General features: G+C 70.0%; 53 protein-coding genes (1 of these 53 running past the window's edge). 22 read left to right on the top strand and 31 right to left on the bottom strand.

What is annotated here, in order from left to right:
* The 6 genes from LXT13_RS04240 to LXT13_RS04215 all read right to left on the bottom strand — a co-directional run.
* Positions 1-435: the 5' portion of a DUF899 domain-containing protein gene (locus LXT13_RS04240; RefSeq protein WP_233370372.1), read on the bottom strand. It extends 321 nt beyond the left edge of the window; the window shows 435 of its 756 coding nt (coding positions 1-435); its start codon is at positions 433-435; the stop codon falls past the left edge of the window.
* A 147-nt stretch (positions 436-582) separates the two neighbouring features.
* Positions 583-1245, bottom strand: coding sequence for a Vgb family protein (locus LXT13_RS04235; RefSeq protein WP_233370371.1), 663 nt, complete (start codon positions 1243-1245; stop codon positions 583-585).
* 47 nt (positions 1246-1292) lie between these two features.
* On the bottom strand, positions 1293-2513 hold the full coding sequence (locus LXT13_RS04230) for a helix-turn-helix domain-containing protein (RefSeq protein WP_233370370.1): 1221 nt from the start codon (positions 2511-2513) through the stop codon (positions 1293-1295).
* 101 nt (positions 2514-2614) lie between these two features.
* Positions 2615-3037 carry a hypothetical protein gene (locus tag LXT13_RS04225; RefSeq protein WP_233370369.1) on the bottom strand — a complete coding sequence of 141 codons (423 nt, stop codon included), beginning with the start codon at positions 3035-3037 and terminating at the stop codon, positions 2615-2617.
* Positions 3030-3317, bottom strand: coding sequence for a hypothetical protein (locus LXT13_RS04220; protein ID WP_233370368.1), 288 nt, complete (start codon positions 3315-3317; stop codon positions 3030-3032). Before LXT13_RS04220 ends, LXT13_RS04225 begins: the two co-directional genes overlap by 8 nt.
* Positions 3318-3321: 4 nt before the next feature.
* Entirely contained in the window at positions 3322-3648 is a 327-nt protein-coding gene (locus LXT13_RS04215; RefSeq protein WP_233370367.1) for a YbjQ family protein, read from the bottom strand.
* 82 nt (positions 3649-3730) lie between these two features.
* Here LXT13_RS04215 and LXT13_RS04210 point away from each other — a divergent pair, with 82 nt between their 5' ends.
* The 5 genes from LXT13_RS04210 to LXT13_RS04190 all read left to right on the top strand — a co-directional run bounded on the left by LXT13_RS04210 (position 3731) and on the right by LXT13_RS04190 (position 6882).
* Positions 3731-3904 (top strand): oxidoreductase-like domain-containing protein, encoded by a 174-nt coding sequence (locus tag LXT13_RS04210; protein ID WP_233370366.1) that lies wholly within the window; start codon positions 3731-3733, stop codon positions 3902-3904.
* A gap of 13 nt (positions 3905-3917) precedes the next feature.
* A complete protein-coding gene (locus tag LXT13_RS04205) occupies positions 3918-4187 on the top strand; it encodes a DUF2277 domain-containing protein (protein WP_233370365.1) in 270 nt (89 codons plus the stop codon).
* Positions 4188-4331: 144 nt separating this feature from the next.
* On the top strand, positions 4332-4655 hold the full coding sequence (locus LXT13_RS04200; protein WP_233370364.1) for a hypothetical protein: 324 nt from the start codon (positions 4332-4334) through the stop codon (positions 4653-4655).
* Positions 4652-4927 (top strand): DUF2164 domain-containing protein, encoded by a 276-nt coding sequence (locus LXT13_RS04195; RefSeq protein WP_233370363.1) that lies wholly within the window; start codon positions 4652-4654, stop codon positions 4925-4927. Before LXT13_RS04200 ends, LXT13_RS04195 begins: the two co-directional genes overlap by 4 nt.
* Positions 4928-5025: 98 nt before the next feature.
* Entirely contained in the window at positions 5026-6882 is a 1857-nt protein-coding gene (locus LXT13_RS04190) for an ABC transporter ATP-binding protein (RefSeq protein WP_233370362.1), read from the top strand.
* A 39-nt stretch (positions 6883-6921) separates the two neighbouring features.
* Here the strand turns inward: LXT13_RS04190 and LXT13_RS04185 are convergent, their stop codons facing one another.
* From LXT13_RS04185 to LXT13_RS04165, 5 genes are all read right to left on the bottom strand, one after another.
* Positions 6922-7944 (bottom strand): alpha/beta hydrolase, encoded by a 1023-nt coding sequence (locus LXT13_RS04185; protein ID WP_233370361.1) that lies wholly within the window; start codon positions 7942-7944, stop codon positions 6922-6924.
* Positions 7945-7999: 55 nt separating this feature from the next.
* Positions 8000-11494: a beta strand repeat-containing protein gene (locus LXT13_RS28760; RefSeq protein WP_233370360.1), complete on the bottom strand. Its 3495-nt coding sequence runs from the start codon at positions 11492-11494 to the stop codon at positions 8000-8002.
* Positions 11495-11496: 2 nt separating this feature from the next.
* Positions 11497-12207 carry a PEP-CTERM sorting domain-containing protein gene (locus LXT13_RS04175; RefSeq protein WP_233370359.1) on the bottom strand — a complete coding sequence of 237 codons (711 nt, stop codon included), beginning with the start codon at positions 12205-12207 and terminating at the stop codon, positions 11497-11499.
* A 49-nt stretch (positions 12208-12256) separates the two neighbouring features.
* Positions 12257-13585 carry a Calx-beta domain-containing protein gene (locus tag LXT13_RS04170; protein ID WP_233370358.1) on the bottom strand — a complete coding sequence of 443 codons (1329 nt, stop codon included), beginning with the start codon at positions 13583-13585 and terminating at the stop codon, positions 12257-12259.
* 151 nt (positions 13586-13736) lie between these two features.
* Positions 13737-16751, bottom strand: coding sequence for an ATP-binding protein (locus LXT13_RS04165; RefSeq protein WP_233370357.1), 3015 nt, complete (start codon positions 16749-16751; stop codon positions 13737-13739).
* A 192-nt stretch (positions 16752-16943) separates the two neighbouring features.
* On the opposite strand from LXT13_RS04165, the gene LXT13_RS04160 reads away from it, so the two are divergent.
* Positions 16944-17396: a globin domain-containing protein gene (locus LXT13_RS04160; protein WP_233370356.1), complete on the top strand. Its 453-nt coding sequence runs from the start codon at positions 16944-16946 to the stop codon at positions 17394-17396.
* Between the two features lie 26 nt (positions 17397-17422).
* Here the strand turns inward: LXT13_RS04160 and LXT13_RS04155 are convergent, their stop codons facing one another.
* Together LXT13_RS04155 and LXT13_RS04150 are read right to left on the bottom strand one after the other, a co-directional pair.
* On the bottom strand, positions 17423-19609 hold the full coding sequence (locus LXT13_RS04155) for a phosphocholine-specific phospholipase C (RefSeq protein ID WP_233370355.1): 2187 nt from the start codon (positions 19607-19609) through the stop codon (positions 17423-17425).
* A gap of 53 nt (positions 19610-19662) precedes the next feature.
* Positions 19663-20334, bottom strand: coding sequence for a PEP-CTERM sorting domain-containing protein (locus LXT13_RS04150; RefSeq protein ID WP_233370354.1), 672 nt, complete (start codon positions 20332-20334; stop codon positions 19663-19665).
* Positions 20335-20480: 146 nt separating this feature from the next.
* Here LXT13_RS04150 and proC point away from each other — a divergent pair, with 146 nt between their 5' ends.
* The 5 genes from proC (at position 20481) to LXT13_RS04125 (ending at position 24927) form a co-directional block, all read left to right on the top strand.
* Positions 20481-21293: a pyrroline-5-carboxylate reductase gene (gene proC, locus LXT13_RS04145; RefSeq protein WP_233370353.1), complete on the top strand. Its 813-nt coding sequence runs from the start codon at positions 20481-20483 to the stop codon at positions 21291-21293.
* Entirely contained in the window at positions 21294-21836 is a 543-nt protein-coding gene (locus LXT13_RS04140) for a chorismate--pyruvate lyase family protein (protein ID WP_233370352.1), read from the top strand.
* 256 nt (positions 21837-22092) lie between these two features.
* On the top strand, positions 22093-22641 hold the full coding sequence (locus LXT13_RS04135; RefSeq protein WP_233370351.1) for a hypothetical protein: 549 nt from the start codon (positions 22093-22095) through the stop codon (positions 22639-22641).
* Positions 22642-22760: 119 nt separating this feature from the next.
* Entirely contained in the window at positions 22761-23906 is a 1146-nt protein-coding gene (locus tag LXT13_RS04130; protein WP_233370350.1) for an HPP family protein, read from the top strand.
* A complete protein-coding gene (locus LXT13_RS04125) occupies positions 23899-24927 on the top strand; it encodes a Gfo/Idh/MocA family protein (protein WP_233370349.1) in 1029 nt (342 codons plus the stop codon). The genes LXT13_RS04130 and LXT13_RS04125 overlap by 8 nt, the downstream gene beginning before the upstream one ends.
* Here the strand turns inward: LXT13_RS04125 and LXT13_RS04120 are convergent.
* Both LXT13_RS04120 and ubiA read right to left on the bottom strand, forming a co-directional pair.
* A complete protein-coding gene (locus LXT13_RS04120; RefSeq protein ID WP_233370348.1) occupies positions 24924-26576 on the bottom strand; it encodes a S41 family peptidase in 1653 nt (550 codons plus the stop codon). The genes LXT13_RS04125 and LXT13_RS04120 overlap by 4 nt on opposite strands.
* 89 nt (positions 26577-26665) lie before the next feature.
* A complete protein-coding gene (ubiA, locus tag LXT13_RS04115; RefSeq protein ID WP_233370347.1) occupies positions 26666-27583 on the bottom strand; it encodes a 4-hydroxybenzoate octaprenyltransferase in 918 nt (305 codons plus the stop codon).
* 77 nt (positions 27584-27660) lie between these two features.
* On the opposite strand from ubiA, the gene LXT13_RS04110 reads away from it, so the two are divergent.
* The gene (locus LXT13_RS04110; protein ID WP_233370346.1) at positions 27661-28071 is read left to right on the top strand and encodes an OsmC family protein; all 411 of its coding nucleotides are present in this window, start codon (positions 27661-27663) and stop codon (positions 28069-28071) included.
* Positions 28072-28154: 83 nt separating this feature from the next.
* On the top strand, positions 28155-28856 hold the full coding sequence (locus LXT13_RS04105; RefSeq protein ID WP_233370345.1) for a glutathione S-transferase N-terminal domain-containing protein: 702 nt from the start codon (positions 28155-28157) through the stop codon (positions 28854-28856).
* 15 nt (positions 28857-28871) lie between these two features.
* On the opposite strand, the gene LXT13_RS04100 is transcribed toward LXT13_RS04105, so the two are convergent.
* The 3 genes from LXT13_RS04100 to LXT13_RS04090 are packed head-to-tail and all read right to left on the bottom strand — an operon-like array spanning position 28872 to position 30652.
* Positions 28872-29330, bottom strand: a complete 459-nt coding sequence (locus LXT13_RS04100; protein ID WP_233370344.1) for a DUF1801 domain-containing protein — start codon at positions 29328-29330, stop codon at positions 28872-28874.
* Between the two features lie 9 nt (positions 29331-29339).
* Positions 29340-30221 carry a DUF2145 domain-containing protein gene (locus LXT13_RS04095; RefSeq protein WP_233370343.1) on the bottom strand — a complete coding sequence of 294 codons (882 nt, stop codon included), beginning with the start codon at positions 30219-30221 and terminating at the stop codon, positions 29340-29342.
* Positions 30218-30652 (bottom strand): hypothetical protein, encoded by a 435-nt coding sequence (locus LXT13_RS04090; RefSeq protein ID WP_233370342.1) that lies wholly within the window; start codon positions 30650-30652, stop codon positions 30218-30220. The genes LXT13_RS04095 and LXT13_RS04090 overlap by 4 nt, the downstream gene beginning before the upstream one ends.
* Before the next feature lie 296 nt (positions 30653-30948).
* Here LXT13_RS04090 and LXT13_RS04085 point away from each other — a divergent pair, with 296 nt between their 5' ends.
* Positions 30949-33633 (top strand): sensor domain-containing protein, encoded by a 2685-nt coding sequence (locus LXT13_RS04085; protein ID WP_233370341.1) that lies wholly within the window; start codon positions 30949-30951, stop codon positions 33631-33633.
* On the opposite strand, the gene LXT13_RS04080 is transcribed toward LXT13_RS04085, so the two are convergent.
* The 4 genes from LXT13_RS04080 to LXT13_RS04065 all read right to left on the bottom strand — a co-directional run bounded on the left by LXT13_RS04080 (position 33630) and on the right by LXT13_RS04065 (position 38373).
* Positions 33630-34868: a response regulator gene (locus LXT13_RS04080; protein WP_233370340.1), complete on the bottom strand. Its 1239-nt coding sequence runs from the start codon at positions 34866-34868 to the stop codon at positions 33630-33632. The two genes, LXT13_RS04085 and LXT13_RS04080, sit on opposite strands and share 4 nt — an antisense overlap.
* A 128-nt stretch (positions 34869-34996) precedes the next feature.
* Positions 34997-35563, bottom strand: a complete 567-nt coding sequence (locus LXT13_RS04075; protein WP_233370339.1) for a hypothetical protein — start codon at positions 35561-35563, stop codon at positions 34997-34999.
* Between the two features lie 43 nt (positions 35564-35606).
* Positions 35607-37982, bottom strand: coding sequence for a penicillin-binding protein 1C (gene pbpC / locus LXT13_RS04070; protein ID WP_233370338.1), 2376 nt, complete (start codon positions 37980-37982; stop codon positions 35607-35609).
* Positions 37983-37992: 10 nt separating this feature from the next.
* Positions 37993-38373, bottom strand: coding sequence for a YfeK family protein (locus tag LXT13_RS04065; protein ID WP_233370337.1), 381 nt, complete (start codon positions 38371-38373; stop codon positions 37993-37995).
* 132 nt (positions 38374-38505) lie between these two features.
* On the opposite strand from LXT13_RS04065, the gene LXT13_RS04060 reads away from it, so the two are divergent.
* Together LXT13_RS04060 and LXT13_RS04055 are read left to right on the top strand one after the other, a co-directional pair.
* Positions 38506-38994: a (2Fe-2S)-binding protein gene (locus LXT13_RS04060; protein WP_233370336.1), complete on the top strand. Its 489-nt coding sequence runs from the start codon at positions 38506-38508 to the stop codon at positions 38992-38994.
* Positions 38991-41225, top strand: coding sequence for a xanthine dehydrogenase family protein molybdopterin-binding subunit (locus LXT13_RS04055; RefSeq protein WP_233370335.1), 2235 nt, complete (start codon positions 38991-38993; stop codon positions 41223-41225). Before LXT13_RS04060 ends, LXT13_RS04055 begins: the two co-directional genes overlap by 4 nt.
* A 536-nt stretch (positions 41226-41761) precedes the next feature.
* Here LXT13_RS04055 and LXT13_RS04050 read toward each other — a convergent pair.
* Both LXT13_RS04050 and LXT13_RS04045 read right to left on the bottom strand, forming a co-directional pair.
* Positions 41762-42544, bottom strand: coding sequence for an SDR family oxidoreductase (locus LXT13_RS04050; RefSeq protein WP_233370334.1), 783 nt, complete (start codon positions 42542-42544; stop codon positions 41762-41764).
* On the bottom strand, positions 42541-42870 hold the full coding sequence (locus tag LXT13_RS04045) for a nuclear transport factor 2 family protein (protein ID WP_233370333.1): 330 nt from the start codon (positions 42868-42870) through the stop codon (positions 42541-42543). Before LXT13_RS04045 ends, LXT13_RS04050 begins: the two co-directional genes overlap by 4 nt.
* 98 nt (positions 42871-42968) lie before the next feature.
* Here LXT13_RS04045 and LXT13_RS04040 point away from each other — a divergent pair, with 98 nt between their 5' ends.
* Positions 42969-43862, top strand: coding sequence for a LysR family transcriptional regulator (locus tag LXT13_RS04040; protein ID WP_233370332.1), 894 nt, complete (start codon positions 42969-42971; stop codon positions 43860-43862).
* 394 nt (positions 43863-44256) lie between these two features.
* Here the strand turns inward: LXT13_RS04040 and LXT13_RS04035 are convergent, their stop codons facing one another.
* A complete protein-coding gene (locus tag LXT13_RS04035) occupies positions 44257-44661 on the bottom strand; it encodes a DUF5063 domain-containing protein (protein ID WP_233370331.1) in 405 nt (134 codons plus the stop codon).
* Between the two features lie 97 nt (positions 44662-44758).
* Positions 44759-45199 (bottom strand): hypothetical protein, encoded by a 441-nt coding sequence (locus tag LXT13_RS04030; protein ID WP_233370330.1) that lies wholly within the window; start codon positions 45197-45199, stop codon positions 44759-44761.
* 564 nt (positions 45200-45763) lie between these two features.
* On the opposite strand from LXT13_RS04030, the gene LXT13_RS04025 reads away from it, so the two are divergent.
* The 3 genes from LXT13_RS04025 to LXT13_RS04015 all read left to right on the top strand — a co-directional run bounded on the left by LXT13_RS04025 (position 45764) and on the right by LXT13_RS04015 (position 48807).
* Entirely contained in the window at positions 45764-46165 is a 402-nt protein-coding gene (locus LXT13_RS04025) for a BlaI/MecI/CopY family transcriptional regulator (protein WP_233370329.1), read from the top strand.
* Positions 46166-46180: 15 nt separating this feature from the next.
* Positions 46181-47548 (top strand): M56 family metallopeptidase, encoded by a 1368-nt coding sequence (locus LXT13_RS04020; RefSeq protein WP_233370328.1) that lies wholly within the window; start codon positions 46181-46183, stop codon positions 47546-47548.
* A 161-nt stretch (positions 47549-47709) separates the two neighbouring features.
* The gene (locus tag LXT13_RS04015; protein ID WP_233370327.1) at positions 47710-48807 is read left to right on the top strand and encodes a S41 family peptidase; all 1098 of its coding nucleotides are present in this window, start codon (positions 47710-47712) and stop codon (positions 48805-48807) included.
* 276 nt (positions 48808-49083) lie between these two features.
* On the opposite strand, the gene LXT13_RS04010 is transcribed toward LXT13_RS04015, so the two are convergent.
* Positions 49084-49998: a LysR family transcriptional regulator gene (locus LXT13_RS04010; protein ID WP_233371201.1), complete on the bottom strand. Its 915-nt coding sequence runs from the start codon at positions 49996-49998 to the stop codon at positions 49084-49086.
* Between the two features lie 176 nt (positions 49999-50174).
* On the opposite strand from LXT13_RS04010, the gene LXT13_RS04005 reads away from it, so the two are divergent.
* Together LXT13_RS04005 and LXT13_RS04000 are read left to right on the top strand one after the other, a co-directional pair.
* The gene (locus LXT13_RS04005; protein ID WP_233370326.1) at positions 50175-50924 is read left to right on the top strand and encodes an SDR family NAD(P)-dependent oxidoreductase; all 750 of its coding nucleotides are present in this window, start codon (positions 50175-50177) and stop codon (positions 50922-50924) included.
* Positions 50925-50959: 35 nt separating this feature from the next.
* Positions 50960-51352 carry a nuclear transport factor 2 family protein gene (locus LXT13_RS04000; protein WP_233370325.1) on the top strand — a complete coding sequence of 131 codons (393 nt, stop codon included), beginning with the start codon at positions 50960-50962 and terminating at the stop codon, positions 51350-51352.
* Here LXT13_RS04000 and LXT13_RS03995 read toward each other — a convergent pair.
* From LXT13_RS03995 to LXT13_RS03980, 4 genes are all read right to left on the bottom strand, one after another.
* Complete coding sequence (locus LXT13_RS03995; RefSeq protein WP_419964641.1) at positions 51349-51600, bottom strand: hypothetical protein; 252 nt, start codon at positions 51598-51600, stop codon at positions 51349-51351. The genes LXT13_RS04000 and LXT13_RS03995 overlap by 4 nt on opposite strands.
* A gap of 124 nt (positions 51601-51724) precedes the next feature.
* The gene (locus LXT13_RS03990) at positions 51725-52960 is read right to left on the bottom strand and encodes a cyanophycinase (RefSeq protein WP_233370324.1); all 1236 of its coding nucleotides are present in this window, start codon (positions 52958-52960) and stop codon (positions 51725-51727) included.
* Between the two features lie 47 nt (positions 52961-53007).
* The gene (locus tag LXT13_RS03985) at positions 53008-53619 is read right to left on the bottom strand and encodes a PEP-CTERM sorting domain-containing protein (RefSeq protein ID WP_233370323.1); all 612 of its coding nucleotides are present in this window, start codon (positions 53617-53619) and stop codon (positions 53008-53010) included.
* A gap of 397 nt (positions 53620-54016) precedes the next feature.
* Positions 54017-54460 carry a hypothetical protein gene (locus tag LXT13_RS03980; protein ID WP_233370322.1) on the bottom strand — a complete coding sequence of 148 codons (444 nt, stop codon included), beginning with the start codon at positions 54458-54460 and terminating at the stop codon, positions 54017-54019.
* Between the last annotated feature and the right edge of the window lie 172 nt (positions 54461-54632).

Genomic DNA, 54632 nt, shown 5'->3' with positions numbered 1-54632 from the left:
GCGGTTGAAGTCGCTGCCTTGGGACGACGCCCAGGGGAACTGCCAGCCCATGCGCTCGCGGAAGCGCAGCAGCTCGGACAGCGGCGCGCGCGACACCACCAGCAGCGCGATGTCACGGTGGGCCAGGTGCAGCGCCATGCCATCGAGATGGTCGGCCATGTAGGAGCAGCTCTTGCAGCCCTGCTCCCAGCCGGGGCCGAACATGAAGTGCTGCACCAGCAGCTGCCGCCGGCCCTGGAACAGCTCGCTCAAGGAACGGGGGCCGTCGGCGGTGTCGAACACGTAGTCCTTCTCCAGCCGCACCCAGGGCAGTGCCCGGCGTTCGGCGGCGATGCGGTCGCGCAGCTGGGTGAGTTCCTTCTCGCGCGCAAGCAGCGCCTTGCGGTCGGCGATCCAGCGGTCGCGGGTCACGGTGGGGTGGTCGGTCAGGGTCATCACAGGCTCCAGGGTTGAAGAAGGCATGCGGCGGCTGCACCCGGGGTCAGGTGCGCGTCGCGGTTGAAGAAATCAGGGTTGAGCTGCGGGCGGCTCAACGCCGTCGGCATCGCCGTCCCCGCGGGGACCGGCTAGCCTTGCCCGCGTTCAGCGAGACGGGGCGAGGGGCCTCTTGACAGCGCGCAGCCTGGCGCTGCTGCCGCCGCCGGCGTAAAGCAGGTCGCGTCCGTCGGACTCCAGGCCGCTCACGTTCGCGCCCTCGGGCATCTGCAGGCGCTGCAGCACCGCACCGCTGACCGGGTCGACGCGGCGGATGTCGCTCGTGTCGCCCTCCCACGTGCCATGCCACAGCTCGCCGTCCACCCAGGTCACGCCGGTGACGAAGCGGTCGGACTCAATGGTGCGGCGGACGGCCCCGGTGCCGGGGTCGATCTGGTGGATCTTGCGGGCGCGGTACTCGCCGACCCAGAGGCTGCCCTCGGCCCAGGCCAGGCCGGAGTCGCCGCCCGCGCCGGGTGCCGGAATGGACGCGACCACCTCACCGCTGGCCGGGTCGATCTTGTCGATGCGCGCCTCGGCAAGCTGGTAGAGGTAGCGGCCATCGAAGGCAGTACCGGCGTCCGCCGGGCGCTCGATGCGCCGCTGCACCCGGCCATTCGCCGGATCGATGGCCACCAGGGCCGCCCCGGCGGCCAGCCACACGCGCTCGCCATCGTGCGTGACGCCGCCGATCTGGCCGACGCCGTCGATCGAGTCGTATTCGCGCACGATCTCGGCGGCCTGGGTGTGAGGTGCAGATGCGTCGGTCATCGTCGTCTCCGGGTGAGGGGCGCCGGGGTCAGCGCATGGACGTGAATCTACGCAAGCGGCAGCGCGGCGGGGAGTAACAAGATCGTCGTGAATCCGGTCAGCGGCGGCGCCAGCCAGCGGCGCGCCCGCGCCTGGCCGATGGCCCGCACGCGGCCGCTGGCCTCCAGCTCGGCCAGCGCGCGCTGCACGGTGCGCTGGCTGTCACCCAGCGCCAGGGCCAGCGCCGACGTGGACCAGGCCGCCCCATCGGCCAGCAGCGCCATCAGCTCGCCCGCGTCGCCGTCAAAAGGGGGCACCAGCACCACCACCTCCCGCTCCTGCTGCGGGCGCAGCGCGAAGCCGGTGGGCGTCGCGTCGATGCGCGCGAAGGCCGCCACCAGCGCACGCAGCCGGCCGATCTCCACGCGCAGCCGGGCGCGGTGCGTGTCGTCCGTGTCACGCAGCCGGAAGGCACGGGCGATCAACGCGTCACGGCCCGCGTCGCCGGGCCAGGCCTCGGCCAGCACGCGCAGCAGCGTGAAGAGCACCGGCCGGCGAGCAAGCGCCAGCTGCAGGTCGCCCGCGCACAGTCGGTGGCGGCAAGCGTCCACCACCAGCGCGCCGGATGCCAGCAGCGCCGCCACGTCGTGCAGTCGCAGCGGCCTTGGCTCGCCGCGGCCCAGCCGACGAGCCGCGGGCTGGGTTAGCACGTCGCTCAGCTGGGCGGCCTCGGCCTGCAGTGCCGGGATGCCGCTGCGCTGCGCCGCCAGCGTCGCATCGGCCAGCGCAGCTTCTGCCTCGGCCACCTGCAGCTGGCGCAGCGCCAGCTCGGCCCGAGCCAGCGCCGCCACTGCGGCTGGCAGTGGCGGCCGCCCCGTCGTCTCAGCGCAGGCCAGCAGCGCCGACGCGTCGCCCAGCCTGCCCAGCAGCAGCGCACGCCGCGCAGCGATCAACGTCGCCTGCAGCGCATTCGCACGGTCGCCCTGCGCGGCCAGCGTGGCGCGCGCGGCCTCCAGCGTGCGGGGTGGCGCGGCCACGTCGCGCAGCGCCAGCGCCACCTCGGCCTCGGCCACCACGCAGCGCGCATGCGACAGCGCCTCGTGGGCACCGAACCCGCGCGCCGCCCGCCGCAGCAGCTCGCGAGCACGCGCCAGCTCGCCCAGCTGCGCCATCGCGATGCCCCGCAGCGCCAGCGCGGGCGGGTCGTCACGCAGAGCCACGTGCTTGAGCGCCTGCAGTGCGTCTCCAGCGGCCAGGGCCCGGGCGGCGGCGGAAATCAGCGAATCCATGCCCACAGCGTAGGGCCTGTCGGGCGCGGCCCGACAGCAGCCGCTGCCCGCGCCGCGCCACCGTCGCCCGCCCGGCGATCTGCACAGTGGCGCCTGAACGGCTAGAAGAATCCGTCCAGAAAGGCTGCGGCCTCGGTCGACAAGCCCACGATCTTGTCGGTCGCCTGGCGGTAGAACTTGAAGTTCAGCTCCGTCTCGGGCCGACCGTCGTTCCAGTCGTCGAACGGCTTCAAGTCCGCGCGACCGAGCCGCCGCAAGGCCGGCGCGTCGCGCCGTACGGAGACGCTCACGCGCGGCGTCTGCCGCTGGACGCCGGTCAGCCGCGGCGTAGCTTCAGTCGCGGTGACGACGCCGCGCGCCACCAACCCCACGCCGCCCTCGTTCTCGCTGGCGAAGAGGAAAAGCCTGTCCCCCACGGCGATGTACCTGCCGCCGTACATCGTCTTCTGTGCCGTGAACGTCCACGACCGCGCGCAAGGGTCGGCGATGCCGGTCTTGATCGCATAGGCCGTCCCGTCAGTCATGCCCAGCCATGGCCTCGTAGCGCCGCTCGCCGGTGCGCGGGTTGAACAGCACCCTCATCGGCTGCCCCGACTCGGGGTCGATGAAGCGTTCCTCCGTGGGCTCCCAGCCCTCGCCAGCGACGGTGCGCGCACGGTACCGCCAGCGCTCCACCGCCACGGCCAGCGCGAGGCCGCCGCTCCACAGCGCCACAGGCAAGGCGTCACGATGACCCAGCCACCACACGCCCAGCCCGACGGCAAACGCCGCGACCGACACGATCAACAGCAATGTGCGCAGCATGGCGTCAGCCCGGCAGCTTCTCGACGACGACCGCCGTGCCGTAAGCAACGATCTCGCTCATCGTCTGCCCCATCTCGGACGAGTCGAAGCGCATCATGACCACCGCACTGGCACCCATCAGCGTGGCGTTCTTGACCATGCGGTCGATGGCGTGGCGGCGGGCCTCCTCCAGCAGTTGGGTGTACTCCGTGATCTCGCCGCCGACGAGGGAGCGCAACCCGGCCATCACGTTGCCCGCGAGGCCCCGGCTGCGCACGACGACGCCGAAGACTTGGCCCTTGACCTCGGTGACGCGGTGGCCGGCGAGGTTCTCGGTAGTGACGATCAACATGCGGTGCTCCTGGCAAAGACGTGGCGGGATGCTAGGCCGGCCGGCATCAGGAATCCGTTAGGGCGCCTCCACAATAAGCCCAATGACGCCCGCGCCCGACGACGACCCCGAGCCCCTGCCGCCGCCCCAGCCCGACCTGGACAACTGCTGCGGCAACGGCTGTGACCCGTGCATCTTCGACCTCTACGACCTCGCGATGGACGACTACCGCCAGAAGCTGCGGGCGTGGCGGGAACGGCATCCCGACGGCCGCTGAAGGAGACCCCCTCATGTGCCGCAACATCCGCACCCTCTTCAACTTCGAGCCGCCCGCGACCGAGGTGGAAATCCGCGATGCGGCCCTGCAGTTCGTGCGCAAGCTCAGCGGCTTCAACGTGCCGTCGCAGGCCAACCAGGCGGCGTTCGACCGCGCGGTAGCCGCCATCACGGCGGAGGCCCGCACGTTGATCGCCTCGCTGACGACAACGGCCGAGCCGAAGAACCGCGAGGTGGAGGCCGCCAAGGCCCGCGCGCGGTCGGCCGAACGCTTCGCGCGCTGACGCACAATCGCCGCGCCCCGGCTCTCCCAGCACCTCATGCGCCTGAAGATCGCCCTGACCCTCGTCGCCCTGCTGCTGCTCTTCATCGCCTGGCTGTTCTTCGCCTAGCGCTGGAGCTACTCCGACGGCGAGCGGGCCGGCTGGGTGCAGAAGTTTTCGCACAAGGGCTGGGTCTGCAAGACCTGGGAGGGCGAGCAGGCGCTCGTCTCGCTGCCGGGCACGGCTACCGTCGAGAAGTTCTACTTCACGGTGCACGACGAGGCGACGGCCGCCGCCATCAACAAGCTGATGGGCCGGCGCGTGAACCTGCACTACGAGGAGAAGGTGGGCCTGCCGGGCTCCTGCTTCGGCGACACGCGCTACTTCGTCACCGGCGTCACGCCGGTGGACGAGATCTCGCTGACGCCGGGCGTCGTCGTGCCGGTGCCGGCCGCCGCCACGCCGGCAGCCAGCGGAGTGACGCCATGACCATCGAGCTGGACCGCGCTGAGCGCGAGCAGGCCATCGCGTCGCTGCAGCGCTACCTGGAGGCCGAGTTCGATGACCGCGTTGGCAACCTTGCGGCCGGCGCGCTGCTGGGCTTCTTCCTGGAGGAGATCGCGCCCCTCGTCTACAACCAGGCCGTGACCGAGGTGCAGGAGCGCCTGGCCCAGCGGGTTGCCGAGGTGGACGTGGAGGTACACGAGGACGCCTTCCAGTACTGGAGCCGCCGCGCTCCGAAGGGCGCCGGGCGGCGCTGAGCTGGATTGAATGCAGCGATGACCCGCTCCGCGGTTTAGCGAAACTAGCGGCTTTTCGTCCACACGCTTGGCGCCAGCGCGCCGCGCGCCGGCACCGCATGGCTTCCCTGTTCCGCCCCCTCACCTCGCGCTTCGAGCGCCTCGTCGATCCCTACCCCGAGACCGCCGTCGCCGCGCCGCCGAATGGCTTCTTCGCCTTCCTGTGGCGCTGCGCGGATGGAGTGCGGCCGCATCTGTTCGGCATCACGCTGCTGACGGCCAGCATCGCAGCGGCGGAGGCCTGGTTGTTCAGGCTTGTAGCCTCCCTCGTGGACCGGCTCGCGGCCGTGAAGCCGGCCGAGTTGTGGAGCCAGCCCCAGCCAATCGTGACGATGCTGCTGGCCGTGCTCGCCGCCAGCATCGCGCTGACCGGGGCGCAGGCGCTGACGAAGTACCAGGGCGTGTTCGGCAACTTCCCGATGCGGCTGCGCTGGATCTTCCACCGCCGCATGCTGGCGCAGAGCCTGGCCTTCTTCGGCGACGAATTCGCCGGCCGCATCGCCACCAAGGTCATGCAGACCGCACTGGCAGTGCGCGACACATGGCTCATCGTCGTGGACATCCTCGTCTACGTGGCCGTCTATTTCGGCACGATGGTGGCCATCGTCGCCGGCTTCGATGCGTGGCTGATGGCGCCGTTCGGCCTCTGGCTGGCGCTGTACGTCGTCGCACTGCGCTACTTCGTGCCGCGGCTGGGCAAGATCGCGCAGGCTCAGGCGGATGCACGCAGCCTGATGACGGGCCGCATCACCGACGCCTACACCAACATCGCCACCGTCAAGCTGTTCGCCCATGACCGGCGCGAGGCCGCCTATGCCAAGTCGGCGATGCAGGACTTCATGGTCACGGCCTACGGCCAGATGCGGCTGGTGACGGGCTTCGAGGTCGTCAACTCGGCGCTGTCGGCGCTGCTGGTGGGCTCCACCGCGCTGCTGTCGCTGTGGCTTTGGAGCACGAGCGCCGTGGGCGTGGGCGCGGTGGCCGCCGCCACGGCCATGGCGATGCGGCTCAACGGCATCTCGCACTGGATCATGTGGGAGATGGCGTCCCTCTTCGAGCACATCGGCACCGTGCAGGACGGCCTGACGACGCTGTCAAAGCCCAACACCGTGGTGGACGCTGACGGCGCGACCGCGCTGACCGTGCCGCGTGGCGAGGTGCGGTTCGAGCAACTGCGCTTCGCCTACCCGAACGGCAAGGTCGTCGTCGACGGGCTGGACCTGACGATCAGGCCCGGCGAGAAGATCGGCCTCGTGGGCCGCAGCGGCGCGGGCAAGAGCACGCTGGTGAACCTGCTGCTGCGCCTGCACGACCTACCGGAAGGCGGCGGCCGCATCCTCATCGACGGACAGGACATCCGCCACATCACACAGGACTCGCTGCGCCGCCACATCGGCATGGTCACGCAGGACACCTCGCTGCTGCACCGCTCGGTGGCCGACAACATCCTCTACGGTCGCCCCGACGCGACGCCCGCCGACCTGGCGCATGCCGCCCGGCAGGCCCATGCCGACGAGTTCATCGCGCAGCTGTCCGACCCCAAGGGCCGCACGGGTCTGGAGGCCTTCGTCGGCGAGCGCGGCGTGAAGTTGTCCGGCGGCCAACGCCAGCGGATCGCGATTGCCCGCGTCATGCTGAAGGACGCACCCATCCTGCTGCTGGACGAGGCCACCAGCGCACTCGACAGCGAGGTGGAGTCGGCCATCCAGCAAAGCCTCTACACGCTGATGGAAGGCAAGACGGTGGTGGCCATCGCGCACCGGCTCTCGACCATAGCCGCGCTGGACCGCCTCATCGTCATGGACGCCGGCCGCATCGTCGAGCAGGGCACGCATGCCGAGCTGCTCGCGATGAACGGCATCTACGCGCGGCTGTGGGCGCACCAGAGCGGCGGCTTCCTCGGGCTCGACGACTGACCCCGGCCCATGGGGCCGGCGCGGCACCGACGGCCCGGCTCAGCGTGGCAGAAGCTGAGTGCCGGCCGGCAGCGGCTGGCCGCCCAACTGCGCTGCCAGGAAGGTGGTGCTCAGGCTCAGGCCGCTGCCCAGGTCGGACTGCGCGGCCTCGGTGGCACTGCCGCTGCGCGGCCCGCGGGCGCCGCCACCGGCGGGGCCTCTCGCATGGCCCTCGCCGCGCCCGCCGCCCATGCCGCCCCCCAGCCCGCCGCCCATGCCCGCCGGGCCACGGTGCTGGTCCTGCCCATGCCAGCCCTCGGGCGCCAGCGTGCCGGCGAGCGCCGCGTGTGAAACGGCGCCCAGCATCAGCAGCCAGCCGCTGCCGGGCGCCAGCGTGTCGAAGGCCTGGCGACGCTCGCCGGGGCTGCGCAGCAGGCCCAGCGGGTCCTGGTCGACCTCGCTGGTAATGACCAGCGTCGGCGCGCCATGGGCGGGGGCTTGCATGGCCGGCGGGCTGATCGCGAGGACAGCCTGCCAGCCGGCGTCGCCGCGAGAATCCAGGGCCGTCTGCGCCCCGGTGTCATAGCCGGCCAGTGCGGCACGGCGCCAGTCCAGCGCGGGCTGGGCTGCCTGCATCGCCGGCAGCAGGCGGCGCAGCGCGGCCAGGCGGTCGGCGCGCAAGGCATCGCCGTAGTGCAGCAGGCCCAGCTCGCGGAACTCGCCGGTGCGCGACAGCTCCGACCTCCAGGCCGCCGCGTCGGCTTCAAGCGGCTGCACCGCCAGCACCGTGTAGCCGGCCTGCGCCCAGGCGGTGGCCCAGCGCTGGCCGGCGTCGCTGCCCTGGCCCAGCCCGGGCAGGTAGACGACGACCGGCGTGGCGGCCGGCGCGTGGGCGCTGCGCGTGACGTTCACGCGCCGCCCTTGCACCTCGAAGCTGGCCAGTGCCAGCCCCAGCTCGCGCGTGGCGGTCTCGACCCAGGGCTTGGGCTCGGGCGGGCCGCCGGCGCAGGCGGCAAGCGTCAGGCAGATGGCCGCCAGCAGCAGCGTGCGGCGGTCCGGACGGGCGGGTCGATGCGGGCTCATGAGCCCTGACGTTAACCGGGCCTTGTCGCTGGTTTGTGTCTGACCCGGCTGGCTCTCAGCCCCTGCGTCGCCGCCAGGCCAGCAGCCCGCCGCCGGCGGCCAGAAGCGCCCAGCTGGCCGGCTCTGGCACGGCCGCCGCCTGGAAGTCGCTCAGCGCGAGCCCCTGGCCGCTGCCGTAGTGCACGACGAAGCTACCGGCACCATCGGTCGTCAGCAGCCGGCCGCCGTCGGCCACGTTGGCGAACTGGCCGACCCAGTCGCCCGCGGTGCCGACCAGCTGGAAGCTCTGTCCCGCCGCCGCGGTAAAGCCGCCGATGAAGCTGAGCTGCAGCCGCGTGTCGGTCCCGAGGTCCACGTTGCCACCGACGTCCAGCGCGTCGTAACCGCTGCCGCGGGCGAGGCCGCCCAGCTCCATCGCCAGCACGGCGCCGCCGGCGAAGCTCAGGCCCTGCCGCACGCTGAACAGGCCGGCGCTCTCGCCCGGCGCCAGCGTGGCCGCCTGCACCGCCAGCCGCTCCAGCTCACCATGCCCGCCCAGAGTGCCGGCCTCGACGGTGGTGAGCCCCGTATACCCCTGCACGCCGTTCACGACGAGTGTGCCCTCGCCCGTCTTCAGCAGGCCGAGGCCCGGCTGCAGCTCGCCAATGCCGCGCGCCAGCACCAGCGTGTGGCCGTTCGTGTCGATGAAGCCCGCCGTGTCGCCGGCGCTGCCGTCCAGCAGCACGGTACGGCCGGCGGCCAGCGTGAACGAGTCCCAGGCGCGCAGGCCACCGATGGCGCTGCGCGTCGTTTCACCGTCGAACACGCTCTTGCCGAGGACGAGCCGGTTGCCCGCCGCGCCCAGCGAGCCATCGGCCGTGAGGCCCACCACCGCGGCGCCGAAGCCTTGCGGGTCGCCCAGCACGAGATCGCCGGTGAAACGGTTGTCGCGCGCCGCCAGCCGCACGTCGGTCGAGCCGCCATCGCCGCCCAGGCTCGACGGCAGGCTGCCGCCCTGCAATCGCAGCGCCAGCGGGCCGGTCAGCGTGCGTTCGATGACGACGGACTGGCCGCCGGCCAGGAAGCCCGCGCCGCCCGTGCCGATCTGCAGGTTCGCCGCGTTGCCGATCACCAGCGGCGCCGCCAGCCGGCCGCTGGCCTCCAGCGTGCCGTTGTCCAGCCGCAGCGCGTTGGTGGCCGCGCCCAGCGCGTCGACATGGCCCGCGGTGAGCCGGCTGCCGTTCGTGACCGCGATGCCGCCGCTGAAGCCGTTGGCGCCGTTGAGCGTGACGGCCCCGGGCGAGAAACCGTCGCGGCCGACGAGCAGCTGGCCCTGGCCCGTCAGCATGCCGTCCAGCGTGCCGAACAGCGGGTTCAGCCGGCCACCGGCGCCCAGGTCCACGGTGCTGCCATCGCCGGTGTTGAGCGATGTCACGGTCAGCGCATGGCCGCCGAGTGCCAGCTGGGCGCCGGCCGACACGTCAACCAGGCTGCGCGGGCCCAGCGCTTCGTCCACGCCCAGCGCCAGCGTGCCCTGCAGCACACGCACGACGTTGTCGGCACCGGTGCGCGTGTTGGCGGTGTTCAGCGTCCAGGTGCCGGCGCCGGCCTTGGTCAGCCCCAGGCCGTCGATGGGCTGGTTGAAGATGACGTCGAAACCGTGGGTGTCCACCGTCATGTCGCGGAAGCTGGTGCTGCGCGTGGCGGCGATGTCGAGCCGGCCCGCCGCGACGAGCGTGCCGGGCAGCGTGAAGAAGCCGCTGCTTCGGCCCAGGTTCAGCACGCCGGTGGCAGCACCCAGGCGCGCATCGCTGTCGATGACGAGCACGGCGGCCTGGCCGTCCGATTGACCGGCCACGGTGACGCCGCCGGCGTGCGTGGCGGTGCCGCTCAGCACGTAGCGCGCCGCGCCGCCGAGGTTGAGCCGGCCGTCGCCGGTGATGGGGCCGGCGAGCGTGTGATCGCCGCCGCCGCTGATGGCCGCGGCCGTGCCGATGACCGTGAGCGGGCGGGTTAGCGTGTAGCCGTCGGGCAGCGCCAGCGCGCCACCCAGCGTGACACCCTGGCCGGCCTGACCCAGGTTGCCGTCGTTCAGAAAGCGCAGCGTCGTCAGGTTGGGCAGGCCGGCCGCATTGACCGTGCCGTCGTTCAGGATGGCCAGCCCGCCGGCGAAGCTGTTGTCGCCGGTCAGCGCGATGTTGGGGCCGACGAAGCTGATGCCGCCGTCGCCGCTGATGGCGCCGCTGACGGTGTTGCTGCCGCCGCCGAACTGCACGAGCGCCTGGCCGCCGGTGGTGACGAGGGGGCGCGTCAGGCCCAGGCCGTCGCGCACCAGCAGCCGGCCGCCGCTCACGAACTGCAGCTTGGGGCTCGCCGTGCCCAGCACGCTTTCGCGGCCCAGGCTCAGCGTGCCGCTGCCGCGCAGGCTGACCTGCCCGTCAAATTCCAATGGCACGGTGCTGCCGAGGCTCAGCGTGCCACCGCGCACGTCGAGGTCGTGCTGGCCGGTGAGCGCGCCGGTGACGACCAGCTCGCTGAAGCTGTTGGGCGTGAAGTCCACCAGCACGCGGCCACGGCCGGCGAGGCTCGCGACGGTGGCGCTGCCGCCGTTGCCCGACGCCACGAGGTCGCCCGTGCCGGTCACGGCACCGGTGCTGATGGCGCCGCCGTTCGGGCGCAGTGTCAGCGTGCCGTTGCCGTTGATGGCGGCGGTGGTCAGCGTGTTGTTGGCGCCGCCGGTGCTCAGCGTCAGCGGCTGACCGGCGCGGTCAACCGGGCTGCCGACGACGAATTTCACCGGCCGCGCGGGCGTGCCCCCCACGGCGGTGATGGTGGCCGCATCGGTCAACGTGATGGCGCCCTGCACGATGCCTCCCGGCACCAGGCCGAACGGCGTCTGCACGAAGCCGGCGCTGCTGCTGAGCGTGCCGCCCAGTGCGATGGACGCGGTCAGCGTGGTCGAGACGTTGGAGTCCACGATCTGCAGCTCGCCGCCGTGGGCCACCTGGATGCCGCGGGTCGCCGCCAGGCCGCCGGCGGCCACGCCCAGCGCGGCGCCGCTGGCGACCGTCGTGCCGCCGTCGAAGCTGTTGCTGCCGCTGAGCACGGTGCGCCCGCCAATGGCGGTGAAGCCGCCGCTGCCGCCGATGTCGCCGCTCAGGAAGAGCTGGCTGCCACTGCTGGGGCCGCCGGTGACGTGCAGCGTGCTGTCGAGCACCAGCGCGTTGTCAACGGTGCCATGGCCACCATCGGACAGCAGGCGCAGCGCGGCGCCGTCGCCCTGGAAGCGCAGCGCCTGGCCGCTGACGGCGGGCGCCGGCGCGTTGGCGCCGAGCGTGAGACTCAACAGCGTGAGGCCGGCCATGTCGTTGAAGCTGGCGGTGCGCGTGGCGCTGTCCAGCAGCAGCTCGCCGCCGGCCGCGGGCAGGCCGCCAGTCCAGTTGGCGGCATCGCTCCAGTTGGCGCTGCCGGCGCCGGTCCAGACATGGACGGCGGCGCCGCCCGGCGCGGGCAGCATCCCCAGCAGGGCCAGGGCGGCGGGCAGCGCGCGCAGCGCGTATCGGCGAGCCACGGTCAACCCCTGCGGGCCGCACGGACGCGCCGCCAGGCCAGGCCGGCGAAGCCGGCGGCCATCAGCGCCCAGGTGCCCGGCTCGGGCACCGGCGCCATCTGGCCGTACTGGAGGTGGTCGATCTCGATGCCGCCGCCATCGTTGGTGATGGTGATTGAGCGCACGCCGCCGGCGAACTGCACGCCGAAGAAGCGGTCTTCGCCGGTGGTGCCATCGATGCTGGCATCGGCAAAGCCGCTGCGCGTGACGCTGCCGAGGCTCTGGCCGCCGGCGCCCATCGCACTGAAGGTGATGTGGCCGCCGCCATCGGTCCACACCAGGCCGAAGGCAGTGGGCAGCGGGCCGCTGCCGACGAAAGTGAACGTGACGCCCTGAGGGCCGTTGCCGTTGAACCAGCTCACGCACCGGCCGGCCGTCTGCGGCGCGCAGGTGCCGTCGATGACGCCGTCGTCGGCGTCCACCGAGTCCCGCGCGCCGGCAAAGCCGACGTCCAGCAGCACACCGTTGGTGCCCGTCAGCGACGCGTCCAACGCGCCGTCCTCCAGCGTGTCCAGCAGCGTGGGTGCGCCACCGACGTAAAAACCGGCCGGGATGTCGGCGCTGGAGAGGTAGGGCATGGCCGGCGTGAAGAACACCGGCGTAGCGGCATGGGCCGGTAGCGAAGCGGCCAGTGCGGCGGCGGTCAGCAGGCCGAGGGAAGGCAGGCGGGACATCGGGGAACTCCTGGGTGCGGGGATGTGCAGGTGGATGGGAACGGGGGTGTCAGGGCGTGAACTCGCCCGCGTGGACGAGGGCCGTCTCGTTGCCGAAGTCGTCGGCGGTGCCGATGTCGACGGCGTAGCCGGCAGGCTTCGCGGCGGCAGGCAGCGGCAGCGTGACAAGCAGGCGGCCATCGGCCTGGCGGACGCGGGCCGCGGCCAGCTCGGGCGCGGGCCGGCAGACGGCATCCAGCCGGGTCAGGCGGCGGGTGCTGTCTGCCCCCGGCGTGCCGTGGCTGTGGCGGCATGCCGCCCAGCGGTTGCCGTCGCGATGCCAGCGCAAGAATTCGCCGCCACCGCCCAGGCCCTGCAGGCGCAGGTCCAGCGTGCGCAACGACGAAGCGCTCAGGCCAGCGGGCGGCGCCCATTCCAGGTTCAGCGTGCGGGCCTGCGGCGACGGAGCCGGGGACGGGCCGTCGGCGCTCAACAGGAAGCTGCCCACCAGCGGCTCCAGCGTCAGGTCGCGTACGGTGGCCAGGGCGAGCGCGCGGCTCAGTGTCGCGTTGACGGGTGCCGACAGCCGCAGCCGGAAGCGCTCGTCCTCCTCGCGCACGCGGTCCGCCAGCACACGCACGGTGATGGTGGCCTCCGTGGCGCCCACAGGCAGCGTCAGCGTGCCGCTGCGCGCGTGATAGTCGCCGCTGCACAGGACCAGCGTGCCGGTGGTGCGGCAGGCGAACGCGACGGCCGAGCCGTCCTCCGTCTGGTAGCGCAGCGAGGCCTCGACCGGCGCGGGATGGCTCAGCCGTAGGGTGAACGTCGCTTCGCGCGTGCCACTGGACGGCTCGCTGAGCGAGATGTCGCCGACGCTGACGGCCGGCGGGCCGTCGTCGTTGCGCAGCGTCACGATGCCCACCGATCGTTCGGTACAGAGCGCGCCCGACAGGCACTCGAGCGCGACGAACAGATGCTCCGTGGCCTCCACCCGCGCGTCGCCGCAAACGGTGACCGGCACCTTCACCGCCCCCCAGGGCGTGCCTTGGGGGATGGTGATGTCGCGCCCGGCGAAGGCGATGTAGTCCACCCCCGCGGTGCAGCTGCTGCCGGCGGTGGCCGGCGCGAAGTCGGCGCCCTCGGCAACGATCGTGCGGGCGCGCAGCCGGATGGTCTGGCGGGCCCGGGCCGTGCGGTCGAAGTCCACCGCGCCGGCGGCGATGCCGTCGGTGTAGCCGATGGGCAGCTCGATGACTCGTTCGCCCGCCGGGCCTTCGAGTGTGGCCAGGTTCTCGATGACGATGTGCTGCTGTGCCCACGCGGCAGGCAACAGCAATGCGCCAGCCAACGCGGCCAGCAGACGACGCGCCCATAGGGCGCCGGGTAGGGAGATCGACATGTTCTGCTCCGCTGAGGGGTGATACCGCCTGGTACGACGGCCTCGGCCATCGTGGCGGCCGCCCGTCTCAGCGGCGTCTCCGGGCCGTCGTGGCGCAGGCCGGCACCCCCCCCGGAAACGCGGGAGCCGACGCCGGGGACAGCCGGGCGCTTCAGCCCCAGCGGGGCTCGCGCCGGGCCGCTGCCGCAGCGTCGAACAGCGACGGGCGCGCACCGCCGCGCAGCACGGCCAGCGCTGCGCGTGCGCGGCGGGCGTCGGCGGGGGTGCCTGCCCGGGCCGCCAGCCAGGCGCTGGCGCGCCAGTGCAGCTCGGCATAACCGCGGGCGGCGGCCTGCGCCTGGGTGTCGGCGGCCAGCGGACGCAGCGCAGCGTCGGGCTGGCCCATCAGCGCCCGGGCGCGCAGCGCCATCAGCGCCGCCTCCAGCGCCCATTCCTGCAGGCCATGGCCGCGTGCCACAGCGGCCTGGCGCTCGGTCGCGGCCAGCGCGGCAGGGCCGTCGCCGTCGGCGAGAGCCAGCTCCACGTCCACGCGGGCTTCGCGGGCCTGCACCAGGGGATGCTGCAGCCGCGCGCTGGCCTCGCGCAGGCGGGCCAGCTGCTCCGGCGCCGGCCTGCCGCCCAGGGCCGTGGCGGTGAGGGTCGACATCAACACCCAGTTGGACACGCGCAGCGGCTCGCGGGCGTCGCGCAGCAGCGGCGCGGCGGCATCCAGCAGCGTGGCGGCTTCGTCTGCATGGCCGCATTGCAGGCGCAGACGCGCCAGCCGCACGCGTGCCTCGGCCTCGAACAGCCCGCTGGACTGCGCACGCGCCATGTCCAGCGCCTGCCGCAGCGCGGCGTCTGCCTCGTCGTGCCGGCCAGCGGACGTCAGCACGCTGCCCAGCGCGAGGCTGGACAGCGTCTCGGTGTGGATGACGCCGGCCCAGCTGCGCAGGCTGCGGCGCGCCATGTCCTCCGCGGCGGGCAGGTCGCCCAGCGCGTGCAGCATGACGGCGAGATCGTTCTCCACCGTGAGGCCGCGGCAGTAGTCCGGGTGGCGCTCCAGCAGCCGGGCCAGCGCGTCGTGCGCGGCCTGCACCTGGCCGCCGAACCAGTGGATCTGGCCCTCGAAGCTCAGCACCGCCGGCAGCCGCGGCGCGGCCTCGCGCAGCCTGGCCAGCAGCGCCCACGCCCCCGGAATGTCGGGCTCGCGCATCGCGAGCTCGATGAGCACCTCGTAGGCGTGCACGCGCTCGGCCTGCGGCAGCTCGGGCAGCAGCTCGCGCAGCCGCGTGGCATGGGCCATGGCGGCGGGCAGGTCACCGGCGAAGACACGGTTGTCCACCAACGCCGCGCGCAGCCGGCCCTCGATGAGGCGGTGCTGCTCGGGGTCGGCCACGCCGGCAAGCTGGGCGTGGATGGCGGCCAGCGCGGCCTCGCCGCGGGCGAGGTCCTCCAGCAGGTCGCAGGCGGCCAGCTCCAGTCGCGCGCGCAGCGACTGGGCCAGGTCCAGCGACTCGTCGGCCACCTCGCGCCAGACGGCGCAGGCCTCGTCGTAGCGGCCGCGCGCCTTCAACTGCTCGGCGCCTTCATGGCGCCAGGCCAGTGCCGTCTGCGGCTCGCCGGCGGCGCGCCAGTGCTCGGCAATGGCCATCGCGTCGGCCCAGGGCTGGCCGGCCAGCCACAGCGCGGCATGGCGGTGCAGGGCCGCGCGGCGCGGGCCGGCGAGGTCGGCTGCCGTGGCCTCGCGGATGAGGTCATGCGAGCAGGTGAGCCCCGGCTCCTGGACCCGCAGCATGCCGGCGGCCAGCGCCTGGTCGCGCGCGGCGGCCCAGTCGGCATCGCCTGCCTCACCATCGGGCAGGCCCAGCAGGCGGTGCAGGCCGTCTTCGGGCACGGGCTGCACAAACACGGCCGCCGCCTCCACCACCTTGCGGGCCAAGGCCGGCAGCGCCTGCAGCCGGCGCTGCACCATCTGGCGCACGCGCTCGGGCAACGCGTCGCTGCCGGCGACGGCAGGTGCGCCGGCCGCGACCAGCTCGCCCAGCGCAAACGGGTTGCCGGCGCTGAGGGTGTGCAGGCGGTCGAGCTGCGCGTCGCCGAACTCACTGTCAGGCCAGCGCGCGCGGCAGACGGCCGGGAGGTCGGCCCGCGTCAGCGCGGCCAGGTCCAGCGTCTGCAGCCGGCCCACGGTGCTGAGCGGCTGCAGCGCCTGATGCAGCCCGGCCCCCATCTCGTGGCGGCGGGCCGCGGCGCGCCAGCGCAGGCGGTCGCCATGGGCCAGCAGCAGCAGCCACTCCACGGTGGCGGTGTCGCACCACTGCAGGTCGTCCACCAGCAGCACGGGCGTCAGCGCCTCGAAGGCGCGGGTGAGCGCCTCCACCAGCCGGGCCTGGGCCGTGAGCGCATCCAGCGGCGGCAGCGGCTCATCGGGCGCCAGCTCGGGCAGCAGCCGCGCCAGGTCCAGCCGGTACGGGCGCAGCGGGCCGTCGCCGTCGTCCAGCGCGGCCTGCAGCGCGGGCATGCGGCCACGCAGCGCGTCCAGCAGCGGGCGGTAGGGCATCCCGTGCAGGCCCTCCAGGCCGCGGAGCACCGGCGCGTGCGGAAAGGCGGCTTGCAGCAGCGTCGTCTTGCCGGCGCCGGGTTCGCCCAGCAGCAGCAGCGCCGGCGCGCCGCTGTGGCGCAGCTCGCGGTGCTCGGTCTCGCGGGCCGGCGGCGCAGGCGCAGCGCCGGCATCGCCCGGGGCCAGTGCCTGCCGGCGCTCGCGCAGCCAGCTGCGGTGCAGCGCCAGCGCGGTGTCGCGGCACCACTGCGTGAAGCCGTCGTAGCCCGCCAGCCGCCAGGCCGGCGGCCAGTCCGCGGGGTCCAGCGGCGGCGCGTCGGCCGGCGCACCGCCGGCGAGATCGCACGGCAGGCTCAGCCGCACGCGCGGGCCGTCCGTCTGCAAGGCCTCGGCCACGCCCCAGCCGCGCAGCAGCGCCCGCGCCCGGTGCAGGTTGACGCGCAGGTGATGCAGCGCGTCGGTGGCACTGGCGTCGGGCCAGAACAGCGCCGCCAGCCGATCACGCGGCAGGCCGGCCGGCTGCGTGGTCAGCACCACCAGCAGCGCCGCCGGCACGGTGGCGGGCAGCGGCCGGGCGGGCACGCCGTCGGGCGCCCAGGCGGGGGGAGTGAGCAGGCGAAGCATGGCGTCGGGCAGTGTCGCCCAGCGGCCCACGCGGCGCGGACTGGATAGCCAGGCCGTTGTGGGGAGGTTTGCAACGTTGCGCCGGCTTCAGTCGGCTGGCAGAGTCACGCAGACGAGTGCCGCTTTTCACGTCGATTCAACGACGCCTCGTGGCCCGTGCCGCACCGGGCGCATGAACAGGGAACCAGCATCATGACCAAGCCAACACTGTTCGAAGCGATGGGTGGTCACGATGGCGTGCTTCGCCTGGCTCACGCGTGGCACGAGCGCGTGCTGGCAGATGACGTCGTTTCACACGCGTTCAGCCACGGCTTCCATCCCCGGCACACGGAACGGTTGGCGGCTTACTGGAGCGAAGCCTGGGGTGGCCCGCCCATGTACACCGGCGTGTTCGGGACGGAATCAGCTGTCGTTCGCATGCACAGCGGGAACGGCGAGCACGAGGAAATGGATCAACGAGCCATCCAGTGCTTCAAAACGGCCCTGCAAGATGCGGTCATCGAAGACGCCGAGCTACGGCAGTGTTTGCTCGGCTACTTCGTGTGGGCCACCACCGAGCGCATGGCTGCCTATCCGCACTCGGCGAGCGATGTACCTCCGGACCTCCGGGTGCCTCGTTGGTCATGGCATGGCCGTGTCGCCTAGCGTGCCGGCTGCGGCGGCACCCACCGTCAGACGACCCACTGGTCCGCCAGCGCCTGGCCGCCCATGGCGGGGTCGCTGATGGACGGCGCGCCCGTCTCCACGCGACCAGCGAAACGGCGGCTGAAGCCGGCCAGCCCGGTGGCCGTGACGCTGAAGTCGTACCAGCGGCCGCTGGCGGCCAGTGGCAGGCGCAGCGCCTGCTCGCCGCGCGCGACGACGGTGTAGCGCCCGGGCTGGCCGCTGCCGTAGCGATTTGCCGCCAGCTGGAACTCGCAGGCCGCGCCGCCACCGTTGAGCAGCTTGACGAGCAGGTCGCCGCTGCTGCGGTCGGCGCTGACCTGCACCTCGGGGTTGGCAGCCCCGGCCATTGCCAGCAGCCCGGCGTTGCCGGTGATATGGCGATGGAAGCCGTTGGGTCCAAGGATCCACAGGTCGTAGGCGCCGCGGCCGTCGGGGAGCCACTGGCCCTGCAGCTGCTTGCCCGGCTCCACCGTGTAGCGGCGCGGCACGTCGGCCAGGCGCAGCCGGTCATACACGTGGAACACCGCGGCAGCACTGCCGGTGTTGACGAACGCAACCGTGACCCTACTGGCCGCGACGCTGGCCGTGGCCGCCAGCTCGTACGGCAGCGCGGACGACGGCCGCACGCCGCTGGCCTGCACCGGCAGGCTCAGCGTGGCGGGGAGCGTGGGGCGCGGCTTGGTGGGGTTGCCCAGTGCGCGCGTCCTGTCGGCCAGCGTGCGGGTGTCGGGCAGCTGGCGCAGGAAGTCGGTGCTGTGGTTCGGGTTGGCGAAGTTGAATGCGCTGGTCAGATCGCCACAGACGGCGCGCCGCCACGGCGAGATGTTGGGCTCCATGACGCCGAAGCGCTGCTCCAGGAAGCGCAGCACCGACGTGTGGTCGAACACCTGCGAGTTGACCCAGCCGCCCTTGCTGAACGGCGAGACAACGTACATCGGCACGCGCGGGCCGAGACCGTAGGGCCAGTGCAGCGTGTCGGGCGCAGGACTGAGCGGGTTCTCCACCTCGTGGTATTCGCCGCTAGTGTCCACCGTGGAGGCACCGGCCAGCTGGCGCTGGGCCGGGTCGTCGCTCCAGCGGACGACCGACGGCGCGGCCGGTGGCGGCACGTGGTCGAAGAAGCCGTCGTTCTCGTCGAAGTTGACGAGCAGCACGGTGCTGGCCCAGACCTCGGGGTTGGCCGTCAGCGCTTCCAGCACGCGGGCGGTGTAGTCGGCGCCCTGCGCGGGGCTGGACGGGCCGGGGTGCTCAGAGCCTTCCTCGTTGGCGACGATCCACGACACCTGCGGCAGCGTGCCGTTGACGACGTCCTGCCGCAGCAGGTCGAGGTCGCGCGTCGTGATGCCGCGCGCCTTCAGCGCCGCGGACGCGCCGGCCCGATTGAACCAGCCGTCGCGGAAGGGCCGGAAGCCCGCCAGCGGGTTGTCGGTGAAGTTGTCGTCCATGTTCTGGTAGACCTGCCAGGAGATGCCGGCGGCCTGCAGGCGCTCGGCGTAGGTCGTCCAGGTGTAGTCGGGCAGGTTGTCGAACCAGTCGTTGCGGTTGCTGACGGCCGGGCCGCCGCTGCGGCCGAGCGGGTCGTTGGTGCCGGTCCAGATGAACAGGCGGTTGGGGTTGGTCGAGCCGGCCAGCGAGCAGTGGTAGGCGTCGCAGATCGTGAACGCGTTGGCGAGCGCGAACTGGAACGGGATGTCTTCCGCGCCGTAGTAGCCCATCGAGTGGTTGTGCTTGGTCAGCGGCCACCAGTTCATGCGGCCCTGGTCCCAGTGCCTGTCGCCCCAGCCGTGCGGCGTGCCGTCCACGCGCATCAGGTTGAAGTTGAGCTTCGTGTTGAGACGGAACGGCGCGAGGATCTTGGGCTGCGTGCGACCCGGCACGGCGGGGTTGGACGTGGCGTTGGTGGGCTCGGTCGGCTGCACCCAGACGCTGCGGCCCTGGATCAGGCCCGGGCGGTCCACCACCGGCAGCGGGAACGGGTCGCCGAAGCCGCGCACGCCGGCCAGCGTGCCGAAGTAGTGGTCGAAGGAGCGGTTCTCTTGCGTCAGGATGACGACGTGCTGCACGTCCTTGATCGTGCCCGTGACAACCTTGGCCGGCGCGGCCAGCGCGCGCTGGATGACGGGAGGAAAAGCGCCTAGCGTGCCGGCGGCGGCCACCGATTGCAGGAAGGTGCGGCGGGAGGAGGAGGTCATGACGTCTCTTGGGCGAATCGGGAGGGGGCGGGGGGCGGGAACAGCTTGGTGTTTCAACGACCGCGACGGCGGGACAGCGCCAGGCCGGCCAGCGCCAGCGGCAGCAGGGCCCAGGTCTGCGGCTCGGGGACGGCCGCGGCGGCGGCCAGCGTGAAGCTCAGGTTGTCCGCGAATGCGCCGGTGCTGTCGCCGTCCGGCGCATCCATCGACAGCGTGAACTGCAGCTGCCGCGTGCCGTCGGGCAACGTGCCCTCGGTACGGAAGCCGCCCAGCACCGTCAGGTTGTCGCGAAGGTCCAGGAAGATCGGGCCCAGCTCGGTGTGGCCGATCTCCACACCCGCACCGTCCAGGAAGGACACGTACAGCAGCGGGTTGTCTTCCTGGTCGCCAACGCCGCCCAGATAGGCGGCCAGGTTGAAGCTGACGCGACCGGCGTCGATGGCCTGGGCCTGGCCGGCCAAGTCCACGAGCTGCCAGCCGGCCGCCAGCCCGTCGACGCTGCCGACGAACATCTGGCTGCCGTGCGGCGCATCCGGGTACAGGAAGACGGGCGGCGCGTAAGCGGCCGTGTTCAGCGCCGCGACGCCGCTGAACGGCTGCCAGCCGGCGATGCCCGACTCGGCATCGCCGTTGACGATGAGGTTGACGCCGAGCGGTGCGGCGACCGAGGCCGTGGTCATGGCCAGCAGCAGGGACAACGTGGCGAGCAGGAGGCGAGGAGACATGGGGTGAAGGTGGGGGGCCGGGCGACATGCCAGGCTTTGCATGCTCGGCATGGCCGGTGTCCGGGCCATGAAGCGCCGCCGCGGCAAACGGACCATGGGTGGCCTGACCGCGAGCGGCCGATGGGCCGCGCATAGACTTGTGGCCCATGACATCCGAAGTCCTGGCGTTTATCGGCGGCGGCAACATGGCCAGCGCCATCCTGGGCGGCCTGCTGCGCGCCGGCCTCGCACCGGCGCAGCTGCGCGTCGTCGAACCGCAGGCACCGCAGCGCGAGAAGCTGGCCGGCGAGTTCGGCATCGCGGCGCTGCCGGCCGGCGACGCGACGCTGGCCGACGCCAGCACCGTCGTGTGGGCCGTCAAGCCGCAGCTGTTCGCCGAGGCCGCGGCACCGCTGAAGGCCTGGGTGGGCAGCGCGCTGCAGCTGTCGGTGATGGCCGGCATCCGCACCGACGCGCTGGTGGCCGCGACAGGCAGCCAGCGCGTCGTGCGCAGCATGCCCAACACGCCGGCGCTGATCGGCCAGGGCATCGCTGGGCTGTATGCGCGGCCGGCCGTGTCGGCCGACGGGCGCGCTGCCGTCGAGCGGCTGCTGGCCCCCACCGGCCAGACGCTGTGGGTCGCGCGCGAGGACGACCTGGACGCGGTGACGGCGCTGTCGGGCTCGGGCCCGGCCTATTTCTTCTTCTTCGTCGAGGCGATGATGACCGCGGCGGTGGACATGGGCCTGACGGCCGACCAAGGCCGCCGCCTGGCGCTGGCCACCTGCTCGGGCGCCGCGGCGCTGGGCCTGGCGTCGGACGAGTCGCCCACGACGCTGCGCGAGCGCGTGACGAGCAAGGGCGGCACGACGTACGCGGCCATCACGTCGCTGCAAAACGACGCCGTCGACGCGGCGATCCGCCGTGCTGTGCTGGCCGCGCAGAAGCGGGCCGCGGAACTCGGACGCGAATTCGGCTGAATGGGTATCGCGACACGCGACAGCCTGCGCGACTGGCTGCAGGCCCCGGGCTCGCTGAGCCGGCGGCTCGCGCGGCTGGGCCAGTGCTTTGACGTGCAGGTGCTGCGCCAGGGCGTGGCGCCGTTCCGCGCGCTGGAGCGCGCGGCGCTGGGCCTGCCACCGCGTGGCCTGACCGTCGTGCGCGAGGTCATCCTGCGGGTCGACGGCCAACCGCTGGTATGGGCGCGCTCGGCCGTCCACCAGCGCGCCACCACCGGCCCGTGGCGCGCGCTGAAGGGCCTGGGCAGCCGGCCGCTGGCCCACCTGTTGTATGACGACGACCGCATCCGCCGCAGCGAGCTGCAGCCGCGGCGACTGTCGCGACACGGCCACACGCGCCGGCACGCCGCGCGGCAATGGCAGGCAGCCACCGGCCAGGCAATGTCGCCGCAGATGCTGTGGTCGCGCCACTCGGTCTTCAGCCGTGGTGGCGCTCTGCTGCGCGTCATGGAGCTGTTCGCCCCCGAACTGGTGCGGCAACGGCCCGGCCGACCGAAGCATTAGTGCCGCCGGGTGACCCACGCCCGACGAACGGTCGCATTCACCACCCCAGGCGGTCACGAAGCCTCGCTTCGACTATGGGAAATCCCTTGCTTGAAGCGCCACCACGCCTAGCTGTCGCCAAGCTGAACCCCCACGTTAAAGGTGTTCTTTAGCTCTCATAAATTAGCGGCTCGCCCATAAACTACGCCGTATTAGAGGGGCGTTAGAACGACCCGTCTGGCACGTGCAGGCGGGCAGAACTTTGAGGGCGACAAACATGAAGACCCGTGACGTGGTCATCTTCACCGGCGAGCACTTCATCGTGCCGCAGTGCATCCAGCGCATCGACCATCTGTCCACCCATGGTTGGCAGCTGCGCTATGGGGGCACCAAGCTGTTCTCCGACCACAGCCAGGACGGCAGCGGCGCCCGGCGCGCGCTGGCGCTGGCCACCAAGGAACTGCTCAAACGCATCGCGACGATGCCGGCGCCGTCGCGCCTGCGCCGCACGCCTAGCCGCAAGAAGCAGAGCGACCTGCCCTCCGGCATCTCCGGCCCGATCGTGCGCCAGCGCGCCGGCAGCCGCGTGCGGGATTGCAGCTTCGCCGTGACGCTGCCGCGCTTCGGCGACACGCCGTTGGCGCGCAGCGTCTACATCGGCACCGAGAACACCTACACGGTCGAGCGCTACCAGGAGGCGCTGCAACGCGCAGTCGCACTGCGCGAGAAGGCCGAAACCGCCTACCAGCGCGCCGCGACGAAGGAGCGCCGCGCCCAGGCCCAGGTGCTCAAGGCCACGATGGGCAGCCTGCTCGGCAAGGGCTGACTCGGGTCATTTCACGGGTGGCCCGTGCCATCGCGGGCCATTGAAACCCGGATGAACCGGCGCGCGCGCCGGCGGCAGACACAATCGGCGCCCTTGGCTTTCCCGCCCAGCCGCCGCCCATGTCCACTGCCGCACCCCTGCCCGCCCGTGTGCTTGCCCTGCTGAACGCATTGCGGCCGGCGCCGCAGGCGGTCAATGCACGCGAGCGTCTGCGTGTCGTGCTGGGCGCCGGCATCGGGCTGCTGCTGGCCGGCCTGCTGAGCCGCAGCGTCATGCCGGCGATGCTGCCGTGGCTCGTCGCGCCGCTGGGCGCCAGCGCGGTGCTGGTGTTCGGCGTGCCGGCCAGCCCGCTTGCGCAGCCGTGGGCCGTCGTCGGCGGCAACACGGTGTCGGCCCTCGTGGGCATCGCCTGCATGAAGCTGCTGCCGCTGGCGCCGCTGCCCACTGCCGCCATCGCGGTGGCGCTGGCCATCGGGCTCATGTTCCTGCTGCGCTGCCTGCACCCGCCCGGCGGCGCGGCCAGCCTGCTGATGGTGCTGACGGCCACGCACGACTGGTCCTTCGCGCTGGAGCCGGTGGCGCTGAACTCGGTGCTGCTGGTCCTGGCCGGCATGGCCTACAACACGGCGACCGGGCGCCGCTATCCGCACGCACAGCTCGCGCCCACGCCATCGCAGGGCGCGCAGCTGGCGCCGCCACGCTTCGGCGATGCCGAGCTGGACGCCGTGCTGGCCCGCTACAACCAGGTGCTGGACGTGCCGCGCGACGACCTGGCCGAACTGCTGCACGAGGCCGAGCTGCTCAGCTACCGCAACCGCCTTCGCGGGCTGCGCTGCGCGGACATCATGTCGGCGCCGGTCATCACCGTGGAGTTCGGCACGCCACTGGCCGAAGCGTGGGCGCTGTTGCAGCAACACCGCATCAAGGCGCTGCCGGTCGTGGACCGGGTGCGCCGTATCGTCGGCATCGTCACGCGGGCCGACTTCATCCGAACAGCGGCCGGCGAGCAGCGCGAGGGCCTGGCCGGCCGGCTGCAGACGCTGCTCAAGGCGTCGCCCACGACGCACTCCGCCAAGCCCGAAGTCGTCGGCCAGATCATGAGTCGCCAAGTGCGCGTGGCCAGCGCCGACCGGCCGATTGCCGAGCTGGTGCCGCTGTTCTCGGCCACCGGCCACCACCACATTCCCATAGTCGGCGAGCAGGCCCGGCTCGTCGGCATCCTCACCCAGTCCGACCTCGTGAAAGCGCTGAGTACCCATGACTGACTCCACCACCTTCAACTGGGGCGTCATCGGCCCCGGCGGCATCGCCAACCGATTCGCCAGCGCGCTGCCGGCCGTACCCGGCGCACGGCTGGCCGCCGTGTTCGCGCGCGATGCGGCCAAGGGCGAGGCTTTTGCCGCGCAATGGCAAGGCAGCAGCGCCGCAGCGCGCGTGACAACCGACCTCGCCGACCTGCTGGCCGACCCGTCCGTGGACGCGGTCTACATCGCCACGCCGCATTCACATCACGCCGAATACATCCGCGCCGCGCTGGCAGCGGGCAAGCCGGTGCTGTGCGAAAAGCCGCTCGTCACGTCGCTGGAACTGGGCCAGGAACTCATCGACCTGGCGAAGGCGCGCGGCGTCTTCCTGATGGAGGCGATGTGGACACGCTTCCTGCCAGCCTACGAGGTGGCCGGCCGCTGGCTGCGCGAGGGTGCCATCGGCGAGCTGCGCGCGATGGTGTCGAGCTTCTGCTTCACCGGCCCGGCCGACCTGAGCCACCGCTGCTGGAACCCGGCGCTGGCCGGCGGCTCCCTGTGGGACATCGGCGTCTACAACCTCGCCGTCACGCGCTGGGTGCTGCAGCAGATGAACGACGGCGAGTGCCCCGAGCCGGTCGCCATCGACGTGGCCGCCACGCTGGCCCCCACCGGCGTGGACGCATCGGTCTGCGCGACGCTGCATTTCCCCGACGGCATCACTTCGCAGTTCCGCTGCGGCTTCGACGCGATGTCGGCCAATGCCTTCGAGGCCGTCGGCGCGCAGGCGAGCCTTCGCTTCCCGATGGACTTCTGGGGGGCGGAAGCGGTCGAACTGATCAACCGCAAGGACCCGCCGCAGCGCGTGGACGCGCCCTACGTCATCAACGGCTTCGAGGGCGAGATCGCCGAGGCGCAGGCCTGCGTCCGCTCCGGGCTGAAGGAGAGCCCGCGCATGCCGCACGCCGAGACGCTCGCACTGCTGCGCTGGATGGACGCGATCCGCGAGCGCTTCCCCGGCGGCGTGAACAAGAAGGGCTAGCGCAACAGCCGGATGGCGTTGCTGCGGCCCGGGTGCCGCTTGAGCACCAGCGCCGCAGCGCCCTCGCCCATCGCGGCGCTCTGCGCCTTGGCGGTGGCTGCCGAGGTGCTGGGCAGCACGGGGCAGCTGCCGCCGTCGATGTAGCCCAGCGCGGAGGCAAGCATCGACTCGGCCGGGTCGCCCAGCGCATGGCCGGTGTCGTCGGACACGGTGCAGCCCTTGACGAAGCGCGTGCCGGCCGTGCCCGTGGTGCTGGGTTCGAAGCCGTCGGAATAGTCGCCGAAGCCCTGCGCATTGACACCGACGAACTCGATCGGGAAGTAGCTGATGCCGCAGTTGTCCTTGGCTGTGAAGCCATAGGGCTTGCCGCAGGTCTTGCCGCCGATGAGCACCACGTCCACACCCACGCCGCGCAGGCCGTTGACGACCGCCTCACTGGCCGAGCAGGTACCCGACTGCGCCAGGACATAGACGCGGCTGAGGTTCAGCGTGGGCAGTGGCTGCGAGCTGGTGCAGTTGCCATTGATGCGGATGCACGACGAGGTGTAGAACGGCGTTGTCTCGTTTTCGCTGGTGCGTTTCGAATTGAAGCGCAGCGACTCGAAGGCCTGGTTGGACGTGCGCGCCGTGCCGGCGATCATTGTGGCCAGTTCGCTGGCGATGTAGAGATAGCCACCGCCGTTGTAGCGCAGGTCCAGCACCAGCTCGGTGACGGCCTGGTCCTGGAAGCCCTGCACGGCCGAAATGAGCTGCGCTTCGGACGGCGCGATGTGGTCGTTGAACAGCAGGTAGCCCGCGCGCTTGCCGGCCGGCGTCGTGACGACGCGGGTCAGCGGCACGGGCGTCTTCGTGACATTGGCGCTGGTGAGGCTCTTCGTGACCGTCGACCCGTCGGCACGCGTGAAGACGAAGCTGTGCGCCGCGGCCAGGGTCGACGGGAACAGCGCCGCGTTCAGCGCGTCCACACCGGCCTTGTCGGCCACGTCGCTGCTCGTGCCGTCGGCGCTGACAAGGGCGTCACCGCGCATCAGCCCGGCCAGGTCCGCCGGGCTGCCCGGCTCCACATAGGCAATGCGGATCTGCCGCGGCGGCGTGGCGTTCGTCAGCTTCCATTCGATGCCGTAGCCAGCCTCGACGGCGCTCTCGACCAGCGCGTTCCACTTGGCCGTCTCGTAGGTGAAGCTGAAGCGATCGCGAAGCTGGCCGCTGTCGGTCAGGTTGGGCGTCTTCAGCGCCTCGAAGTAGTTGTCCATGGACGCGTACACATCGCTGCCGCTGTAGCCGGCACCGCTCGGATCCACGCGCGGCACCTCGTCGCGCCACAGGTAGGCCTCGTCGAAATACGCGCGCAGCCACTTCTTCTCGGTGTCAAGCGTGGACGTGCGCAGGTTGGCCGCAGCGAGCGTGTTGTTGGCCGCGCACTGCTGCGCGAAGCTGGCCGACGGGCCGGCCGGGTCGGCGGAGGCGCTGCCGGACGAGCCGCTGGAACCCGAAGAACCGCTGGAGCCCGATGAGCCGGAAGATCCGGACGAACCCGACGACCCGCCCAGCGATGGCGTTCCGGCGGAGCCACCGCCACCGCCGCAACCCACGAGCACCAGACTCATCGCCACGGCCAGCATGCCAGCACCGCGGATCACCATCTTCATCACTTCACTCCCTACGGACCCGCGGGCAATGTAAGCGCAATTTCATGCAGCGGTGAACCGGGCATGGCGTCAGGACGACCCGTTACTTTTCACCTGCGCAACGCCAGGTCGGCCACCGTGCCAACAAATACCGCAAATCCCAGCCAGTGGTTGGCCCGGAAGGCACGGAAGCACTCGGCCCGGCGGCGCCTGCGGATAAGCGTGAAATGCCACAGCGCCTGCGCGGCGGCTGCCGCGATGCCCAGCATGAACCAGCGCCCCAGGCCCAGCCGCAAGCCCAACCCCGCCCACAGCGCGAGGTAGGCCGCGTAGAAGGCCATGATGCCGGCCACGTCCCAGCGGCCCAGCGCGATGGCCGACGAGCGCACGCCGATGCGCAGGTCGTCGTCGCGGTCCACCATCGCGTACTCCGTGTCATAGGCAAGCACCCAGAACAGGTTGGCCACCAGCAGCGCCCAGGCCGACAACGGCACGGCGCGCAGGTTCCACTCGACGCCGCCCAGCGCCGCGGCGAAGGCCATCGGGATGCCGAACGAGAACGCGACGCCCAGCACCGCCTGCGGCATGGCCAGCACGCGCTTGGCGAACGGATAGGCAATGGCCACGGCCAGCGCGGCGAAGCTCAGCAGGATGGCGGGCGGATTGGTCGTCAGCACGAGGCCGAACGACAGCAGCGCCAGTGCGGCCCCCAGCGTCAGCGCCTCCTTCACCGACACGGCGCCAGTCGTCACCGGCCGCTCGGCGGTGCGCTTGACGTGGCGGTCGAAGTCGCGGTCAGCGACGTCGTTGACGCAGCAGCCGGCGGAGCGCATGAGCACGGTGCCGAGCGTGAAGACGACGAGCAGGTGCCAGCCTGGCCAGCCGTCCGCCGCGATCCACAGCGCCGACAGCGTCGGCCACAGCAGCAGCAGCCAGCCGGACGGGCGGTCCCAGCGGATGAGTTGCAGATAGAGCGCCAGCCGCGAGGGCTGCGCGGGGCCGGGAGTGGCGGGAGCAGCGGGGGTCATAACAGGGATTTTCACGCGGTGGCGAGCGGGGGCCGGCATAGTCGGCCTCGCACGCCCAACACCCCGCGGGAATCACCATGCAGATCTCGGCCCAAGTCCATAACAGCGCCGGCCACCATGCTGTCCACGTCGCCACGGCCGGCACCCGGCAACCGCTGCCCGTAGCCGGCAAGCCCGGTGGCGGCTCGTCGGTCAACGGCGGCGAGTTCCTCATGCTGGCGCTGGCGACCTGCTACTGCAACGACCTCTACCGCGAGGCGGCGCGGCTGCGGATCGAGCTCACCGAGGTGGAGGTGGAGGCGAGCGCGTGGTTCGACGGCATCGGACTCGCGGCGCGCGATGTCTGCTACCGCGCTCGCATCACGTCGACCGCCTCGGCCTCGCAGGTCGAGCAATTGCTGCGCGAGACCGACGTCGTCGCCGAGGTGCAGACGACGCTGCGCGCCGGCGTGGCCGTTCGGCGCGAGCCGTGGGCGGCCCGCGCCTGAGCTGCAGCGCCCAAGCCCCTGCGCCAGCGACCCGGGCGCCCGGCCACTACAGTGACCCGCTCCCCTGACCGCCACCGACCGCCATGCCCGATCTGAGCGCCTTTCCCATCACGAAGAAGTGGCCCGCCCGGCACCCGGACCGCCTCCAGCTCTACTCGCTGCCCACGCCCAACGGCGTGAAGGTGTCGATCGCGCTGGAGGAGACCGGCCTGCCGTACGAGCCGCACCTGGTGGATTTCGGCCACAGCGACCAGCTCACACCCGAGTTCCTGTCGCTGAACCCGAACAACAAGATCCCCGCGATCCTGGACCCGGACGGCCCCGGCGGCCAGCCGCTGCCACTGTTCGAGAGCGGCGCCATCCTCGTCTACCTCGCCAGCAAGACCGGCCAGCTGATGCCTGCCGACATCGCCCGGCGCTATGAGGTGCTGCAATGGCTGATGTTCCAGATGGGCGGCGTCGGGCCGATGTTTGGCCAGCTCGGCTTCTTCCACAAGTTTGCCGGCAAGGACTTTGAGGACAAGCGCCCGCGCGACCGCTACGTCGCCGAGACACGCCGGCTGCTGAAGGTGCTGGACCAGCAGCTCACCGGCCGCGACTGGCTGGCGGGCGACTACAGCATCGCCGACATCGCGACCTTCCCTTGGGTCAACAACCTGATTGGCTTCTACGGCGCGCGGGAGCTCGTCGGCTTCGACGAATTCAAGCAGGTCGACCGCGTGCTGCAGGCCTTTGTCGCGCGGCCGGCTGTGCAGCGCGGCTTGAAGATCCCCGCGCGCGGCTGAGACGTCCAGCGTCTTTCAGCGCGGCCGCCGGTCGCGCCGCGTGGCCGCGACCGCCTTGACCACTGTCGTCAGCGGGGGCGCCGCGGCAAAGTCCGCCTCGTGCGCCGCCAGCGCCAGCGTCAGCAGTTGCTGCACGGGCGGCCGGTCGAGGTCGTCGGGTGAGGTCAGCCGGATGCTGCGCACCCGCACGCCCTCGCCTTCCAGCAAGCCGTCCGGGTCGGGCAGACCCTTGCCGTACAGGAAGAACAGCGTCACCCAGCGCGGGTAAGCGGCGATGGACACAAGGCTGGCCGACGCCTTATTCGCCCACGCATAGCCGATGGCCAGCGCGTTGTAGTTGTCATAGACCAGCTCGTAGCCGCGCGGCACGCGAGCGCAGAGCTTGCGCCGGCAGGCGGTCAGCGCGTCGGCGATGTCGGGCGTGTAGCAGGCGATGGCATCGGCCACCTGGCGGGCAGTGGGAGCGGTGGGCACGTCGGCAGCTCAGTTCAGCCGCGTGACGCTATCACCTGGCTGTGACACGCAGCCTGCGGCAAGTGGCTGGCCGTCGTCGCGGCTGAGCACACCCTGCGGCCCATGGCAGAACTCCAGCCGCCGCGCCGTCGGCCAGCGCTGCAGCGCGAAAGCCTCCAGGCTCGCGGGCAGGCTGGTCTGGACGGCCCCGGCATCGAGCTGCTCGACGGGATGGTCATTGAAATGAAGCCACGGCACGAAACGGCCCGCCACCATCAGCAACGGCGAGGCCTGAACCGGCTGCGGCGCATAGCCCTCGCGGCGCAGCCAGGCCTGGGCGGCCTCACGCGACGTGGCGCCGCCCACCGCGGCGGCAATCAGCTCGGCCACCCACTGGTTGCAGTTCTGGTAATCGGTGCTGAACGGATAGGCGTTGGCGCTGTAGCGGGCGTTTAGCAGTCCCAGCGCGAGGCGCTTGTCGCGCGCGGCGGCAGCCAGCGGCGCGGCAGCCTCGGGCGGCAGCAGCAGCACGCTGACATAGCCCACGTCGGCGTCGTCGCTGCCGGTCACGAAGCCGGCCAGGCCCTGGTCGTAGAGCCGCGGCGCGCGCTCGGCGCAGGCGTAGTAGAGCTGGCGCACGGCCCAGGGCGTGTCCAGGCCCTCGGCGAGCGCAATGGCCGCATGCGAAAAGCGCAGGCCAAAGCGCGACAGGTCGGTGCCCGACCGGGCGATCAGCGCAGCCTCGGCGCCGGAAGTCGCCAGCGCATTACGGATGACGGCAGCGAAGCGCAGCAGCTGGTCCTGCTGCGTCGCGGAGATCTCGAGCTGGCGGTCACACCCGCGCGGCGGCGAGCCGGCCTGCGCCACGCCGGCCAGCGCCAGCAGCGCGGCCGCCAGCAGCCGGCGGATCAAGGCGTGACGACGCGCGCGGCCAGTTCGCGATGCCAGGTGTCGTCCAGCACGAGGTAGAACGCGCGGCCGGTGTCGGCATGGGCGAACGCGATGCCATACGGTTGCGGCGTGGCCTGCACGTCGTCGCCGACGTCGATGGCGCGGGCGGCCAGCGCCTGCTGCGGCAGCGTCAGTTCGACGGGCTCGGCGCCGTCACGCCGGAGCGTCAGGCGCAGCTTGCCGGGTTCGTCGGCCCGGGCCACCTCGGTGACGCGGTAGCGGCCCTCGGCACGGCGGTCGCCGCCAGCGCTGCTGCCCGACGAGGCCTTAAAGGAGTCGGACACGCTGCCCGACGATGCCGAGCCGGCGCCGGCCGCGGAGGAGACGAAGGAATCGGCCTGGGCGGTAGCAGCGGCGGCCAGGACCAGGGAGGCGAGAAGGACGAGGCGCATCGAAGGGCTCGCGAGGGAAAGAAGAGGTCAACGATAACGCGTCATGGCGGCAGGTACGACACGCGGACGGCCGCGTCGCCCCGGCCGTCATCGGTACTGAAAACCCTGCTGACGAACAGATGTCGTCTGGGCATACTCATTTCTGATCGACAAAAGCACCGACACACCGGATGCCCTGCAGGGAGAGCACGGATGGGACTGTCATCGCTCCGCTTCAGCCTTGAGGGCATCGCCATGCCCGCGCCAGAGGCTGTGCACCGAGGCCCGCGTCACTGCGCCCACCCGGCGGGGGCGTGATGGAGCCGCGGCAAGCGCACCATGGCGAGCTGGCGGCAGAACTGGCGGCGCTGCAACTGCAGCTCAACCACGCAGAGGACGGGTGGCAGACGGTCTGCAGCTGCGAAGCGGATGCGCAGGCCGCTGGCGAGGGCCAGGAGCCGTCGGTCGCCGCCGGCCATGTCGACCACGCCTGCCGACTGCTGATCGAGGAGATCGCGGAAGGTGCCTTGATGGTGTCGCGCGCCGGTGTGGTGGTCTATGCCAACCGCGCCTTCGCTACGCTGTTGGGCCGACCGCAGCACGAGACGATCGGCAGGCGCATCGAGGACTGCTTCGCGCCCGAGGCGCACCCTCGGCTCGCCAGGGTGCTGGGCGCGCGGGGCGGCCTGCGACGCCGCATGCAGCTCGACCTGCTCACCGCCGGCGGGCGTCGCGTGGCCACCCGGTTGTCGACGGGGCAGCTGCAACTTCCTGGTGCGCCGGAGCTCACCTTCTTGGTCGTGAAGGACCTGACACCGCAACGGCGCCATGACGCGGCGCTGGCGAAGCGCGAGAGCGCCTTGCAGGACATGCGGGAGCGACAGCAACGCACCGAAAACCATCTGCAAGAAGTGCTGGCGGCGATCCCTGCGCATGTGGCGCTGCTCGACACCCGGGGCGTCATCGTGTCGGTCAACGAGGCGTGGAAGCAGTTCGCAAAGAGCAACGGCTACCAGGGCGGCGACTTCGGCATCGGCCAGAACTATGCCGACCTGTGCGGCGGGGTGTCTGAAGGCCAGGACGCCCATGACGCCGCCAGCGCCGCCGAGCACATCCGCTCGGTGCTCAGCGGCCAATCGGCGGAGGCGGCGCTGGAATACCCCTGCCACTCGCCGACCGAGGATCGCTGGTTCCGCATGACCGTGGCGGCGTTGAAGTCGGGTCCCGACGGCGGCACGGTCGACGGCGCGATCGTCATGCACATCAACATCAGCGAACGCAAGCAGGCCGAGAGCGCGGAGCGGACGGCGCTGGCGGAGAAGCTGCTGATCGCCCGGGCCGTGGAGCAGAGCGCCGAAGGCCTGATGGTGACCGACAGCCGGCGTCGCATCGTCAAGGTCAACCACGCCTTCGAAGCCATCACCGGCTATGCCGACAGCGACGTGCTCGGCAGGACGCCACGCCTGCTCAGCTCAGGCCGGCAAGACCGGACCTTCTACGAAGCGATGTGGGCGGCGGTCGAGACCAGCGGCCACTGGCGCGGTGAGATTTGGAGTCGCCGCAAGGACGGCACCGTCTACCCGCTGTCGATGTCGGTCAGCCGCCTCGACGACGCCGACGGCCAGCCGATGAACTACGTGGCCTCGTTCAGCGACATCAGCGAGCGCAAGGCCGCAGAGGAACGCGTGCGCCGCATGGCCCACTTCGACGCACTGACCGGCCTGCCCAACCGGGCGCTGCTCGTCGAGCGCGCAGCGCACGAGCTGCGCATCGCCCACCGGTCCGACGGTCAGCTGGCGCTGATGTTCATCGACCTGGACCACTTCAAGCATATCAACGACTCGCTGGGCCATGCCGTGGGCGACGGCCTGCTGGTGGCACTGGCCGAGCGCTTCCAGCAGGCGCTGCGCGAGCAGGACACCTTGGCGCGCAGCGGCGGCGACGAGTTCGTGCTGCTGCTGCCGGGCACCGACGCGCCGGGCGCGGCGCACGTGGCGCAGAAGCTGCTCGCGCTGGCCTCGCTGCCCTACCGTGTCGACCGCCACGAGCTGAGCATCACGCCTTCGATCGGCATCGCGCTGTACCCGGTCGACGGCGAGGACTTCGGCGCCCTGGCCCGCGCCGCCGATGCAGCGATGTACCGCGCCAAGCAGGGCGGCCGCAACCGCTTCCGCTTCCACACGGCCGACATCCATGCGCAATCGGCGCGCATGCTGCAACTGGAGAATGCCTTGCGGCAGGCGCTCGCACACAGCGAGTTCAGCCTGCGCTACCAGCCACAGTTCGATGGCACCGGCCAGCAGATCGTCGGCGCCGAGGCGCTGCTGCGCTGGCACAACCGCGAGCTCGGCACCGTGTCGCCGGCCGAGTTCATCGCCATCGCCGAGAGCAGCGGCCTCATCACGTCCATCGGCGAGTGGGTGCTACGCACCGCATCACAGCAGATGCGCGCCTGGCTGGATGACGGCCTGGCGCCGCTGACGCTGGCCGTGAACCTGTCGGCCGTGCAGTTCAGGCAGCCCAACCTCACCGAGACCGTCACGCGTATCGTCGGCGAGGCCGGCATCGCGCCGGAGCTGCTGGAACTCGAACTCACCGAAAGCGTCGCGTCCGACGACCCTGCCGCCGCCGTGACCGTCATGAACGAGCTGCATGCGCATGGCGTGCGGATGTCCATCGACGACTTCGGCACCGGCTATTCATCGCTCAGCTACCTGAAGCGGTTCAAGGTGGACCGGCTCAAGATCGACCGCTCGTTCGTGGGCAGCCTGCCCGACAGCGGCGAGGACCAGGCCATCGTGAAGGCCATCATCAGCCTCGCTCGCAGCCTGGGCATGAAGACCATCGCCGAAGGCGTAGAGACGCAGGCCCAGGCGCGCTTCCTGCGCGAGCAGGGCTGCGACGAGATGCAGGGTTACTGGTTCAGCCGTCCGCTGACGGCGGGGCAGTTCGCCCGCTTCGCGAAGGCGCACCACCCGCCTGCGGCAGGGCGCCCCGGCTAGGCCGGCACGCGCACGGCCACGCGGGCGCGCTCGATGGCGGCCAGCAGCGCCTCCTCCGAGAACGGCTTGCCGAGCAGCTGCGTGACGCCCGCGGCGGCGGCCTTGTCCTGCTTATCGTCGGACGACGTGATCATCAGCACCGGCAGCGTGGCCGTGGCGGCGCCCGCACGCACCTGACGCGTCAACTCGAAGCCGTCGATGCCGGGCATCTCGACGTCGGTGATCAGCACGTGCGGCCGTTCGGCGGCCAGGTGCTCCAGCGCCTGCTCGCCGCTTTCGGCCAGCTCCACGCGGTAGCCCTTGCCGGCCAGCAGGCGGCTGAGCTTGACGCGCACGATCTTGGAATCGTCGGCCACCAAGATGAGCGTTTCGTCGACGCGCAGCTCCCGCGTGGCAACAGCCGCGGCAGCGGCCTCGGCCGCCTCGCGAGCGCGAGCTTCAGCAGCAGCTTCCTCGGCAGCACGGCGGGCAGCTTCGGCAGCCTCTCGTTCGGCCTGCTCGCGGGCTAGGCGTTCCGCCTCCTCGCGGACGCGGGCTTCGGCAGCGGCACGTTCGGCAGCTTCCTCGGCAGCCCGGCGGGCGGCCTCGGCGGCTTCGTGTTCGGCCTGTTCACGGGCCAGGCGTTCCGCCTCCTCGCGGGCGCGAGCTTCAGCAGCGGCGCGTTCGGCGGCTTCCTCGGCGGCCCGGCGGGCGGCCTCGGCGGCTTCTCGTTCGGCCTGTTCACGGGCCAGGCGTTCCGCCTCCTCGCGGGCACGCGCTTCGGCAGCGGCACGTTCGGCCTCGGCCTCCTCGGCGCGGCGGGCCGCAGCGGCGGCTTCGGCCGCTTCAGCAGCCTCGCGCTCAGCCTGCTCACGCGCCAGGCGCGCCACCTCGGCCGCATGGGCCTCCGGCTCGCCGCGCGCCAGGCGGGCGGCCTCGGCCTCGGCCACGCGGCGGGCAATGTCGTCGGCCTCGCGTTCGGTCTGCACGTCGGCCAGGCGGGCGTCCTCGGCCATGCGGCGCGCTTGGGTGGCGGCGTCAAGGTGCAGGTCGTCGGGCGCGCCGGCATGGTCACGCTCGGCGGCCAGGCGCTGGGCGCGGGCGATGTGCTCGGCCTCTTCCAGCGCCAGCCGCTGCGCCTCACGATGGTCGGCGGCGTCCCGGGCACGCTGCTGGCGCCGCCGGCCCAGCCACAGCAACAACACGACGCCCGCCGCGACTGCGACGGCCAGGATCCAGATCAACAACTCATTCATGTCGAGAGAAAAGCTAGGGGCGCACCGGCCGCATCTTCAGACACCAACGTGGCAGCTTAGCGAACCCCGGCCGGGCTGGCGCGCGCCGTGGCGGCTTAACGGCAGTTTTGCTCGCTTCCGGCAAGCCATCAGACGCCCGGCGGCGCCTTCTCCAGCTTGAGGTCGCGCAGGAAGGACTCGGCGTCCTGGTAGGTGCGTGTGCCCATGTTGGCGTGCGTGCCATTGGGCGACCAGCTGCCGACCACGCCAACCACGTCCTCCATGCCCGGCAGCACCATCGTCTTCTCGTAGGTGTAGAAGTCGTAACCCGTCTCGCTCTTCGGGTTCGCATGGACGAAAGCGAAATAGCACAGCGGCATCGTCTTGGGCGCGGGGTACTCGACGAGCACGCCATCCAGTTCGGGGCGCGGCGTCACCTTGAGACCGGCGCTGAACTCCGGCGAGACCACCTCGCGCGCCGCATCGAGCAGGCGGTTGAGCTTGCCGGAGCTCAGGTCCGCATAGAAGGAGCCGGCGGACTTGTGCACCCAGCCGGGCAGCAGGCGGTGCTCGAAGTAGTAGGTGCGCTGGTGCTCGGTGGGCGCTGCCGGTGCTGCGGCGGACGCCGGCGGTACGGGTGGCGCGGATGGCGCATCGGCGGCGGCAGGGCCGGCCAGGCCGAAGGACAGCAGCAGCGCAGCAGTGGTGAAGCGCATCGCAGGTCTCCCTGGGGTTGTTGTTGTCGGTCGGGGGCCGAGCTTAGGGCAAGACCGCCTGCGCGTTCGTCGGCAGGGCCCGCCGCGGCTCGGCCTGCAGCTCGAAGCTGATGCGGGCCCAGCGGCCCCGGCCGTCCAGCGCCGTCAACGCATGGGCGCCGGGCTGGCGCAGCGTTAGCAGTTGCGTGGCCCCGGCCACATCGCTGCTGCCGACCAGCTGGCCGTCCAGCAACCAGTTGACGCCCTGCTGCGCACCGATGGCCTGCAGACGCAGCGTGACGTCGCGCTTCCCCGGCGCGGGCCGCAGCACGGTGCCCGGCTCCAGCCCCACGATGCGCAGCGCCTGCGCGCTGGGCGCGCGCGGCGCGCAGCCGGCCGCCCAGGGCAAGCGGTCGACCGGGTCCAGCCAGGCCGCGTCGAGGAAAGGGCCCAGCAGCGTCGGCCAGCGCACGGCCTCCACGTGCACGGCTGCCGGTGCGCATTCCGGCAGCACGCGCTGGCCGCCGGCCGTCCAGGCGGCTTCGACGAGGCCGTCCGGCCGCAGCCGGTCGGGCAACGTCGGCGGCGTCGTGCCGTCCAGCGTCCAGGCGGTGCGGCGCTGCAGGCAATGCGCCGGCGGCGTGCTGGCCTCGGCCAGGCCCAGCGGCCAGCAGACGGGCACGGCGCGCACGCTGGCCGGCTGGCGGCGCGGCGCGAGCTGCTGGCGGGCCTCGACCGGGCCCAGCGCTGCGGCCAGGTCGCGCAGCAGCGGGGCCGACGTGTTGGCGCCGAAGTGGCCGGGGTTGGGCGTACCGTCGGGCCGGCCGACCCAGACGCCGAAGGTGTAGCGGTCCGTCACCCCAAGAGCCCAGGCGTCACGGAAGCCGAAGCTGGTACCGGTCTTCCACGCGACTCGCTGAGCGCTCTCGCGGAACGGGTTGCCCGGCCGGCCACCGTTCTCGAGGATCTCCCGCACGATGAAGGCCGCGCCGTCGCTCATCAGCCGCACCTCGCGCACCGGCTCGCCGGGCGTCAGCCGCGGCCTGCCGGCCAGGCCGCCGCGCGCCAACGCCGTGTAGGCACCCACGAGCTCCTCCAGCGACGTGCTACCGCCGCCGAGGATCAAGCTGAGGTTGGGCACGGCGTTCGCCGGCATGCGCAGCCGCAAGCCGGCATTGCGCAGCCGGCCGGCGAAGCGCTCGGGGCCCAGCCGCTCCAGCAGGTCCACTGCCGGCACGTTGAGCGAGCGCTGCAGCGCCTCGCTGACGCTAACCGGCCCGGAGAAGTCCGCCTGGAAGTTGCCCGGCGCATAGCCGCCAAAGTTCTGCGGCGCGTCGATCAGCAGGCTCTCGGAGTGGATCAACCCTTCGTCCAGCGCCATCGCGTACAGGAAGGGCTTGAGCGTGGAGCCGGGCGAGCGCCAGGCCCGCACCATGTCCACATGGGCGCCGCGCCGCGCGTCGTGGAAGTCGGCTGAACCGACATAACCGCGCACTTCCAGTGTGCGGTTGTCGACGACGAGCGCGGCCATCGACACCGCGTCGGGCAGTGTGTTGAGGCGGTCGGCCAGCACCTGCTCCAGCCGCGCCTGCAGCGCGGCATCCAGCGTCGTCTGGATGACGGCCTGAGCCTGGCCCTGCCTGCGCGCCTGCTGGCGCAGCCGTTCCGCCGCGAGGGGCGCCAGCCAGCGGGCGCGCAGCGGCGGCGCGAAGACGCGCTCCAGCTTGGCGTCGGCCACGTCGGCGGCGGGCCAGACGCCCAGCGTCTGCATCCGCGTGAGCACCTTGTCACGCGCGGCCTGCGCGGCAGCCACGGCACGGTCCGGTCGCAGCCGCGTGGGCGACTGTGGCAGCGCGACGAGCAGCGCAGCCTCGGCATGCGACAGGTCGGCCGCCGGCTTGCCCAGGTAGGCGCGGCTGGCCGTCTCCACGCCCTCCAGCGGGCCGCCCATGGGCGCCAGGTTCAGGTACAGCGCCAGGATCTCGCGCTTGCTCAGGTGCAGCTCCAGCTGCAGCGCACGGGCGATCTGGCGCAGCTTGGCCGGGACGCTGCGGCCGGCGGCCTTGTCGTCTACCAGGCGCGCCACCTGCATCGTCAACGTGGATCCGCCCGACACGATGCGCCCGTGCCGCGCCCACTGCCAGGCCGCACGGGCCAACGCCACAGGGTTCACGCCCGGGTGCCAGTGGAACCAGCGGTCCTCGTAATGCAGCAGCGCCTCCAGGTAGCGCGGCGACACGACCTCGGGCGTCGTGGGCTGCCGCTGCGCGCCGTCGTCGCTGGCCCAACTGCGCAGCGGCGTGCCGTCGGCGGCCAGCACGGTCAGCGTGGGGGACTCGGCGGTGGGCTGGGGCAGCGGGAAGGCCGCGTCCAGCACCAGCACGGCGGCGAGCACGGCCGCGACCGCGAGCTCGATGTGGCGCCAGCGCCCAGCTCGCACGGGCAATGCGTCAGCGCGGACCGGAGGCGGGTCGGGCGGCGCGCAGCTGCTGCAGCTCGGCCGTCAACCACGTCGCGCTGTCCACGGGCGCCTTGCCCGGGCACCGCACGAGATAGGCCTTGCCGCTCATGCTGCTGGCGGACGCGCCGCGCTCGATGAACTGCTCGGTGGTCTTTACCAGGTCCTTGCCTTCCAGGTATTCGAGCTTCTTCAGCAAATGCGCCTTGGCCTCGGCGCCGGCGTACCAGCTTCCATTGCGGTTGAACTCGCAGCCGGAGGCCTGCAAACGGCCCAGCAACGCATCGACTTCGCTGCGGGCAGCGGGCGGCAGCGGCGTGGCGGCGGCCAGGCTGGCCAGCGGAAACAGGAGGAGGGTCAGGAGAGCACGCATGCCGCGATGCTAGAGCCCCGGCGTCAAGCGCGCTTTGCGCAAAAGCCGGCGCAAAAAGCGCGCAAGCAGACATGGCACGCCGCCGCCCCGCGCCGTATCCTCCCGCGCGCTCACCTCCATCCAGGCCCGCCCATGCCCCGCTACAACCTCCGCATCAACCAGCAACGGCACGCCGTCGAGGCGGCCGCCGACACGCCCCTGTTGTGGGTGCTGCGTGACCAGCTGAACCTCGTCGGCACCAAGTACGGCTGCGGCGTGGGCCAGTGCGGCGCCTGCACCGTGCATGTGAACGGCACGCCGCAGCGCAGCTGCCTCCTGCCCGTGTCGGGCGCGGCAGGGCTGGACATCACCACCATCGAGGGGCTCGACGCGAAGGGCAACCACCCGCTGCAGCGCGCCTGGCAGGAGCTGGACGTGCCGCAATGCGGCTACTGCCAGGCCGGCCAGATCATGACCGCGGCGGCGCTGCTGAAGCAGACGCCCAAGCCCACCGACGCCGACATCGACGCCGCGCTGAACGGCCACCTGTGCCGCTGCGCCACCTATGTGCGCATCCGCGCCGGCGTGCACCGCGCCGCCGAGATCGCCGCGCAGGATCGCCAGGGAGGGAAGAAGGCATGAGCGCCGCCCTCACCTCCCGCCGCGGGTTGCTCAAGGGTAGCGGCGGCCTGCTGCTGGGCCTTTGGTTACCGGGCACCGCCACGTCTGCCGGCGAGGACGTGGGCCAGCCCGCGAGCCTGGCCACCACCGCCGAGTTCAAGCCCAACGCGTTCATCCGCATCGCCACGACGGGCACGGTGACGTTGATCTCCAAGCAGCCCGAGATCGGCCAGGGCATCAAGACCTCACTGCCCATGGTGCTGGCCGAGGAGCTGGACGTGCGCTGGCAGGACGTGCGCATCGAGCAGGGCGACCTGGACCCGGCCTACGGCAACCAGAGCGCCGGCGGGTCGACCTCCACGCCCAACAACTACACCGACTTCCAGCGCCTGGGCGCCACGGCCCGCCTGCTGCTGCTGCGCGCCGCCGCGGCCCAATGGCGCGTGCCCGAAGCCGACCTGACGACCGACAGCGGCCAGGTGGTGCATGCGGCCAGCAAACGCCGCATCGGCTACGGCGCACTCGTGCCCGCCGCGGCACGGCTGCCCATGCCCAAGGCCGACGAGGTCAAGCTGAAGGACCCGCGCCACTACCGGCTGCTGGGCACGCGCGTGGGCGGCGTGGACAACGCGGCCGTCGTCACCGGCAAGCCGCTGTTCGGCATCGACGTGCGCCAGCCCGGTCAGCTGACGGCCGTATTCGTGAAGTCGCCCGTGTTCGGCGGCAAGGTCAAGAGCGCCAATCTGGACGCCATCAAGGCCCTGCCCGGCGTGCGCGACGCCTTCGTCATCGACGGCACGACCGACCTGCGCGGCCTGCTGCCCGGCGTGGCCATCGTGGCCGACCACACGTGGGCGGCGCTGAGCGCCCGCAGGCAGCTGCGCGTGGACTGGGACGAAGGCCCGTATGCGAGGCACAGCTGGCGCCAGTTTGTGCAGCAGGCCGACGCGTTAAGCGCCCGGCCCGGCGCGACCGCGCTGCGTCGCGATGGCGACGTGACCGCGGCTCTGCAGGGCGCCGCCAAGACGGTAACGGCGCGCTACGAGTACCCGTTCATCTCCCACGCCAGCATCGAGCCGCAGAACTGCACGGCGTGGTGGCGCGATGGCGTCATGGAACTCTGGGCGCCGACGCAGAACCCGGGCGCCGGCCAGAATCTCGTCGCCAGCACGCTCGGGCTGGCCAAGGAGCAGATCAAGCTGCACATCACACGCAGCGGCGGCGGCTTCGGTCGGCGGCTCAGTTCGGACTACATCGTCGAGGCCGCCGCCATCGCGCAGCGCGTGAAGGCGCCGGTGCAGCTGGTGTGGACGCGCGAGGACGACGTGCAGCACGACCACTTCCGCGCCGGTGGCTTCCACTTCCTTCGCGGTGGCGTGGATGCCAACGGCCGGCTGGTGGCCTGGCACGACCACTTTGTCACCTTCGCCAACCGCGTGGAGCGCGATGGCCGCAGCCAGCTCGTGCCGGGCAGTGGCGCGGCGCTGAGCGGCGACGAGTTCCCCGGCCGCTGGGTGCCGAACTGCCTGCTGGAGCAGACGCCCCTCGAATGCGGCATCCCGATGGGTCCGTGGCGCGCGCCGGGCAGCAACGTGTTCTGCTGGGTCGTCCACAGCTTCATCGACGAGCTGGCCCACGCGGCGGGCCGTGATCCGCTGCAGTTCCGCCTGGACCTGCTGGGCTCCGACGAGCAGAAAACCCCGACCGACGGCCGCGGCCTGCCCTACCACGTGGGCCGCATGCGCCGCGTGCTGCAGGAGGCCGCGCAGCGTGCCGGCTGGGGTGGCAAACCGCTGCCCAAGGGCCGCGGCCGCGGCATCGCCTTCCAGTTCAGCCACCGCGGCTATGTGGCCCAGGTGGCCGAGGTGACCGTCTCTCGCGACGGGGAACTGAAGGTGGACCGCGTGACGGTGGTCAGCGACATCGGCGGCCAGATCGTCAACCTGAGCGGCGCCGAGAACCAGGTGCAGGGCTCGGTCATCGACGCATTGGGCACGCTGCTGCACGCGAAGCTCGACATCGAGGACGGCCGCATCGTGCAGAGCAACTTCGGCGACTACCCGCTGATCCGGCTGGCCGAGTCACCGACGAAGATCGACGTGCACTTCCTGAAAACCGAGTTCCCGGTCACGGGGCTGGGTGAGCCCGCCTTCCCGCCGCTGGCGCCGGCGGTGTGCAACGCGATCTTCGCGGCGACGGGGCACCGGGTGAGGACGTTGCCGTTGTCGGCAACCGATCTGCGCTGGAGCTGACGCAGCCTGCCGGGCCGGCGCTAGGTCAGGCGGCACAAACCACCGTCGCCGCCTTGGCTCAGTGGAGCCTCAATAGTCAGACCTGCAAAATCCATTTCCACGCAACTCGCTGACGGGACGGCCCCGGCGAGCAGCGCGCGGTCATGACGCGTGGAGGAGCGGCTGACGCGATAGGTCGTCATTGGCACCCAAGACGCTGCTGAGCCCCGCCATCGCCGCTGCCAGAGAGGTCGTCCATACGGCGATCAAGGCCAAGTAAACGTGCTGCAGGCCGCCGGCCTGGACGTCACCGCGTCGTATCGATCGGCAGCGGCACTGAACCTCTGGCGACACTGCGGGGTCAGACATGGAGGCTGCCTGAACTCATGGACCGAGCTGAGCCAGCTATCAGTCTTCGGAGAGACCTTTCAGCATCCCCCTGAGGATCATCAAGCCATACGCCGCTGCGTCAGGCGGCGCTGGCTTGCCTTGCGGCGAGACTTCTTCAGTCTCGGATTGAAGGACTTGTGGGCAGCCCCCACGGCAAACAGTCTGCTCTACAGCGTCGGGACGGTGCCGCCATCGATGCGGTACTCGAAGCCCGCAGAGGATGCCGAGCGGGGCGATGCCAGGAACACGATCAGATCGGCTACTTCCTGCGGTGTGGCTGCCCTGCCCACCGGGATGCCACCAAGGGCGTCCATGATGATCTTCTTGCCACCCTCGCTGTCGGTGCCCGCATCGGCGCCAATACGCTTGGCGAATACCTCGGACGCCTCGGTCATTATCCAACCCGGCGCGACGCTCAGCACGCGAACCCCCTTAGGCGTGATTTCACGTGACAAGGCCTTGCTGTAGGTCGTCAACGCTCCCTTGGCAGCGGCATATGCCGTGGTCGCGTCGGGCAGCGGCAGAACACGCTGAATCGAGCTGACATGAACCACCACACCCGAGCCTTGCGCGAGCATCGACGGCACAAGTTCGCGGTCCAGGCGCACGGCCGGCAGGAGGTTCAGACTCAGCTCGGCGAGCCAGTCATCATCGGTGAGCGCGGTGAAGCCGCCGGTGGGCGCATGCGAGCCGCCAAGCACGTTGATCAGCAGGTCGACGCCGCCCCACTCTTTGAGAACGGAATCGGACAGGGTCTTCACGCCGTCAGCCGTCGTCAAGTCGGCGAGGACGTACGACACGCCTCCGACCGGGGCTTCCGGTGCCTTGCGGGCGGATGTCGCCACGCGGGCGCCTGCATCCACCAGAGCACGTACAACGGCGGCGCCAAGGCCCAGAGTTCCCCCGGTCACCACGGCTCGAAGGCCAGTCAATTGAAGGTCGAAACTCATACCGTGACCTCCATGTTCGCAATCAGTCCGCGCTCGAGGCGAAAGAAGAACTTCATGTCGAGCGGGCTGCCCTTGAAGTTGCCGACCACGTGCGCCTTCACGGCGTGAACGCCTTCGATCAGCGCCACGGAGAAGGGTTCCGCCGTGCAGGTGTACTTGGCGTCGGCCGCCTGCTTCCACGCCCGGATCGCGTCGCGACCGGTGAAGACGTGATCGTTGTCTTTGACTACGGCCTTCGGGGTGAAGCATTGCGCGACCTGGTCAGGACCTTGCGTGTCCGCCACGAAATACGCGGCGATCGGGTCAGGGAGGGTTAAAGAGGACATGGGTTGCTCCTGGGTTGGGACGGAACGAAGGATGCGGCCGCGTGTCCATTAATAGAATCTCCTAGATTCCGAATGAACTCTGTAGAGACAAGTACACAATGCGGGGCTCTGACTTCGCCGAGCTAAAGGCATTCGTCGCCGTCGTCGAGAGGCGAAGCTTTGCCCGCGCGGCTGAGCATCTGGGCTTGTCACCGTCCGCCCTGAGCCAGACCATCCGCCAACTGGAAAGCCGCATCGGCGCGCGCCTGCTGAATCGCACGACAAGAAGCGTCTCGGCGTCCGCGATCGGTGAGCAGCTCTATTCGCGTGTGGCGCCGCTGTTCCGCGAAATGGCCAACGCGGTGGCCGAGGCAAGTGATTCCACCGGACAGATAAAGGGAACTTTGCGGATCAACACGCTGGGCATCGCCGCAAGAGAGCTGATTGCGCCAAGGCTGCAGCGCTTCCATCGGGCGCACCCTGACGTAGTGTTGGACATCGTGGTGGACGACGCGCTGGCGGACATCGTGGCAGGCCGCTTCGACGCCGGGATTCGGGTCGGCGGCCAGCTCAAGAAGGACATGATTGCCGTCCGTCTGTCACCAGACATGAAGATGATGGCCGTTGCCTCCCCGGAATACTTGGCCCGCCATGGCACGCCCAAGATCCCCACCGATTTGCACGACCACGCGTGCATCAACTGGCGGCTCCAGACGGATGGGAGGTTCTATCGATGGGAGTTCGAGAAGCGCGGCAAGCGGCAGGAGATTGCCGTCGAGGGGCCTGTCGTCACCAACCATGCCGACATTGGCGTGGCCGCAGCGGTCAACGGTCTAGGTATCGCCTACCACTTCGAGGTGGATCAGGTCAGCGAGCTGGTCAAGCAGGGACGCCTGGTACAGGTTCTGCCTGACTGGACGATCTCTCGACCGGGCTTGTTTCTCTACTATTCCAATCGTCAGCATCGCCCTGCACTGCTGGGCTCTTTTATCGACTGCATGTTGGATCGCTAGCCGGTCGGTCAGTGGCAACCCTTTCCGCCATGCGGCCGACTTGGCTGGCCAGTAAGTCTTGGCTACTCATTGCGTCGCGTACGCAACGGGCAGCTCGCCGTGCAGGAGTTACCCAGGTACGGCATTGTCGTGACGACCATGACCTTCACCCATGTGCTTCTGATGGTCGGCAGAGCCGCACGCAGCCGCCTGGACTCACCGCCTGGCGCTGAGGTTGCGCAAAGCAGTCGCCGGTGGACTTCCGCATCCAGCCTCAGCCCGACATCAAGTCAGCGAGTGGCGGCTCTGCAGCGGGCGCGGACCTTCGACCTCAAGACCAATCGAGGTTCGAAATCGTCAGTCCATGAAGCGCGAGTAGCGCGCTAGCGCAATGACGTTCCCAATGAACGTGATGCTAAAACGACCACTGCCATAGCGCCTCAGCCACACCCCCAGCGTCGAACAGCATGAGCCCGCGGCGTACATCCTTGTATGTTTGCAGCAGGTCATCTCCAATGTCGCCGATGACAGGTTCATCGTCCAGCTCGGGAGCCGGATCAAACACTTCGCGGTAGTACCGGCCATTGAAGACCGACAGATTGGTCTGCGCACGTACCAGGAAATCTGCAGGCAGGTCGGGCAGGCCATCCTCGATGTTGGAATCGACCGATGGGAGCACGACGCCCAGCCCGTATAGGCGAGCCAGCCAAGACGCGGCATGCACTTCGGTGCGCTCAGACATCTCGTCTTCGCACCAGAGGCAGAAGCCTCGCGCGGCGGTGGCGAAGTCCAATACTGTCTGAGATTCGTTCGGCGTCATGCGCTGCACGGAATCCAGCGTGTCACATGATCACGCTGCCTGCGAGGGCTGCGCGTCCGCTCCAGCCTGACTCTGAAGTCCGCCGGGGATCGGCCGCTCATACCTTGGCGAGGAAGGCCGCCGCATCACCCGCTTCACACTTCCAGTCTGCGAAGACGCCAACCAGATTGCATTCCACGCAGTGGCAAGCGATGTAGTACCAGCGCACGTCATGTGTGCCCTCGTAGACGGAGACGCCGGACATAAGCTCGAACACCTCGTTCTCGCACACGCACTCGTGCGTCTCGGGCACGGCTTCTTCAACGTAGTCCGCGCTGTCGCCCATGAGGTGTGCCAGCCCGCAGTCGGTGCAGGTTCGGATTGCCACGCCAGCTTCTTCATCGGTCTGCAGTGCGAAAGTCCGGCACCCGCAATCGCATTTGGACGCGGCAAACCGGACGGCTTCATGACGATTCGCAACGCTGTAGCTGCGCAGCTCGGCTTGGGTGTCGCCGGACGTCGTCCCGTACCAGAACTCGCCCTTCTTCGTCAGTGCCATTGATGCTGCCCCGTTCTTCAAGGTGGGCTTCCCAGTCGCCCAGACGCCAAGCTTGCCCCGATCACTCGGATTCTGCCTGGAGACCCGGAGATTCGTCGTCAAGAGCCCGGGTCGCGGTGGTCGCAGACGATGGCTGCAGGCGTCCTTAAATGCCGAGCCTTGGAATTTGCAACCATCCGGCTGCCTCCGATTCGAACGGCTCACATCTGCCTGGGGGCCGAGATTGAAGACCGGGCGGTATGCAGCGGGTACGGCCGGTGGTACCCGGCGGAGGTACTCACGCTGACTGCCACCAGGCGGTCGCTCGCTCCAGCGGCGTGGCCCCCCCGCCTGCTGCCCTTCGGATCTCCGGGCAATCGCCAGCAGCACGCGTCGTCGCGACGCGAGTCGAGGCCGTACGGCAACCGATCGTGGACTCGCGGCCCTGGGGCAGGGGCAGCGGCAGGACAGGCGAGGATCGGGACAAACCTGCCCGTCCCTGTCCTCACCGCGGCGACCAGCTCCAGCAACGCTTGTGGATCTACTAATCAATTAGTACTATTCTCCTAGTACTTTTCGAGCCACATGACGATGCCCACCGTCCCCCACCCCACCGAAGGCGAGCTCGCGATCCTGCACGTGCTGTGGGACCGAGCCTGCCCCTGCACGGTGCGCGAGGTACACGACGCACTGTTACGCCACAAGGACACGGCCTACACCACGGTGCTGAAGATGTTGACCATCATGGCCGACAAGGGCCTGGTGCAACGCGACGAAAGCGGGCGCAGCCATCGCTACGCCGCCGTGTACGCCCAGCCGGCGGTTCAGTCGGTGATGGTGAAGGACCTGCTCCGGCGTGCCTTCGCCGGCTCGGCGCTGCAACTGGTGCAGCGCGCACTGGACGTCGACAAACCCAGCCGCGACGAGCTCGAGGCCATTGAGCGCCTGATCGCCGAGGCCAAGGCAGCACGCCGCCGGCGTGGCTGACCCTGGAAGCCTGCGATGAGCCTGTTCGAAACAGCGCTGGTGCAGTCCCTGCTGGACGCCTTGTGGCAAGACGCCGCACTCGCCGCGATTGCCGCCGCTACGCTCGCGGCAATGAGCCGGCGCACGCCCGCTGCACGGCATGCAGTGGGCCTGGCCTTCCTGCTCGCGATGCTCTTGCTGCCTGCAGCCCAACTGGCGCAGCAGTTGGGCAATGGGCTCATTGCGGAGCCCCGCGCCCCGACCCGGACGCTTGCTTCGGCGGTGGTGCATTGGCCGGGCATTGCATGGTTGGGCACGGCCAGCGACACCGGCATGACGGCACCGGCCTGGTTGGCCCGGGCATGGGTTCTGGGCGTACTGCTGATGCTGGGCCGCCTGGGCGGCGCTTGGTGGTGGGTGCAGGCGCTGGAGCGGCGCACGCCAGCGCAGAGCCTGCCGCCGCACTGGCGGCGGCGGGTCGATGCCTTGCTCTGCGCGATGGGTATCCGGCGGCCTGTGGTCGTGCGCGTGTTGGTCGACGTAGCGCAGCCGTTCACCGCGCGGGCCTGGCGCCCGGTGGTCTGGCTGCCGATCGCGCTGCTGACACGTCTGCCGGCGCCCATCGTCGAGGCCCTCATCGCCCACGAGCTTGCACATATCCAGCGGCTGGACTGGGTATGGAACGGCCTGCAATGCTTGGTCGAGTCGCTGCTCTTCTTCCACCCCGCGGTGTGGTGGCTGAGCCGTCGGGTGCGCGCCGAGCGCGAACACGCCTGCGACGACATCGCAGCCCAGATCTGCGGCGATCGGTTGGTCGTAGCCGAAGCACTGACGCAACTGGAGCGACTGCGCGACCCCCTACCCTTGCTGGCGCAGGCGGCCGCCGGCGGGGTGCTTCGGCAGCGTGTCCACCACCTCCTGGCGCTGCCCAGGCCAGCGGCGCCCGGCAAGGGCCTGGCCGGCGGCGTTGCGACCCTGCTGCTGGCGCTGGCCGGGGCCGCCAGCCTGTGGGCGGGGCAAGTGGCAGTAGCCCTTCCCGATCAGCCAGCCGCCGCCGTTGCGCCCGATGAGCCGGACTTCCCAACCGACCCATGGTGGACACGCGTCGGCGAGTCGATACGCTTGCGCAGTCGCGTGGATGGCCATCTGCACGACTACCACACCTGGGTGGACTGGCGCGGCGAACGCCACGAGACCTACCGCATCGATGGCGTGCCGAAGGCGGTGGACGACGGCGTGAGGCTGTGGGTGGCGCAGCGCCATTTGCGGCCCACGCCACCTGTGCCACCTGTGCCACCTGCGCCACTTGCGCCACCGCCCCCGCCGGAACTGCCTGAAGTCGCATTGCCGCCGTTGCCACCGCTGGCCAACATGGCGACGCCGCCCCCATCGCCTCGGCGCTGAGCCGGCGCGACCCAACGGGCGCATGCGTCATTCGGCGATGCGCCCATTTCTTCACTCCAAATTACTAATCTATTAGTAGATCTAGGAGCTCGTTGATGATCTTGTCGAAACCTGGCCTACGCGCCGCCTCCCACCGGCCGCTTCCAGTCCTACGCCGCGCCATGCGTGGCGTAGTCATCGCCGCCGTTCTGCTATGCGGCTTAGAGGGCAGCGCCCTTGCCGCTTCAGCCGAACCGCAGCCCGATGCGCCGCTGAACGCCGCCGAGCGCCGCACGATCGTCGACACGCTGGTGCGACAGCTGCGCAGCCGCTATGTCTATCCCGAACGCATCGAGCCGCTGTTGGTGCGGCTGAGCAAGCGCTCTGACCAGGGGGCTTACGACGGAGCGACCACGGTTGGCGCGATGGGCCAGGCGCTCGACCACGACTTGCGCGAGCACGACGAAGACCGGCACTTCCGCGTAGCCTTCGAGCCCGACGTGCAGCCAGCACCGGCCGCCGAGCCCCCCAAGCCGACCCGCGAGGAAATCGAGCGCGGCCGGACCCAGGCCGCACGCATGGGCTTTGGCATCACCCGCATCCAGCGGCTGCCCGGGAACATCGGCTACCTCGACCTGCGCGGTTTCGGACCGACCGAGTTCGTCGCCCCAGGCTACGACGCCGCGATGCGGCTACTGGGCGGTACTGACGCCTTGGTGCTGGACCTGCGCAACAACGGCGGCGGCGAGCCCACCAGTGTCAGCTACCTGCTCAGCCACTTCTTTGCTGAAGGCGACGAGCGTCATCTCAACGACATCTATGACCGTCCGACCAACACCACGCGCGAGTACCGCACCATGCCGATCGGCGCGCCGCGTTACTTGCGGCCGATCGCGGTGCTGACCTCCAAGAGCACCGCCTCAGGCGGCGAAGAATGCGCCTATGACCTGCAGACCCAGCGGCGCGCCACGCTTTATGGCGATTCCACGCGCGGCGCCGCCAACCCGGGCGAGATGGTGGCGCTGGGTCACGGCCTTGCGGCCTTTGTGCCCACCGGCCGAGCGATCAATGCGGTGACAAAGAAGGATTGGGAAAAGGTCGGCGTCGCGCCTGACGTGAAGCTGCCCGCACTGGATGCGCTGGCGGCAGCGTATTTGGCGTTGCTCGAACAGCGGGTGCGCGAAGAGAAAGACCCCGACGAACTGGGCCAGTTGCAAGGCATCCTGGTCAAGGCTCGGGCGGGCGCCATCGACCTGCCCGTCTACACCCCCAGGCGCTAGCGGCCTGCGACCGGCTGCACACGCCGCTAGGACCGACCGCAACGCTGGCGCCCGGCCCCAATGTCAGCCGCTGGTCGGCCGCTCGGCGTCGTCTGTCTTCATCGCGAGCTTGGACGTCCGGGTGGTCTTCTCACGCGTCGAAGGCAAATGCACCAGGCTTCGTCGCGCCGGAGGGCTCGATCCGCAAACTCAGCGGAAATCAGCAAGACGATTCGAGACACGGCGGTGGTCCTGGTCGGCGGACGCCTGTTTCGTCGTCAAGTCCCGTCAATCGCCTTACTCGTGGCCTCGGGCAATCGCAGCTGGAAAGACCATCACCAACCAGTCGATGAACGCCCGCAGCCGATGCGTCAGATGCCGCGACTGCGGGTACACGACATGGAATGGATACGGAGCGGGTCGCCAGGGCGCCAGGATCTCTTGCAAATTGCCAGCGCGCAGGTCCGCTTCGGCCGCATAGGCAAAGGTTTGCACGATGCCCAGGCCTGCAAGGCAGGCGGCCAGGTGCGCGTTGCTCTCGTTCACGCCCACGCGGTACTCGATCTTCAGTTCCGTGCGCTCACCCTCGCGCTCGAAGCGAAACGGCACGGCGCGCCCGTTCTGGCTCGACACATAACTCACGAGCCTGTGGCCATTGCGCAGTTCCTCGGGATGGGCGGGCGTGCCGTACTGCTTGAGGTAGCCCGGCGTGGCGCAGGTGATGAGCGTTGCTTCGCCGAGGCGCCGCGCCACCAGCGACGAGCTGTTGAGCGGACCACCGCGGATCACGCAGTCGACGTTGTCGCCGATGAGGTCCACGGACCGGTCTGAAACGCCGAGATCCATGCGGATGTCGGGATAAAGGGCCATGAAGCCCGGCAGCAGGGGGATGAGCACATCGCGGGCCGTCGAGCCGCCCACGTCCACGCGCAGGTGCCCGCGCGGCTTGCCGCGGGCGCCCCTGAACGACGCGTCGATGTCCTCCAGGTCGCGCAGCACGCGGGTGCACTTGGCGTAGTAGTCCTGCCCCTCCGGCGTGACGGTGACCTTGCGCGTCGTGCGTTGCAGCAGCCGCACGCCCAGGTGCGACTCCAGTTCCTGCACGTGCTTGCTTACCGTTGCCACCGGCATGTCGAGCGAATCGGCCGCGCGGGTGAAGCCGCCGGCCTCGACCACACGGGCAAAGGAGCGCATTGCGAGCAGCTGATCCATCTCGAAACTCCGAAGGTCCGATCTGCAGGCCTCCATTTTCCATGGATGTGGATAGTCATTCCATTGAATTGCATTTTTCAACGAATCGAGTCTGCCTAGAGTTGCACCCATGCCGACTCGAAAGACGGCCTCTCGACAGTCCCTCGAACCCCGCAACCCAAGAAATGGAGCCTCTTATGAACAAGTCCCTCGAAGGCAAGGTCGCCCTCGTGACCGGTGGTAGCACCGGCATTGGCCTGGGTGCCGCCAAGGAACTCGCCGCCCAGGGCGCGCGCGTCTTCATCACCGGCCGCCGCCAGGCGGAGCTCGACGCTGCAGCCGCAGATATTGGCCCTAACGCCACCGCGCTGCGCGCCGACGCCTCGGTGATGTCCGACCTGGACGCCGTCTACGCCCAGATCTCGCGCTCGGCCGGCAAGCTCGACATCCTCTTCGCCAATGCCGGCGGCGGCGACATGCTGCCACTGGGCGCCATCACCGAGGAGCATTTCGACCGCATCTTCGGCACCAACGTTCGCGGCGTGCTGTTCACCGTGCAGAAGGCGCTGCCGCTGCTGACAGACGGCGCTTCGGTGATCCTGACTTCTTCCACCACCTCGATCCAAGGCACCGCCAACTTCAGCGTCTACAGCGCCAGCAAGGCTGCGGTGCGCAACTTCGCCCGTTCCTGGGCGTTGGACCTGAAGGCCCGCGGCATCCGCGTGAACGCCATCAGCCCCGGCCCGATCCGCACACCAGGACTCGGCGGCCTGGTGCCTGACGAGGCGCGCCAGGGCCTTTTCGACTTCCTGGCTTCCCAGGTGCCGCTGGGTCGTCTCGGCGAAGCCAGCGAAATCGGCAAGGCCGTGGCATTCCTGGCCTCGGATGCCTCCAGCTTCGTCAACGGCATCGAGCTGTTTGTCGACGGCGGCATGGCGCAGGTTTGAGCACGCAGCCCTCTGGAACTCGCTAAGGAATTGACATGAGTGATGCAAGCATGAGCGCCAAACAACTGTTGCTGGCCTACCTGACCCAGATTCAGAACCCTGCGAAAGCCGCCGAGGTCTTTGCGGAGGATGGCATCCTGGAACTGCCGACCATCGGTGTTCGGGTGCAAGGCCCGGCAGGCGTCGAAGCGCTCGTCGGGGGCCTGCTCCAGAAGGTGCCTGAGTTCAAGTTTGGCGAGCCGACGGTCTTCATCGAGACGCCTGACCGGGTCTTTGCGGAGTACTCGGTCCAGGCGGTCGTGGCTGACACGGGCAAGACCTACACCCAGACCTATGCGGGGGTGCTGATCGCGGAGAACGGCAGGATCAAGCTGCTCCGGGAGGCCCTGGATACCGCCGCCGCTGCCCAAGCCTTCCGGAAGGACTAGACCGACAAGTTCCGCAGTTCATGGCAGTCGGGAGCCGCACGGCTCACGCCGCCGGCGGCCACCACCAGCGTGGGGCCAAACATGTCGGCGTCCTCGCGGGACTTGCCCATGCGGGCCTTGCGGGCGAATAGCGGGGCAAGTGACGCTTCAATCTGAGACCAGGGCACGCGCCGACCGAGAACCGCGAGCGGATGGCGGGGATCCACCATGCCATCCAGCCGTGCGCCGAAGAAGTCATCGGTCGCCATTGCCTGCCCTCCAGAACTCCCAGAAATCAATGGCCATTGGATTTGATTCTGGGAGTTCCGACCGTCGGCATTCACCCCGCATCACCAGGGTTCATGCGGGTTCCAGGCGTTTTGCAGGGCCGGCTCAATACCAGTCCGCCGGAGACAACTGGCCCGCATCCACCTGCATGAATTTGTACAGCGGAAGTCCCGTCCATTCGGTCAGGTTGAAAACCGTCGTGGAATCCGCGAGCTTCCGGACCTCGACGTTGGCGATGGACAAGGGTTGCTGCGACCGGCACACGGTCGGCGCGACGGAGGGGCGGACAAAGTAAACCGCGCTCTCGCTGGTGGTCGAGGCGTTGGTGACCCGGGTCGCCGTCACCGGATGGCCCTCGCCATTGCCTTGCACCAACAGGGCCGTTTCAACATCGATGCCGATGCCACGCGCCGTCTTGCTGCCGCTGGACGAGGCCGGTAGTACCCCGCCACTGCACCCGAAGCTGCCGCCAGACAGGGTCGTCGGAGCGACGATCCGGGAAATAAAGGTCACGAGACGGCCCATGCGGTCCCGGCTGTCGAAGTGGGAGTCGAGGATGAGACTCTCCAGTGCCGGCGGTGCGATGAAGCCGCCAGTCAAACTCAAGGGTGACGGGTCGAACGTGATGTCCTTGTAGTACGGGTCCAGCATCGATTGCTCGGACGTGGCCGAGTTGTAGAGCGCCGAATAGTCGAACTGCCCGAGCACGGCCAGCCCGGCGCTGGTTCCTCCGATCGGAACGTTCTTCTGCATCAATGCCTTCAGCGTCTGCTCCAGCGCCGTCCCTTTCCAGAAACGGATGTAGTGGCTCTGGTCGCCCCCGGCGATGAAGACGACGTTCGCCTTGGCGACGATGGCATTGACGGCGGCGCTGTTAGCGGCCTTGACGCTGGGGATGACCAGCGTTTCGACAGAGGTCAGGCCGAGCGATGCGCCGCCCACCCACTGGTCGGCGATTTGATTGGAGGTCGACAGTGATTCATCGCTGTAGAAGATATAGGGGTTGTAGGCATCCGTGCCTGTGGCGCGAATCACCAAAAAACGCCCTCCGCTGGCTCGGGTGATGCCTGCACGCTGAATGAGCCAGCGAAAGGCCGGATCCACGTCCGGGCCTCCGCCCATCAGCACGAATGACGGCGCTGGGCGGGAAGTCGGCGCGGTCACGGCGGCGTTGACATCACCCACCGCGAAATAGGAATACAGCGGAACCGGTTTGGCGATCTCGAATTTCGCTTCTGCATGGACCACGCCTGTCGAGCAGGCAACAAACAAGGCCAGCGCGGCGCCGCCTAAACCTCGGCAAAACCTTGCAAGGACGGGAGATAGAGAAAACAAAGACATGAATTTTCCTGAGTATTACGGGCTGAGGCGGAGCTTCCGCGTGCAACTTAGCTGGCCTTGGAGCGTCTTGCCGCGCTCAGCATCAGCAGCAGGCCGCCCAACATCAACGCATAGGTTTCGGGCTCCGGCACCGGCGCAATACCGAAGGTCAAGATACCCGAGTTCCAGACTCCCTCCGCCTCGTCAAACGGCAGATCCTTGTAATAGTCATGAAATTCAAGGCGCAGAACTCCATCGCCGCCAACGTGGAAGGCCTGACTGTCGGGACGAAAATCGTGGAAACCCGTGTAGCGTTGGGTACCGTCAAAATCATCGCCGTCACCCGGCGTGAAGGTGACGCCGTTGCCAAGCCTGTCGCTGAACGTCAACTGCATCTCCGACAGGTAGCTGCCCGGATTGGCAGTCAAGGTCACGTCCCACTTGAGGCTGTAGATCAACGCTCCCGCGCCGACGTACAGCTCCTTGACGATATTGCTGACCGCATCGCGCTCGTCAAAGTCGGCAATATTGGAGACGTTGAAAGTCACCTCGGTGGGCGCCGGATTCTGTTGCAGTGCATGGACATCGCCGAGCTGACCCGCCCGTGCCACCCCTGCACCAAATACAACGACACCCAAGGCTGAGAACGCCAAGGCGCGCAAATACTTTCCTGCAATCATCGAACCCCCATGCTATGAAATAGATAAAGCGCGGGGTAGCAACCCAATATCTCAGCATTCCTCGGCGCGCCAACTGCGCCAATGTAGACCGGCCATATCGCCAAACCAACCCCTAAAAGGGAGTTACCCGGAATGGCGGAAAACGCATCAAGAATCCGTAATAGCTCCTTTTGGGCGATCGCCTGGCCTCTACAAAACTCCGACCTGCCTCATGCCTTTCACAAACCGCCACTGTGGCGAACGCATGCGGCCACCACCGTTCGCGCAAGGGCGAGAACGCTGCCGTTGTGCAGTGGGATTTGCGCTGGGGCTGACGTGCCAGCTACCGAGCCATGCACCCCGCGACAGGTCTACAACGCCATTGAAGGAGGCATCCGGTTGGTCGCCCGGCCACGGGCTACCGTGGCGGTGGGCCGTTGCACTGCCGCCAGCCCGGCGGCGCCAATAGATTGCTCCAGCGCTGCGAAGCACTCTGCCAGTGCCAGATCGTGTCTTCAGTGGCCAGATAGACATCGCGAGGTCCCGGCACGCCCCTTTCGGATCGCGACGGCTCTACGGCAAAGCCCGTGAGCAGGAAGGGCCGGTCTGGCGCCGATGGCAGCGCCGCGCCGCAGGGCGTGTTCAGCCATGAATCCGGTGTGCACACGCGTAAGGATCCCGGCCGGACTTCCACTTTCACGCGAGGGCCGTTGCCTCCGAAGTCATCCGCCCGGTCATTGATGGCATGTTCCTCAATATCGCCACCCTCCAAGAACCAGCCCTTGTTGGATCCAGCCGGCCTGCTCAACGCTCCGGCATAGACAAACGCCCTGTTATTGCGGACTTCCAGCAGCAGGCCCACCCACCGCATCCGCCATTCGGACCGCCCGGGTGACTTCTCAATCACCACATAGTCAGACCTGCAAAATTCATTTCCACGCGACTCGCTGACGGGACGGCCCCGGCGAGCAGCGCGCGGTCATGACGTGTGGAGCAGCGGCTGACGCGATAGGTCGGCATTGGCACCCAAGACG

Source organism: Pelomonas cellulosilytica (assembly GCF_021353265.1).
In the GTDB taxonomy this organism is placed as follows: Bacteria; Pseudomonadota; Gammaproteobacteria; order Burkholderiales; family Burkholderiaceae_C; genus Pelomonas; species Pelomonas cellulosilytica.
This window is presented reverse-complemented; position numbering and strand designations above follow the sequence as displayed.

What these genes read in the sequence shown, in the direction of transcription:
- proC (WP_233370353.1), top strand. Translation starts at nt 20,481, where the DNA reads ATGACATCCGAAGTCCTGGCGTTTATCGGCGGCGGCAACATGGCCAGC.
- LXT13_RS04190 (WP_233370362.1), top strand. Translation starts at nt 5,026, where the DNA reads ATGGCTTCCCTGTTCCGCCCCCTCACCTCGCGCTTCGAGCGCCTCGTC.
- LXT13_RS04020 (WP_233370328.1), top strand. Translation starts at nt 46,181, where the DNA reads ATGAGCCTGTTCGAAACAGCGCTGGTGCAGTCCCTGCTGGACGCCTTG.
- LXT13_RS04185 (WP_233370361.1), bottom strand. Translation starts at nt 7,944, where the DNA reads ATGAGCCCGCATCGACCCGCCCGTCCGGACCGCCGCACGCTGCTGCTG.
- LXT13_RS04230 (WP_233370370.1), bottom strand. Translation starts at nt 2,513, where the DNA reads ATGGATTCGCTGATTTCCGCCGCCGCCCGGGCCCTGGCCGCTGGAGAC.
- LXT13_RS04155 (WP_233370355.1), bottom strand. Translation starts at nt 19,609, where the DNA reads ATGACCTCCTCCTCCCGCCGCACCTTCCTGCAATCGGTGGCCGCCGCC.
- LXT13_RS04125 (WP_233370349.1), top strand. Translation starts at nt 23,899, where the DNA reads ATGACTGACTCCACCACCTTCAACTGGGGCGTCATCGGCCCCGGCGGC.
- LXT13_RS04080 (WP_233370340.1), bottom strand. Translation starts at nt 34,868, where the DNA reads ATGAATGAGTTGTTGATCTGGATCCTGGCCGTCGCAGTCGCGGCGGGC.
- LXT13_RS04015 (WP_233370327.1), top strand. Translation starts at nt 47,710, where the DNA reads ATGCGTGGCGTAGTCATCGCCGCCGTTCTGCTATGCGGCTTAGAGGGC.
- LXT13_RS04010 (WP_233371201.1), bottom strand. Translation starts at nt 49,998, where the DNA reads ATGGATCAGCTGCTCGCAATGCGCTCCTTTGCCCGTGTGGTCGAGGCC.
- LXT13_RS04205 (WP_233370365.1), top strand. Translation starts at nt 3,918, where the DNA reads ATGTGCCGCAACATCCGCACCCTCTTCAACTTCGAGCCGCCCGCGACC.
- LXT13_RS04025 (WP_233370329.1), top strand. Translation starts at nt 45,764, where the DNA reads ATGACGATGCCCACCGTCCCCCACCCCACCGAAGGCGAGCTCGCGATC.
- LXT13_RS04130 (WP_233370350.1), top strand. Translation starts at nt 22,761, where the DNA reads ATGTCCACTGCCGCACCCCTGCCCGCCCGTGTGCTTGCCCTGCTGAAC.
- LXT13_RS04225 (WP_233370369.1), bottom strand. Translation starts at nt 3,037, where the DNA reads ATGACTGACGGGACGGCCTATGCGATCAAGACCGGCATCGCCGACCCT.
- LXT13_RS04090 (WP_233370342.1), bottom strand. Translation starts at nt 30,652, where the DNA reads ATGCGCCTCGTCCTTCTCGCCTCCCTGGTCCTGGCCGCCGCTGCTACC.
- LXT13_RS04005 (WP_233370326.1), top strand. Translation starts at nt 50,175, where the DNA reads ATGAACAAGTCCCTCGAAGGCAAGGTCGCCCTCGTGACCGGTGGTAGC.
- LXT13_RS04195 (WP_233370363.1), top strand. Translation starts at nt 4,652, where the DNA reads ATGACCATCGAGCTGGACCGCGCTGAGCGCGAGCAGGCCATCGCGTCG.
- LXT13_RS04160 (WP_233370356.1), top strand. Translation starts at nt 16,944, where the DNA reads ATGACCAAGCCAACACTGTTCGAAGCGATGGGTGGTCACGATGGCGTG.
- LXT13_RS04175 (WP_233370359.1), bottom strand. Translation starts at nt 12,207, where the DNA reads ATGTCCCGCCTGCCTTCCCTCGGCCTGCTGACCGCCGCCGCACTGGCC.
- LXT13_RS04235 (WP_233370371.1), bottom strand. Translation starts at nt 1,245, where the DNA reads ATGACCGACGCATCTGCACCTCACACCCAGGCCGCCGAGATCGTGCGC.
- LXT13_RS04065 (WP_233370337.1), bottom strand. Translation starts at nt 38,373, where the DNA reads ATGCGTGCTCTCCTGACCCTCCTCCTGTTTCCGCTGGCCAGCCTGGCC.
- LXT13_RS03990 (WP_233370324.1), bottom strand. Translation starts at nt 52,960, where the DNA reads ATGTCTTTGTTTTCTCTATCTCCCGTCCTTGCAAGGTTTTGCCGAGGT.
- LXT13_RS04140 (WP_233370352.1), top strand. Translation starts at nt 21,294, where the DNA reads ATGGGTATCGCGACACGCGACAGCCTGCGCGACTGGCTGCAGGCCCCG.
- ubiA (WP_233370347.1), bottom strand. Translation starts at nt 27,583, where the DNA reads ATGACCCCCGCTGCTCCCGCCACTCCCGGCCCCGCGCAGCCCTCGCGG.
- LXT13_RS04085 (WP_233370341.1), top strand. Translation starts at nt 30,949, where the DNA reads ATGGAGCCGCGGCAAGCGCACCATGGCGAGCTGGCGGCAGAACTGGCG.
- LXT13_RS04040 (WP_233370332.1), top strand. Translation starts at nt 42,969, where the DNA reads ATGCGGGGCTCTGACTTCGCCGAGCTAAAGGCATTCGTCGCCGTCGTC.
- LXT13_RS04165 (WP_233370357.1), bottom strand. Translation starts at nt 16,751, where the DNA reads ATGCTTCGCCTGCTCACTCCCCCCGCCTGGGCGCCCGACGGCGTGCCC.
- LXT13_RS04135 (WP_233370351.1), top strand. Translation starts at nt 22,093, where the DNA reads ATGAAGACCCGTGACGTGGTCATCTTCACCGGCGAGCACTTCATCGTG.
- LXT13_RS04215 (WP_233370367.1), bottom strand. Translation starts at nt 3,648, where the DNA reads ATGTTGATCGTCACTACCGAGAACCTCGCCGGCCACCGCGTCACCGAG.
- LXT13_RS04220 (WP_233370368.1), bottom strand. Translation starts at nt 3,317, where the DNA reads ATGCTGCGCACATTGCTGTTGATCGTGTCGGTCGCGGCGTTTGCCGTC.
- LXT13_RS04050 (WP_233370334.1), bottom strand. Translation starts at nt 42,544, where the DNA reads ATGAGTTTCGACCTTCAATTGACTGGCCTTCGAGCCGTGGTGACCGGG.
- LXT13_RS04035 (WP_233370331.1), bottom strand. Translation starts at nt 44,661, where the DNA reads ATGACGCCGAACGAATCTCAGACAGTATTGGACTTCGCCACCGCCGCG.
- LXT13_RS04030 (WP_233370330.1), bottom strand. Translation starts at nt 45,199, where the DNA reads ATGGCACTGACGAAGAAGGGCGAGTTCTGGTACGGGACGACGTCCGGC.
- LXT13_RS04150 (WP_233370354.1), bottom strand. Translation starts at nt 20,334, where the DNA reads ATGTCTCCTCGCCTCCTGCTCGCCACGTTGTCCCTGCTGCTGGCCATG.
- LXT13_RS04170 (WP_233370358.1), bottom strand. Translation starts at nt 13,585, where the DNA reads ATGTCGATCTCCCTACCCGGCGCCCTATGGGCGCGTCGTCTGCTGGCC.
- LXT13_RS04105 (WP_233370345.1), top strand. Translation starts at nt 28,155, where the DNA reads ATGCCCGATCTGAGCGCCTTTCCCATCACGAAGAAGTGGCCCGCCCGG.
- LXT13_RS04110 (WP_233370346.1), top strand. Translation starts at nt 27,661, where the DNA reads ATGCAGATCTCGGCCCAAGTCCATAACAGCGCCGGCCACCATGCTGTC.
- LXT13_RS04060 (WP_233370336.1), top strand. Translation starts at nt 38,506, where the DNA reads ATGCCCCGCTACAACCTCCGCATCAACCAGCAACGGCACGCCGTCGAG.
- LXT13_RS04055 (WP_233370335.1), top strand. Translation starts at nt 38,991, where the DNA reads ATGAGCGCCGCCCTCACCTCCCGCCGCGGGTTGCTCAAGGGTAGCGGC.
- LXT13_RS04000 (WP_233370325.1), top strand. Translation starts at nt 50,960, where the DNA reads ATGAGTGATGCAAGCATGAGCGCCAAACAACTGTTGCTGGCCTACCTG.
- LXT13_RS04045 (WP_233370333.1), bottom strand. Translation starts at nt 42,870, where the DNA reads ATGTCCTCTTTAACCCTCCCTGACCCGATCGCCGCGTATTTCGTGGCG.
- LXT13_RS04075 (WP_233370339.1), bottom strand. Translation starts at nt 35,563, where the DNA reads ATGCGCTTCACCACTGCTGCGCTGCTGCTGTCCTTCGGCCTGGCCGGC.
- LXT13_RS04210 (WP_233370366.1), top strand. Translation starts at nt 3,731, where the DNA reads ATGACGCCCGCGCCCGACGACGACCCCGAGCCCCTGCCGCCGCCCCAG.
- LXT13_RS03995 (WP_419964641.1), bottom strand. Translation starts at nt 51,600, where the DNA reads ATGGCGACCGATGACTTCTTCGGCGCACGGCTGGATGGCATGGTGGAT.
- LXT13_RS03985 (WP_233370323.1), bottom strand. Translation starts at nt 53,619, where the DNA reads ATGATTGCAGGAAAGTATTTGCGCGCCTTGGCGTTCTCAGCCTTGGGT.
- LXT13_RS04120 (WP_233370348.1), bottom strand. Translation starts at nt 26,576, where the DNA reads ATGAAGATGGTGATCCGCGGTGCTGGCATGCTGGCCGTGGCGATGAGT.